50 protein-coding genes, 1 tRNA gene, 3 rRNA genes and 1 pseudogene (1 of these 55 running past the window's edge) are annotated in these 57,671 nt (G+C 54.0%); 31 read left to right on the top strand and 24 right to left on the bottom strand.

Annotated elements, in window-relative coordinates; genetic code table 11:
- Window positions 1-2,918: the 3' portion of a glutamate synthase large subunit gene (gene gltB / locus PYW49_RS09560; RefSeq protein WP_320386325.1), read on the top strand. 1,543 nt of this gene lie to the left of the window's left edge; 2,918 of the gene's 4,461 nt are visible here — the last part of the coding sequence; its start codon lies off the left edge, out of view; it ends in the stop codon at window positions 2,916-2,918.
- A gap of 9 nt (window positions 2,919-2,927) precedes the next feature.
- On the top strand, window positions 2,928-4,346 hold the full coding sequence (gltD, locus tag PYW49_RS09555) for a glutamate synthase subunit GltD (RefSeq protein WP_134347388.1): 1,419 nt from the start codon (window positions 2,928-2,930) through the stop codon (window positions 4,344-4,346).
- 28 nt (window positions 4,347-4,374) lie between these two features.
- Here gltD and sspB read toward each other — a convergent pair whose 3' ends face one another.
- From sspB to zapE, 5 genes are all read right to left on the bottom strand, one after another.
- Complete coding sequence (gene sspB / locus PYW49_RS09550; protein ID WP_134347387.1) at window positions 4,375-4,872, bottom strand: ClpXP protease specificity-enhancing factor; 498 nt, start codon at window positions 4,870-4,872, stop codon at window positions 4,375-4,377.
- Between the two features lie 5 nt (window positions 4,873-4,877).
- The gene (gene sspA, locus PYW49_RS09545; RefSeq protein ID WP_014071978.1) at window positions 4,878-5,516 is read right to left on the bottom strand and encodes a stringent starvation protein SspA; all 639 of its coding nucleotides are present in this window, start codon (window positions 5,514-5,516) and stop codon (window positions 4,878-4,880) included.
- A gap of 308 nt (window positions 5,517-5,824) precedes the next feature.
- Window positions 5,825-6,217 (bottom strand): 30S ribosomal protein S9, encoded by a 393-nt coding sequence (gene rpsI, locus PYW49_RS09540; RefSeq protein WP_003860436.1) that lies wholly within the window; start codon window positions 6,215-6,217, stop codon window positions 5,825-5,827.
- Between the two features lie 15 nt (window positions 6,218-6,232).
- The gene (rplM, locus tag PYW49_RS09535; protein WP_134347385.1) at window positions 6,233-6,661 is read right to left on the bottom strand and encodes a 50S ribosomal protein L13; all 429 of its coding nucleotides are present in this window, start codon (window positions 6,659-6,661) and stop codon (window positions 6,233-6,235) included.
- A 303-nt stretch (window positions 6,662-6,964) separates the two neighbouring features.
- A complete protein-coding gene (gene zapE / locus PYW49_RS09530; protein WP_320386323.1) occupies window positions 6,965-8,089 on the bottom strand; it encodes a cell division protein ZapE in 1,125 nt (374 codons plus the stop codon).
- A gap of 189 nt (window positions 8,090-8,278) precedes the next feature.
- Here zapE and zapG point away from each other — a divergent pair, with 189 nt between their 5' ends.
- The 3 genes from zapG (at window position 8,279) to degS (ending at window position 11,376) form a co-directional block, all read left to right on the top strand.
- A complete protein-coding gene (zapG, locus tag PYW49_RS09525; protein ID WP_008502832.1) occupies window positions 8,279-8,677 on the top strand; it encodes a Z-ring associated protein ZapG in 399 nt (132 codons plus the stop codon).
- Between the two features lie 171 nt (window positions 8,678-8,848).
- The gene (gene degQ / locus PYW49_RS09520) at window positions 8,849-10,216 is read left to right on the top strand and encodes a serine endoprotease DegQ (protein WP_320386322.1); all 1,368 of its coding nucleotides are present in this window, start codon (window positions 8,849-8,851) and stop codon (window positions 10,214-10,216) included.
- Between the two features lie 92 nt (window positions 10,217-10,308).
- Window positions 10,309-11,376, top strand: a complete 1,068-nt coding sequence (gene degS, locus PYW49_RS09515; RefSeq protein WP_134347382.1) for an outer membrane-stress sensor serine endopeptidase DegS — start codon at window positions 10,309-10,311, stop codon at window positions 11,374-11,376.
- A gap of 60 nt (window positions 11,377-11,436) precedes the next feature.
- Here the strand turns inward: degS and mdh are convergent, their stop codons facing one another.
- Window positions 11,437-12,375 (bottom strand): malate dehydrogenase, encoded by a 939-nt coding sequence (gene mdh, locus PYW49_RS09510; protein ID WP_023309387.1) that lies wholly within the window; start codon window positions 12,373-12,375, stop codon window positions 11,437-11,439.
- Between the two features lie 397 nt (window positions 12,376-12,772).
- Here mdh and argR point away from each other — a divergent pair, with 397 nt between their 5' ends.
- From argR to yhcN (PYW49_RS09495), 3 genes are all read left to right on the top strand, one after another.
- A complete protein-coding gene (gene argR, locus PYW49_RS09505; protein ID WP_134347381.1) occupies window positions 12,773-13,243 on the top strand; it encodes a transcriptional regulator ArgR in 471 nt (156 codons plus the stop codon).
- A 375-nt stretch (window positions 13,244-13,618) separates the two neighbouring features.
- Window positions 13,619-13,882, top strand: coding sequence for a peroxide/acid stress response protein YhcN (gene yhcN, locus PYW49_RS09500; RefSeq protein WP_134347380.1), 264 nt, complete (start codon window positions 13,619-13,621; stop codon window positions 13,880-13,882).
- A 110-nt stretch (window positions 13,883-13,992) separates the two neighbouring features.
- Window positions 13,993-14,259 (top strand): peroxide/acid stress response protein YhcN, encoded by a 267-nt coding sequence (yhcN, locus tag PYW49_RS09495; protein WP_320386321.1) that lies wholly within the window; start codon window positions 13,993-13,995, stop codon window positions 14,257-14,259.
- 69 nt (window positions 14,260-14,328) lie between these two features.
- On the opposite strand, the gene PYW49_RS09490 is transcribed toward yhcN (PYW49_RS09495), so the two are convergent.
- The 5 genes from PYW49_RS09490 to aaeX all read right to left on the bottom strand — a co-directional run bounded on the left by PYW49_RS09490 (window position 14,329) and on the right by aaeX (window position 19,308).
- Window positions 14,329-14,601, bottom strand: coding sequence for a barstar family protein (locus tag PYW49_RS09490; protein WP_134347379.1), 273 nt, complete (start codon window positions 14,599-14,601; stop codon window positions 14,329-14,331).
- A gap of 45 nt (window positions 14,602-14,646) precedes the next feature.
- Entirely contained in the window at window positions 14,647-16,101 is a 1,455-nt protein-coding gene (locus PYW49_RS09485; protein ID WP_320386320.1) for an NAD-dependent succinate-semialdehyde dehydrogenase, read from the bottom strand.
- 90 nt (window positions 16,102-16,191) lie between these two features.
- Complete coding sequence (aaeB, locus tag PYW49_RS09480) at window positions 16,192-18,159, bottom strand: p-hydroxybenzoic acid efflux pump subunit AaeB (protein WP_320386319.1); 1,968 nt, start codon at window positions 18,157-18,159, stop codon at window positions 16,192-16,194.
- Window positions 18,160-18,164: 5 nt separating this feature from the next.
- Window positions 18,165-19,097: a p-hydroxybenzoic acid efflux pump subunit AaeA gene (gene aaeA, locus PYW49_RS09475; protein WP_032659667.1), complete on the bottom strand. Its 933-nt coding sequence runs from the start codon at window positions 19,095-19,097 to the stop codon at window positions 18,165-18,167.
- 7 nt (window positions 19,098-19,104) lie between these two features.
- On the bottom strand, window positions 19,105-19,308 hold the full coding sequence (aaeX, locus tag PYW49_RS09470; protein WP_003860416.1) for a p-hydroxybenzoic acid efflux pump operon protein AaeX: 204 nt from the start codon (window positions 19,306-19,308) through the stop codon (window positions 19,105-19,107).
- A gap of 179 nt (window positions 19,309-19,487) precedes the next feature.
- Here aaeX and aaeR point away from each other — a divergent pair, with 179 nt between their 5' ends.
- Both aaeR and PYW49_RS09460 read left to right on the top strand, forming a co-directional pair.
- Complete coding sequence (gene aaeR / locus PYW49_RS09465; protein WP_320386318.1) at window positions 19,488-20,414, top strand: HTH-type transcriptional activator AaeR; 927 nt, start codon at window positions 19,488-19,490, stop codon at window positions 20,412-20,414.
- Window positions 20,415-20,550: 136 nt separating this feature from the next.
- Complete coding sequence (locus PYW49_RS09460; RefSeq protein WP_320386317.1) at window positions 20,551-21,165, top strand: YagU family protein; 615 nt, start codon at window positions 20,551-20,553, stop codon at window positions 21,163-21,165.
- Window positions 21,166-21,209: 44 nt separating this feature from the next.
- On the opposite strand, the gene tldD is transcribed toward PYW49_RS09460, so the two are convergent.
- From tldD to csrD, 8 genes are all read right to left on the bottom strand, one after another.
- A complete protein-coding gene (gene tldD, locus PYW49_RS09455) occupies window positions 21,210-22,655 on the bottom strand; it encodes a metalloprotease TldD (protein WP_320386316.1) in 1,446 nt (481 codons plus the stop codon).
- 84 nt (window positions 22,656-22,739) lie between these two features.
- Window positions 22,740-26,540 (bottom strand): AsmA2 domain-containing protein YhdP, encoded by a 3,801-nt coding sequence (yhdP, locus tag PYW49_RS09450; RefSeq protein WP_320386315.1) that lies wholly within the window; start codon window positions 26,538-26,540, stop codon window positions 22,740-22,742.
- Between the two features lie 42 nt (window positions 26,541-26,582).
- Window positions 26,583-28,052 (bottom strand): ribonuclease G, encoded by a 1,470-nt coding sequence (gene rng / locus PYW49_RS09445; RefSeq protein WP_010436156.1) that lies wholly within the window; start codon window positions 28,050-28,052, stop codon window positions 26,583-26,585.
- On the bottom strand, window positions 28,042-28,635 hold the full coding sequence (locus PYW49_RS09440; RefSeq protein WP_134347374.1) for a Maf family protein: 594 nt from the start codon (window positions 28,633-28,635) through the stop codon (window positions 28,042-28,044). The genes rng and PYW49_RS09440 overlap by 11 nt, the downstream gene beginning before the upstream one ends.
- Window positions 28,636-28,644: 9 nt before the next feature.
- Window positions 28,645-29,133, bottom strand: a complete 489-nt coding sequence (gene mreD / locus PYW49_RS09435) for a rod shape-determining protein MreD (RefSeq protein WP_023309399.1) — start codon at window positions 29,131-29,133, stop codon at window positions 28,645-28,647.
- A complete protein-coding gene (gene mreC, locus PYW49_RS09430; RefSeq protein ID WP_023309400.1) occupies window positions 29,133-30,149 on the bottom strand; it encodes a rod shape-determining protein MreC in 1,017 nt (338 codons plus the stop codon). Before mreC ends, mreD begins: the two co-directional genes overlap by 1 nt.
- Window positions 30,150-30,210: 61 nt before the next feature.
- Entirely contained in the window at window positions 30,211-31,254 is a 1,044-nt protein-coding gene (gene mreB, locus PYW49_RS09425) for a rod shape-determining protein MreB (protein WP_000913396.1), read from the bottom strand.
- A 282-nt stretch (window positions 31,255-31,536) separates the two neighbouring features.
- Window positions 31,537-33,477: an RNase E specificity factor CsrD gene (gene csrD / locus PYW49_RS09420; protein WP_320386314.1), complete on the bottom strand. Its 1,941-nt coding sequence runs from the start codon at window positions 33,475-33,477 to the stop codon at window positions 31,537-31,539.
- Window positions 33,478-33,659: 182 nt separating this feature from the next.
- Between csrD and acuI the strand changes: the two genes are divergently transcribed.
- The 14 genes from acuI (at window position 33,660) to PYW49_RS09350 (ending at window position 46,580) form a co-directional block, all read left to right on the top strand.
- A complete protein-coding gene (acuI, locus tag PYW49_RS09415) occupies window positions 33,660-34,634 on the top strand; it encodes an acrylyl-CoA reductase (NADPH) (protein ID WP_320386313.1) in 975 nt (324 codons plus the stop codon).
- Window positions 34,635-34,711: 77 nt separating this feature from the next.
- A complete protein-coding gene (gene msrP, locus PYW49_RS09410; protein WP_047347660.1) occupies window positions 34,712-35,713 on the top strand; it encodes a protein-methionine-sulfoxide reductase catalytic subunit MsrP in 1,002 nt (333 codons plus the stop codon).
- Window positions 35,714-36,313 (top strand): protein-methionine-sulfoxide reductase heme-binding subunit MsrQ, encoded by a 600-nt coding sequence (msrQ, locus tag PYW49_RS09405; RefSeq protein ID WP_320386312.1) that lies wholly within the window; start codon window positions 35,714-35,716, stop codon window positions 36,311-36,313.
- 234 nt (window positions 36,314-36,547) lie between these two features.
- On the top strand, window positions 36,548-37,000 hold the full coding sequence (gene aroQ / locus PYW49_RS09400) for a type II 3-dehydroquinate dehydratase (RefSeq protein ID WP_023309405.1): 453 nt from the start codon (window positions 36,548-36,550) through the stop codon (window positions 36,998-37,000).
- Between the two features lie 21 nt (window positions 37,001-37,021).
- Complete coding sequence (accB, locus tag PYW49_RS09395) at window positions 37,022-37,483, top strand: acetyl-CoA carboxylase biotin carboxyl carrier protein (protein ID WP_010436174.1); 462 nt, start codon at window positions 37,022-37,024, stop codon at window positions 37,481-37,483.
- Between the two features lie 10 nt (window positions 37,484-37,493).
- On the top strand, window positions 37,494-38,843 hold the full coding sequence (gene accC / locus PYW49_RS09390) for an acetyl-CoA carboxylase biotin carboxylase subunit (RefSeq protein WP_010436177.1): 1,350 nt from the start codon (window positions 37,494-37,496) through the stop codon (window positions 38,841-38,843).
- Window positions 38,844-38,951: 108 nt separating this feature from the next.
- Window positions 38,952-39,194: a YhdT family protein gene (locus PYW49_RS09385; RefSeq protein ID WP_032659654.1), complete on the top strand. Its 243-nt coding sequence runs from the start codon at window positions 38,952-38,954 to the stop codon at window positions 39,192-39,194.
- Window positions 39,184-40,635 (top strand): sodium/pantothenate symporter, encoded by a 1,452-nt coding sequence (gene panF, locus PYW49_RS09380; RefSeq protein ID WP_134347369.1) that lies wholly within the window; start codon window positions 39,184-39,186, stop codon window positions 40,633-40,635. Before PYW49_RS09385 ends, panF begins: the two co-directional genes overlap by 11 nt.
- 11 nt (window positions 40,636-40,646) lie before the next feature.
- The gene (prmA, locus tag PYW49_RS09375; RefSeq protein WP_094945088.1) at window positions 40,647-41,528 is read left to right on the top strand and encodes a 50S ribosomal protein L11 methyltransferase; all 882 of its coding nucleotides are present in this window, start codon (window positions 40,647-40,649) and stop codon (window positions 41,526-41,528) included.
- Between the two features lie 129 nt (window positions 41,529-41,657).
- Window positions 41,658-42,398, top strand: coding sequence for a carbonic anhydrase (locus PYW49_RS09370; RefSeq protein ID WP_134347462.1), 741 nt, complete (start codon window positions 41,658-41,660; stop codon window positions 42,396-42,398).
- Window positions 42,399-42,728: 330 nt separating this feature from the next.
- Complete coding sequence (gene dusB / locus PYW49_RS09365) at window positions 42,729-43,694, top strand: tRNA dihydrouridine synthase DusB (RefSeq protein ID WP_047347654.1); 966 nt, start codon at window positions 42,729-42,731, stop codon at window positions 43,692-43,694.
- Window positions 43,695-43,717: 23 nt separating this feature from the next.
- On the top strand, window positions 43,718-44,014 hold the full coding sequence (gene fis, locus PYW49_RS09360; RefSeq protein ID WP_000462905.1) for a DNA-binding transcriptional regulator Fis: 297 nt from the start codon (window positions 43,718-43,720) through the stop codon (window positions 44,012-44,014).
- 180 nt (window positions 44,015-44,194) lie between these two features.
- The gene (locus tag PYW49_RS09355; protein WP_008502862.1) at window positions 44,195-44,359 is read left to right on the top strand and encodes a DUF2556 family protein; all 165 of its coding nucleotides are present in this window, start codon (window positions 44,195-44,197) and stop codon (window positions 44,357-44,359) included.
- Between the two features lie 139 nt (window positions 44,360-44,498).
- Window positions 44,499-46,580 carry a putative bifunctional diguanylate cyclase/phosphodiesterase gene (locus PYW49_RS09350; RefSeq protein ID WP_134347368.1) on the top strand — a complete coding sequence of 694 codons (2,082 nt, stop codon included), beginning with the start codon at window positions 44,499-44,501 and terminating at the stop codon, window positions 46,578-46,580.
- On the opposite strand, the gene envR is transcribed toward PYW49_RS09350, so the two are convergent.
- The gene (gene envR, locus PYW49_RS09345) at window positions 46,496-47,218 is read right to left on the bottom strand and encodes an acrEF/envCD operon transcriptional regulator (protein WP_134347367.1); all 723 of its coding nucleotides are present in this window, start codon (window positions 47,216-47,218) and stop codon (window positions 46,496-46,498) included. The two genes, PYW49_RS09350 and envR, sit on opposite strands and share 85 nt — an antisense overlap.
- Window positions 47,219-47,605: 387 nt before the next feature.
- Here envR and PYW49_RS09340 point away from each other — a divergent pair, with 387 nt between their 5' ends.
- The 7 genes and pseudogenes from PYW49_RS09340 (at window position 47,606) to PYW49_RS09310 (ending at window position 57,019) form a co-directional block, all read left to right on the top strand.
- On the top strand, window positions 47,606-48,742 hold the full coding sequence (locus PYW49_RS09340; protein ID WP_320386311.1) for an efflux RND transporter periplasmic adaptor subunit: 1,137 nt from the start codon (window positions 47,606-47,608) through the stop codon (window positions 48,740-48,742).
- Between the two features lie 11 nt (window positions 48,743-48,753).
- Window positions 48,754-51,866 (top strand): annotated as a pseudogene (locus PYW49_RS09335) (efflux RND transporter permease subunit).
- A gap of 303 nt (window positions 51,867-52,169) precedes the next feature.
- Window positions 52,170-52,391 (top strand): lipoprotein, encoded by a 222-nt coding sequence (locus PYW49_RS09330; RefSeq protein ID WP_008502867.1) that lies wholly within the window; start codon window positions 52,170-52,172, stop codon window positions 52,389-52,391.
- Between the two features lie 474 nt (window positions 52,392-52,865).
- Window positions 52,866-53,891 (top strand): amino acid ABC transporter substrate-binding protein, encoded by a 1,026-nt coding sequence (locus PYW49_RS09325; RefSeq protein WP_023333654.1) that lies wholly within the window; start codon window positions 52,866-52,868, stop codon window positions 53,889-53,891.
- Window positions 53,892-53,958: 67 nt separating this feature from the next.
- A complete protein-coding gene (locus tag PYW49_RS09320; protein ID WP_134347364.1) occupies window positions 53,959-55,140 on the top strand; it encodes an amino acid ABC transporter permease in 1,182 nt (393 codons plus the stop codon).
- 9 nt (window positions 55,141-55,149) lie between these two features.
- A complete protein-coding gene (locus PYW49_RS09315; protein ID WP_134347363.1) occupies window positions 55,150-56,253 on the top strand; it encodes an amino acid ABC transporter permease in 1,104 nt (367 codons plus the stop codon).
- Between the two features lie 7 nt (window positions 56,254-56,260).
- Window positions 56,261-57,019, top strand: a complete 759-nt coding sequence (locus tag PYW49_RS09310; RefSeq protein ID WP_014171880.1) for an amino acid ABC transporter ATP-binding protein — start codon at window positions 56,261-56,263, stop codon at window positions 57,017-57,019.
- A 143-nt stretch (window positions 57,020-57,162) separates the two neighbouring features.
- On the opposite strand, the gene rrf (PYW49_RS09305) is transcribed toward PYW49_RS09310, so the two are convergent.
- From rrf (PYW49_RS09305) to PYW49_RS09290, 4 genes are all read right to left on the bottom strand, one after another.
- Window positions 57,163-57,278: ribosomal RNA gene (gene rrf / locus PYW49_RS09305) — 5S ribosomal RNA — on the bottom strand.
- Window positions 57,279-57,321: 43 nt separating this feature from the next.
- Window positions 57,322-57,397: transfer RNA gene (locus PYW49_RS09300), tRNA-Thr, on the bottom strand.
- Between the two features lie 14 nt (window positions 57,398-57,411).
- A 5S ribosomal RNA gene (gene rrf / locus PYW49_RS09295) occupies window positions 57,412-57,527 on the bottom strand.
- Between the two features lie 67 nt (window positions 57,528-57,594).
- Window positions 57,595-57,671, bottom strand: a 23S ribosomal RNA gene (locus PYW49_RS09290); the annotation flags it as partial.

Genomic DNA, 57,671 nt, shown 5'->3' with positions numbered 1-57,671 from the left:
ACCCGCCAATCGACCCGCTGCGTGAAGCGCACGTCATGTCGCTGGCCACCAGCATTGGTCGCGAGATGAACGTCTTCTGCGAAGCCGAAGGCCAGGCGCACCGTCTGACCTTTAAATCGCCGATCCTGCTGTACTCTGATTTTAAACAGCTCACCACCATGAAAGAGGAGCACTACCGCGCCGACACGCTCGACATTACGTTTGACGTGAACGAATCGAGCCTCGAAGAGACGGTGAATGCGCTGTGTGACAAAGCCGAACAGATGGTACGTAACGGTACCGTTCTGCTGGTGCTTTCTGACCGTAATATCGCGAAAAACCGTCTGCCTGTCCCTGCGCCAATGGCGGTAGGTGCTATCCAGACGCGTCTGGTCGACAAAAGCCTGCGCTGCGATGCCAACATCATTGTTGAAACCGCCAGCGCCCGCGACCCGCACCACTTTGCCGTGCTGTTAGGCTTTGGTGCGACGGCGATTTATCCATACCTGGCCTACGAAACGCTGGCCCGTCTGGTGGATACCCGCGCGATCGACAAAGACTACCGTGCAGTGATGCTGAACTACCGTAACGGCATCAACAAAGGTCTGTACAAGATCATGTCCAAAATGGGCATCTCGACCATTGCTTCCTACCGCTGCTCGAAGCTGTTTGAAGCGGTCGGTCTGCATGACGAGGTAGCCAACCTCTGCTTCCAGGGCGTGGTCAGCCGCATTGGCGGCGCCGGTTTTGCTGACTTCCAGCAGGATCTGGTGAACCTGTCAAAACGCGCCTGGCTGGCACGCAAGCCGCTGGATCAGGGCGGTCTGCTGAAATACGTTCACGGCGGTGAGTATCATGCTTACAACCCGGACGTGGTGCGCACGCTGCAGCAGGCGGTTCAGAGCGGCGAATACAGTGATTATCAGCAGTACGCTGAGCTGGTCAACAACCGCCCGGCAGCGACGCTGCGCGACCTCATTGCCCTCAATCCGGGTGATGAAGCGGTCAGCATTGACGAGGTTGAACCTGCATCCGAACTGTTCAAACGCTTCGACACCGCGGCGATGTCCATCGGCGCGCTGAGTCCTGAAGCCCACGAGGCGCTGGCGGAAGCCATGAACAGCATCGGCGGTAACTCCAACTCCGGCGAAGGCGGTGAAGATCCGGCGCGTTACGGCACCAACAAAGTGTCACGTATCAAGCAGGTGGCATCCGGTCGTTTTGGCGTGACGCCGGCGTACCTGGTTAACGCCGACGTGATTCAGATTAAAGTTGCTCAGGGTGCTAAACCGGGCGAAGGCGGTCAGTTGCCGGGTGATAAAGTTACCCCGTACATCGCCAAACTGCGCTATTCGGTACCGGGCGTGACGCTGATCTCCCCGCCGCCGCACCATGATATCTACTCTATCGAGGACTTAGCGCAGCTGATTTTCGACCTGAAACAGGTCAACCCGAAAGCGATGATCTCCGTGAAGCTGGTTTCCGAACCGGGCGTTGGTACCATCGCCACCGGTGTGGCGAAAGCCTATGCGGATCTCATCACCATCGCCGGCTACGACGGCGGCACCGGTGCAAGCCCGCTCTCCTCCGTGAAATACGCGGGTTGTCCGTGGGAGCTTGGCCTGGTAGAAACCCAGCAGGCGCTGGTGGCTAACGGTCTGCGTCACAAGATCCGCCTGCAGGTGGATGGCGGCCTGAAAACCGGCCTCGACATCATCAAAGCAGCGATTCTGGGTGCTGAAAGCTTCGGCTTCGGTACCGGCCCAATGGTTGCGCTTGGCTGTAAATACCTGCGTATTTGCCACCTGAACAACTGCGCAACCGGTGTTGCGACCCAGGACGAGAAGCTGCGTAAGAACCACTATCACGGCCTGCCGTTCAAAGTGACCAACTACTTTGACTTCATCGCCCGTGAAACCCGCGAGCTGATGGCGCAGCTGGGCGTGAAGCGCCTGGTGGACCTGATTGGTCGTACCGATCTGCTCAAAGAGCTGGAAGGTTTCACCGCCAAGCAGCAGAAGCTGGAGCTGGGCAACCTGCTGGAAACCGCGCAGCCGCATCCTGGCAAAGCGGTTTACTGCACCGAGAACAACCCGCCGTTCGATAACGGCGTGCTGAACGCGCAGCTGTTGCAGCAGGCGAAACCGTACGTGGACGACAAGCAGAGCAAAACGTTCTGGTTTGATATCCGCAACACCGACCGTTCCGTGGGTGCGTCCCTCTCCGGCTACATCGCGCAAACGCACGGTGACCAGGGGCTGGCAGCGGATCCGATCACCGCACACTTCAGCGGTACTGCGGGTCAGAGCTTTGGCGTGTGGAACGCAGGTGGCGTTGAGCTGTACCTGACTGGCGATGCCAACGACTACGTCGGTAAAGGCATGGCGGGCGGTCTGCTGGCGGTGCGTCCTCCGGTCGGCTCAGCCTTCCGCAGCCATGAAGCGAGCATCATCGGTAACACCTGCCTGTACGGCGCGACCGGCGGTCGTCTGTTTGCAGCGGGACGTGCAGGTGAACGTTTTGCGGTGCGTAACTCCGGTGCTATCACCGTAGTGGAAGGCATTGGCGATAACGGTTGTGAATACATGACGGGCGGGATTGTTTGCGTCCTGGGTAAAACCGGCGTGAACTTTGGCGCAGGCATGACGGGCGGTTTTGCGTACGTCCTGGATGAAGACGGTGAGTTCCGCAAACGCGTGAACCCGGAACTGGTGGAAGTGCTGGACGTTGATACGCTGGCCATCCACGAAGAACACCTGCGCGGTTTGATTACCGAACACGTGCAGCATACCGGTTCTTCGCGCGGCGAAGAGATCCTGGCGAACTGGCCGGCGTTCTCAGCGAAATTCGCGCTGGTTAAACCGAAGTCCAGCGATGTTAAAGCCCTGTTGGGTCACCGTAGTCGTAGCGCAGCAGAGCTGCGTGTGCAGGCGCAGTAAGGAATTCAGATGAGCCAGAACGTATACCAGTTTATCGACCTGCAGCGTGTTGATCCGCCAAAGAAACCGCTGAAGATCCGTAAAATTGAATTTGTAGAAATCTACGAGCCGTTTTCAGAAGGCCAGGCCAAAGCACAGGCAGACCGTTGCCTGTCCTGCGGTAACCCTTACTGCGAATGGAAATGCCCGGTCCACAACTACATCCCGAACTGGCTAAAGCTGGCCAACGAAGGGCGTATTTTTGAAGCCGCCGAGTTGTCTCACCAGACCAACACCCTGCCGGAAGTGTGCGGCCGCGTGTGTCCTCAGGACCGTCTGTGTGAGGGTTCCTGTACGCTGAACGACGAGTTTGGCGCAGTGACCATCGGTAACATTGAGCGCTATATCAACGATAAAGCGTTCGAGATGGGCTGGCGTCCGGATATGACCGGCGTGAAGCAAACCGACAAGCGTGTGGCGATCATCGGTGCAGGCCCGGCGGGCCTGGCCTGTGCGGACGTCCTGACCCGCAACGGCGTGAAGGCAGTGGTCTTTGACCGTCATCCGGAAATCGGCGGTCTGCTGACCTTCGGTATCCCGGCCTTCAAGCTGGAAAAAGAGGTCATGACCCGCCGCCGTGAAATTTTTACCGGTATGGGCATTGAGTTCAAACTGAACGTGGAAGTGGGCCGCGACGTGCAGCTCGACGACCTGCTGAAGGATTACGACGCCGTGTTCCTCGGCGTGGGCACCTATCAGTCCATGCGCGGGGGTCTGGAGAACGAAGATGCTCCAGGCGTATTTGACGCTCTGCCGTTCCTGATTGCCAATACCAAGCAGATCATGGGTTATGGCGAAACCGCCGAAGAGCCGTTTGTGAGCATGGAAGGCAAACGCGTGGTGGTGCTGGGCGGCGGTGATACCGCAATGGACTGCGTGCGTACCTCCATTCGTCAGAATGCGGCACACGTGATCTGCGCCTATCGTCGCGACGAAGAGAATATGCCGGGCTCTAAACGCGAAGTGAAAAACGCGCGTGAAGAGGGCGTGGAATTCCAGTTCAACATCCAGCCTCTGGGTATTGAAGTGAATGCCAACGGTAAAGTGAGCGGCGTGAAAATGGCGCGCACTGAGATGGGTGCGCCGGATGCGAAAGGCCGTCGTCGCGCAGAAATCGTGGCTGGCTCTGAACACGTGATCCCGGCCGATGCCGTGGTGATGGCGTTCGGTTTCCGTCCTCACAGCATGGAATGGCTGGCGAAGCACAGCGTTGAGCTGGATTCGCAGGGCCGCATCATTGCGCCAGAAGGAAGCGATAACGCGTTCCAGACCAGCAACCCGAAAATCTTCGCCGGTGGCGATATCGTTCGCGGTTCCGACCTGGTGGTGACGGCGATTGCCGAAGGCCGTAAAGCGGCTGACGGGATACTGAACTACCTGGAAGTGTAAAAAAACAGGCCCAATTGGGCCTGTTTTATTATTTCACGACGCGAAGAGCTGGACGACCACCGCGCGGCGGTGGATCGTCATCAGGATCATTGTCGTCGTGATGATCGGGCTTATCACCATCGATAAGCGACATCACCGTGTCGCTTTCGCGCTCATCAGCTGCATTGTCATCATTCAGGCTGGCAACATCTTCATCATACGCCGCTTCCGGCTCGAACATGGTACCCGCACCGTTTTCACGGGCGTAAATCGCCAGCACGGCAGCCAGCGGCACAGAAACCTGACGCGGGATACCGCCGAAACGCGCGTTAAAACGCACTTCGTCGTTTGCCAGTTCCAGGTTACCTACTGCACGCGGCGCAATGTTCAGCACGATCTGTCCGTCACGTGCGTATTCCATTGGAACCAGCACGCCCGGCAACGTCACATCCACAACCAGGTGCGGCGTGAGCTGGTTATCCAGCAGCCATTCATAGAAGGCGCGCAGCAGATACGGACGGCGTGGGGTTAATTGTGACATTTCCACAGTCATTAGCCTCGGCCGAGACGCATTTCACGTTCCGGTTCAGTTAAAGATGCCAGGAAAGAGTCGCGCTCAAATACGCGAGTCATATAGCCCTTCAGCTCTTTCGCTCCAGGGCCACTGAACTCAACCCCCAGGGTTGGCAGACGCCATAGCAACGGAGCCAGGTAGCAATCCACCAGGCTGAACTCATCGCTCAGGAAGAACGGTTTCTGGCCAAACACAGGTGCGATTGCCAGCAGTTCTTCACGCAGTTGTTTACGGGCAGCATCCGCTTCAGAAGAGGAACCGTTAACGATAACGTTCATCAGCGTGTACCAGTCTTTCTCGATACGCTGCATGTACAGGCGGCTTTCACCACGCGCGACAGGGTAAACAGGCATCAGTGGTGGATGCGGGAAACGCTCATCCAGATATTCCATAATGATACGGGATTCCCACAGGGTCAGCTCGCGATCCACCAGCGTCGGCACGCTTTGGCTCGGGTTGAGATCGATCAGATCCTGAGGCGGGTTATCCTTTTCCACATGCTCGATCTCAAAACTGACACCCTTCTCGGCCAGCACGATACGAACCTGATGGCTATAAATGTCAGTAGGACCAGAAAACAGCGTCATTACCGAACGTTTGTTGGCAGCGACAGCCATGAAAACCTCCAGGTATATTCAGAATTTTTACTGCTACCAGCCCAACAGGGGCCAGCCAGATGTTGTATCGCCCATCCCAGAGAAAACACATTGTTCAAGAATCGAACAAAAATCGAGTATTCACTGATATTTGGGCAGAAAATTGGATGATAGTTTACCAGATTTTGATGGCTTTGTGGTGAGGGGATTCTGGAAATGTGGAAAAAGAGAAGATATATGCATGGATATTGTGGATAACCTGCGCATTATCCATAAAAAAACCCGCCGAAGCGGGTTTTTCGCCAATCGTTCTGCGTGAGCAGAATGGATTAACGTTTGGAGAACTGTGGACGACGACGTGCTTTACGCAGACCCACTTTCTTACGTTCAACCTGACGCGCGTCACGAGTAACGAAGCCAGCTTTACGCAGTTCAGAACGCAGGGATTCGTCGTACTCCATCAGAGCGCGGGTGATACCGTGACGGATCGCACCTGCCTGACCGGAGATACCACCACCTTTAACGGTGATGTACAGATCCAGTTTTTCTACCATGTCAACCAGTTCCAGCGGCTGGCGAACTACCATGCGGGCAGTTTCGCGACCGAAGTATTGTTCCAGAGAACGCTGGTTGATTACGATTTTACCACTGCCCGGTTTGATGAAAACGCGAGCTGCGGAACTTTTGCGGCGACCAGTGCCGTAGTATTGATTTTCAGCCATTGCCTATAATCCCGATTAGATGTCAAGAACTTGCGGTTGCTGTGCCGCGTGGTTGTGCTCGTTGCCTGCGTAAACTTTCAGTTTACGGAACATAGCACGACCCAGCGGGCCTTTTGGCAGCATGCCTTTAACCGCGATTTCAATCACACGCTCAGGACGGCGAGCAATCATCTCTTCAAAGGTCGCTTCTTTGATACCACCGATGTGGCCGGTGTGATGGTAGTACACTTTGTCAGTACGCTTGTTGCCGGTAACAGCAACTTTTTCTGCGTTCAGAACGATGATGTAGTCACCAGTATCAACGTGCGGAGTGTATTCCGCTTTATGCTTACCGCGCAGGCGACGAGCCAGTTCAGTAGCCAGACGGCCCAGAGTTTTACCGGTCGCGTCAACAACATACCAGTCGCGCTGTACGGTTTCTGGTTTAGCTGTAAAAGTTTTCATTAAAAGCTTACCCAAATAAATAAGTTACACGTTGGTGAACACCCAAACGTTTAGTCAGTTGAGGCTCACACGACAAAGTCCGGCAAACCTACCCCTTCGAATAGCACATGCCGACACATAGAAAGTTTTGGGAAAAAAACCTTCTCGTAACGTGGGGTCGCAAGATTATAGAGAAGTTGAGGTCAAAGATCGACCCTTAAATGCGTTTGAAATTGGGTTTTTCGAGGGTGTGGAAAATGCCGGGTGGCGGTTGCGCCTTACCCGGCCTACAAGGTTCCCTTCTCAGGGAGAGGGTGGCATTTGTTACGGCATATGCTCCAGCTTCAGGTATTCCTCGCTCTGCATCTCCTGCAGGCGCGAGAGACAGCGCTGGAACTCAAACTTCAGCCGCTCCCCCTGGTAGATCTCATATAAAGGTACCTCGGCGCTAACCACCAGCTTGACGTGGCGCTCATAAAACTCATCCACCAGCGCGATGAAGCGCCGTGCTTCGCTCTCCATCAGCCTCGTCATCACCGGAACATTCAGCACCATCACGGTGTGGAACAGACGCGAAAGTACGATGTAGTCATGCTGGCTGCGGGCATCAACACACAGCGTCGTAAAGGAGACCGCCAGCGTTTGGTTTTCAACGCCGAGCGTTGGCAACGGGCGATGGTTAATCTCGAGTTCCGGGGCGTGCTCGCGTTTTGCCCCCGCCAACGCCAGCCAAAGTTTGTCCATCTGGCGGGTGGTCTCTGCATTCAACGGTGAGAGCCACAGATGCGCCTGGGTCAGCGTGCGTAGGCGGTAATCCACCCCCGCATCAACATTCATTATGTCACAATGTTGTTTGATGGCGTCGATGGCTGGCAGGAAACGTGCCCGCTGCAGGCCATTGCGATACAGCTCATCAGGCGGGATGTTCGACGTGGCAACCAGCGTAATCCCACGGGCAAATAACGCTTTCATCAGGCCGCCTAACAGCATGGCATCGGTGATGTCAGACACAAAAAACTCATCGAAGCAGAGCACGTCAGTTTCCGCCTTGAATCTATCGGCCACAATATCCAGCGGATCGCTTTTGCCCTGCAGTGCAGTCAGCTCTTCATGCACTCGCAGCATAAAACGATGGAAGTGCAAACGCTGCTTACGTGCGCCCGGCAGGCTCTGGTAGAACATGTCCATCAGCCAGGTTTTTCCGCGCCCGACACCGCCCCACATATATAAACCGCGCACCGGAGCGTGATCCTGCGGCGCTTTTTTGCCAAGCAGCCGCCCAAATGCCGCCTTGAGCCCACAGCTCTGTTCGACTTCAGCGGGTTTTGCCGTGAGTTCCTGATAGATCGTCTCCAGACGGCTTACCGCCTCACGTTGAACGTCATCCGGCTGATGAGTGCCCTCGTTAAGGGCCAGTTGATAGCGCGATGCAGGGGACAGGTTTTGCATAATCTTATTGTTATTCCTTCAATTAATGCTCACCAGCAGGCGTGACTGATGAAAAAAAGGCCGTTCTACACTACGCGATGATACGTCAGGATTCCACTTCTGCGGAAATAGCGGTTATAGTGGCATTATCAGGCACAGGCAGGAGCCGAGCCAACACCCTACGGAACAACAAGACAACGGGAGAAGTTCATGACCTGGGAATATGCGCTAATCGGTTTAGTCGTCGGCATCGTCATTGGTGCTGTGGCCATGCGTTTCGGTAATCGCAAATTGCGTCAGCAGCAGTCACTGCAGTACGAACTGGAAAAGAACAAAGCCGAACTGGAAGAGTATCGTGAAGAGCTGGTCAGCCACTTTGCCCGTAGCGCCGAGCTGCTGGACAACATGGCAACCGACTATCGCCAGCTGTATCAACACATGGCGAAAAGCTCCAGCAGCCTGCTGCCGGAAATGACGGCGGAAACCAACCCGTTCCGCAACCGTCTGGCAGACTCTGAAGCCGGTAACGATCAGGCTCCGGTTCAGATGCCTCGTGACTATTCAGATGGCGCGTCCGGCCTGCTGCGCGGCGGTGTAAAACGCGATTAATCGCACAACCTGAATTTATTTTACGGGCGCAGCGATTGCGCCCGTCCTTTCTTGATGACCCCAGCTATCATTTAGTTAAACACCTCATTGTTCAGCGGTTTAAAATTCAATAACATCAACGTGTTTTTGGGGCCGTTTTTCCTTTATTCCAGGTTACGAGAGTCAACATCGATGAAGAAAAAAAACCAGCTGTTGAGCGCTATCGCGTTAAGTGTCGGGTTATCTCTCTCGGCGTCCGTCCCGGTCTTCGCCGCTATTCCCTCCCAGGTACCTGGCCAGGCGGCCATTCCAAGCCTCGCGCCAATGCTGGAAAAAGTGTTGCCTGCGGTGGTCAGCGTACAGGTTGAAGGCACGGCAGTACAAAGCCAACGCGTCCCTGAAGAACTGAAAAAATATTTTGGCGATGAGTCTCCCGACCAACAGGCTCAGCCTTTTGAAGGCCTGGGTTCTGGCGTCATTATTGATGCGGCCAAAGGCTATATTCTCACCAACAACCACGTCATCAGCCAGGCCGATAAAATCAGCGTTCAGCTTAATGATGGACGTGAATTTGATGCCAAACTGATTGGCGGCGATGACCAGAGCGACATCGCGCTGTTGCAGGTGCAAAACCCGAGCAACCTGACCCAGATTGCCATTGCGGATTCCGACAAACTGCGTGTCGGTGATTTTGCCGTCGCCGTGGGCAACCCCTTTGGTTTAGGGCAGACTGCGACTTCCGGGATCGTCTCGGCGCTAGGACGCAGCGGCCTGAATCTGGAAGGGCTGGAAAACTTTATCCAGACCGATGCCTCCATCAACCGTGGGAACTCCGGCGGGGCATTGCTCAACCTTAACGGCGAGCTGATTGGGATCAACACGGCTATTCTGGCCCCGGGCGGCGGCAGCATTGGGATCGGTTTTGCTATCCCCAGTAATATGGCCAAAACGCTGGCGCAGCAGCTCATTCAATTTGGTGAAATCAAGCGCGGGCTGCTGGGTATCAAAGGTATGGAGATGAGCGCAGATATCGCAAAAGCGTTCAACATCAACGTACAGCGCGGGGCGTTTGTCAGTGAGGTGCTGCCAAACTCCGGCTCGGCAAAAGCAGGCTTAAAATCGGGCGATGTGATCGTCAGCCTGAATGATAAACCACTGAGCAGCTTTGCGGAGCTGCGTTCGCGGATTGCCACAACCGAACCCGGTGCGAAAGTGAAGCTGGGCCTGATACGTGACGGTAAGCCGCTGGACGTTGAAGTGACGCTGGATAAGAGCACCTCTTCCTCTGCCAGCGCGGAGCTTATCGCTCCGGCGCTGCAAGGGGCTACGTTGAGTGATGGGCAGATGAAAGACGGTACGAAAGGCATCAGCATCGACACCGTCGAGAAGAGCAGCCCTGCCGCGCAGGCCGGATTACATCAGGATGACGTTATCATTGGTGTAAACCGCAATCGCGTGCAGTCCATTGCCGAACTGCGCAAGGTGCTGGAAAGTAAACCGGCGGTTATTGCCCTGCAGGTTATGCGTGGCAATGAGTCCATCTATATTCTGTTGCGCTAAGCATTTGCGACCCCGGACATCACCGCTGCGTGTGATGTCCGGATAACTCATGTTATGCTGCAAATCGTTCCTTTTTTAACGACACGCGCATCATGCTTGTAAAGCTCTTACGTTCTATTGTCATCGGTTTGATTGTCGCAGGCCTGCTGCTGCTGGCGCTGCCGTCTTTACGTCAGTTCAACAAACTGTCGGCTCCCCAGTTCGATAGCACGGATGAAACGCCGGCCACCTATAATCAGGCCGTGCGCCGTGCCGCCCCTGCCGTGGTTAACGTCTATAACCGTGGCCTGAACACCTCAGCCCATAACCAGTTGGAGATCCGCACCCTCGGCTCCGGGGTAATTATGGACGAGCGGGGCTACATTATTACCAATAAGCACGTGATCAACGATGCCGACCAGATTATCGTCGCCCTGCAGGATGGCCGCGTGTTTGAGGCATTACTCGTCGGGTCAGATAGCCTGACCGACCTGGCCGTTCTGAAAATCAACGCCACGGGCGGTTTGCCGGTCATCCCGATCAACCGTAAACGTACTCCGCATATTGGCGATGTCGTACTGGCTATCGGTAACCCTTACAACCTGGGTCAGACCATCACCCAGGGGATTATCAGCGCGACCGGTCGTATTGGTTTGAACCCCTCCGGGCGGCAGAACTTCCTGCAAACCGATGCCTCCATCAACCACGGTAACTCCGGTGGTGCGCTGGTCAACTCGCTGGGCGAACTGATGGGCATCAACACCCTCTCGTTCGATAAGAGTAACGACGGCGAAACACCGGAAGGGATCGGTTTTGCCATTCCGTTCCAGCTGGCAACCAAGATTATGGATAAACTGATCCGCGACGGACGCGTGATCCGCGGCTATATCGGTATTGGCGGTCGTGAAATTGCACCTATGCATACCCAGGGCGGTGGTATCGATCAGATTCAGGGCATCGTGGTGAACGAGGTAGCGCCAGGTGGTCCGGCGGCCAGCGCGGGGATTCAGGTAAATGATGTCATTGTGTCGGTCAACGGCACGCCGGCGGTCTCTGCGCTGGAGACAATGGATCAGGTGGCAGAAATTCGCCCGGGTTCTATTATCCCTGTTGAGGTCATGCGCAACGATAAGAAACTGACGCTCCACGTGACGATTCAGGAATACCCGGCAACAAACTGACAGCCATAAAAAAACCGAAGCCATTAGTGCTTCGGTTTTTTTGCCGGGAGACGGTTCGTTTTACTTGTTAACGAACTCTTCGCCCAGGGTGATATCTTTCTTCAGCGTATCCAGCATGCCTTCCATCGCGTGTTGTTCAAACGCGCTCAGCGTACCAATGGATTTACGCTCTTCGATACCGTTTTTACCCAGCAGCAGCGGCTGAGAGAAGAAGCGAGCGTGTTCGCCATCGCCTTCAACGTAAGCGCATTCAACAACGCCTTTCTCGCCCTGCAGAGCGCGAACCAGTGACAGACCAAAACGCGCAGCTGCCTGGCCCATAGAGAGGGTCGCAGAACCGCCACCCGCCTTCGCTTCCACCACTTCGGTGCCCGCGTTCTGGATGCGTTTAGTCAGATCAGCCACTTCCTGCTCGGTGAAGCTCACGCCTGGGATCTGCGACAGCAGAGGCAGAATGGTGACACCAGAGTGACCGCCAATGACCGGAACTTCCACTTCTGTTGGCTGTTTACCTTTCAGCTCAGCAACAAAGGTGTTGGAACGGATGATATCCAGCGTGGTTACGCCGAACAGTTTGTTTTTGTCGTAAACACCCGCTTTCTTCAGCACTTCAGCCGCGATAGCCACGGTGGTGTTCACCGGGTTAGTGATGATACCGATGCACGCTTTCGGGCAGATTTCAGCAATCTGCTGCACCAGGTTTTTCACGATGCCCGCGTTGACGTTGAACAGGTCTGAACGATCCATGCCTGGCTTACGCGCCACGCCTGCAGAAATCAGCACCACGTCGGCACCCTGCAGTGCAGGACGCGCATCTTCACCGGAGAAGCCTTTGATTTTTACAGCGGTCGGGATGTGGCTCAGATCAACCGCCACACCAGGGGTTACCGGAGCAATATCGTACAGGGAGAGTTCTGAGCCTGAAGGCAGTTGGGTTTTCAGTAGTAGGGCAAGCGCCTGGCCGATACCACCAGCAGCGCCGAGGACTGCGACTTTCATCCTAAACTCCTTATTATGGTTAACTTAAGTATCTGTAAATCCGTTGCGGCGACCTTAATTCAGCAAGTAAATAATTACAATTTTCGTAGCTAAAGAATTTGAGGTCACGCGACTTTATCTCTCTTCAGAAGACTATCTGAGGACAGACGGCAACGAATTAAGAGGTGGTTACAATACACCCTGCCCCGTCACCAAAACAACATCATTTTGATAACATTTAATTTACTTTTAAGCTTATTTGCGCGGCGTGACCCAGGCATGTTTTCTGATAACGAAATCTGATAAAATCACTCCCTTTCATAACATTATTTCAGCCTGGCGCTGAGTAGATAATTTGCATAAAAATTCATCCACATGCATAATAATGTTGTTTCTATCGTCATATTCCGGGTGACTTATGCGAAGCTCGTCTAAGCAAGAAGAATTAGTTAAGGCGTTTAAGGCGCTACTCAAAGAAGAGAAATTCAGTTCTCAGGGAGAAATTGTTCAGGCGCTGCAGGAACAAGGCTTCGATAACATCAATCAGTCGAAAGTCTCCCGCATGTTAACCAAATTTGGCGCGGTACGTACCCGTAACGCCAAAATGGAGATGGTTTATTGCCTGCCTGCAGAACTTGGCGTGCCGACCACCACCAGCCCGCTCAAGAATCTGGTTCTGGATATCGATTACAACGACGCCGTTGTGGTGATCCGCACAAGTCCTGGTGCCGCGCAGCTGATTGCCCGCATGCTGGACTCGGTAGGTAAAACGGAGGGTATCCTCGGGACTATCGCCGGCGATGACACCATCTTTACCATCCCGGCTAGCGGCTTCTCCGTTAAAGATCTCCACGAAGCGATTCTGGGTCTGTTCGAACAGGAACTGTAATCCTCTCTCCCCGCAGCGCCGCTGCGGGGATCATTCTGCTCCCGCCTCATTTCCCCTTGTCTTCTACTGCCGATAGCTTTGACAAATAGTGCTTTTTACCACCCATTAACATTCACTTAGTGAATGATAAATCAAAAAATCGCACAAAAAATCAAAAGACAATATCCATATGATTTAATTAGAGATAACGCCATAAAGCGGACAAAAAACAAGCAATATTATGCAATTTGGTTATAAAAAAAAGACTGGTTAATACGTAATAACAACGGAAACCATTAGTCTGGTATTAATTTTTACCGTTATTAGTGTATACTTGATTTTGTGATGAGGGTCACGAAACAAGACCCCACTAAAAAATTCGACGAGGTAAAAATCATGAAAATCAAAACAACTGTAGCGGCGCTGAGCGTCCTGTCTGTTCTGTCATTCGGTGTTTTTGCGGCTGACTCCATCAATGCCGATCAGGCGCAATCCCGTCAGGCAATCGGTACGGTTTCTGTCGGTGCGATCGGCACGTCTCCGATGGACATGCGTGAAATGCTGAACAAAAAAGCGGAAGAACAGGGTGCGTCTTCGTATCGCATCATCGAAGCGCGTTCAGGTGACCACTGGCACGCTACCGCTGAGCTGTACAAATAAGTTTTAGTAATAACTGACAACGTAAATCTCCACTCAACGGCACCAGGTATAAAAATAGCGGTTCAACCCTTCTCGCCGTTGAGCAAAAACCCTATTCAGGAGTAAAGACTATGAAAACTAAATTGATCATCGCAACCCTCGGTCTGGCTTCCGCTCTCTCTTTCGGCGCGAGCGCAGCCGTACAGCAAGTGAATGCCGACCAGGCACAAAATCTGCAGCGTATGGGCAGTGTCTCCGTAACGTCTGTCACCGGCTCACCGATGGATATTCGTCACGAACTTGCCGCAAAAGCTGAAAAAGCAGGCGCCAGCAGCTATCGCGTCACCGAACTGAATCAAGGTGACCACTGGCATGCTACGGCTGAACTGTATAAATAAACCCTCGTCGTATCTCATCATACGACTTGCCCCTGGCCTCATGGTCAGGGGCTTTTTTTTCATTTTCATTCAATGACGAGCGTTAAAACGCAGTTGCCCTTCCAGTTCTTCTTCCGCTTCATCGAACAGTAATATCAGTGCGCCAAAACGTCTGCGCAGCTTATCGGGCAAATGGATGAACTCAATCTCCAGCGGTAGCGGCAACAGACTACCGGTTACCACGTCCCAGAGCGTGTCCAGATTCGTCACGCTTCCCCGTTCAAGATCAAACACCTGGATAAATTCACGGTAGAAGTCTTCCTGACTGTCGATCTCGTCAAAATCAAAGGTATAGGTTTTCATTGCCAGCCACCCAGTCCAGGCGAGCGGCAGATGCCGCCCTGTCTATTATAATCCCCCGATATGCAGGGTTTTAACTTCCAGATACTCTTCCAGCCCCAGCACGGAGCCCTCTCGTCCAAGGCCTGACTCTTTTACGCCGCCAAACGGTCCAAGCTCCGTGGACACGGCGCACTCGTTAATACCAATCATCCCGCTCTCGATTGCCTGTGAAACGCGGAAAATCCGTGAGAGATTCTGGGTGTAGAAGTAAGCCGCCAGCCCATAGGGCGTGTTGTTGGCGCGCTGGATAACTTCATCTTCCGAGGTGAAACGGAAGCACGCGGCAACCGGGCCAAACGTCTCTTCTTCTGCCAGCTTCATACCTTCATGGCAGTCACCCAGCACGGTTGGCATCCAGAAATTCCCTCCAAGCGGATGAGGCTTACCGCCCGCCAGTACGGTCGCGCCCCGGGCGACGGCATCGTCAACATGCTCACGCACCTTGTTGACCGCAGCAGGTTCAATCAGCGGTCCGACGACGACCCCGTCTTCAAGACCATTACCGACCTTCAGCGCCTTCACCGCATCGGCAAGTTTATTCACAAACTTGTCGTAGACGGTTTCCTGAATATAGAAACGGTTCACGCTGACGCAGACCTGCCCGGCATTACGGAACTTGTTGGCGATCGCCCCCTGAACCGCAGCGTCGATATCCGCATCCTCAAAAACGATATACGGGGCATTTCCCCCCAGCTCCATGGAGACTTTCTTCATGGTTTCTGCAGCATTACGCACCAGCGTTTTGCCGACGGAGGTCGAGCCGGTAAAGGAAATTTTACGCACCTCCCGGCTTGCCATAATCGCATCGCTGATCTCATGCGTATTCCCGGCTACGGCGTTAAGTACGCCGTCGGGCACACCGGCCTGTTTTGCCAGCGTAAGCAGCGCAAAGGCGCTGAGCGGCGTGTTATTTGCCGGTTTGATTACCCCGGTACATCCTGCTGCCAGCGCCGGGCCTAACTTGCGGGTGAGCATGGCCATCGGGAAGTTCCACGGCGTAATTGCCGCGACCACGCCAATCGGTTCACGGGTCGCCAGAATGCGCGATCCGGGTTTGACAGGTGGAATTATTTCACCGTTAGCGCGCTTGGCCTCTTCGGCAAACCACTGGATAAAGCTGGCAGCGTATTCCACCTCACCTTCCGCTTCTTTCAGGGGCTTGCCCTGCTCGGTGGTCATTAACCGCCCGAGCCAGCTTTTATTCTCAATAATCAGTTCGTACCAGCGGTACAGAATGGCCGAACGTTCTTTCGCGGTTTTAGCACGCCATGCCGGGAAGGCTTTGGTAGCCGCTGCGATAGCATCTTCTGTTTCCGCTTTACCCGCTTTCGCCACTCTGGCGATGACCTCACCGGTAGCGGGGTTCAGCACATCAAACGTCGTGTCCAGCGTTTTCCAGATTCCATTGACCAGATAACCGGTCTGAAAAAGGATGTGGTCCTGTAGCGCCTGAGTCGTCATATGCCCTCCCTTTCTGTAATGTAAAAGACTGCCGAAATAAGTATAGCCACAAAAAAACCGACGCTTTTGGCGTCGGCTTTTTTACTTCAGTCAGTTATCCGTGAGAGCACTCTGGTAGCGATGCAGCATTGATACCAGCCGTCCTACCGGCTCGGTCACCTGCGGCGGTGCTTCCCAGACCTTAAGCTTCTCCTGGTAGATATCCAGCTCTTCAAGCAGTTGCGTAAAGTAACGACGCCGTTTGTCGTCACTTGTCGCAGAAAGCACGTGATCGGCGGTGCGACGGAGCTGACGGTGCCAGGCCGACAGATCGTCGTTGATCGGCACAGGCGCGTTACGCAGACGCTGGTGTGCAATGATCATGGTTAACGCCAGCCGGAACTTAGCGATATCCCCCGGGAACTTGTTCAGCAGTAAAAACAGCTGCTGATAGAGCGCGGGTAAGTGGTTCTCTTTACGACGCGCGGTATTGGTTGTCATAGACGACACCGCAGCCGACACAAACTGATTCAATAACACGCGGCCCGTTCTTGCCTGCGAGTTATCCCGTACCAGCAGAATAACCATCATCGCCAGGAAACAGCCCACCAGCTGACCTAACGCGCTGTCGAGAAACTGGCTGAAATGGAAGGTCATCGGGTTATCCAGCACAAGAATGTTAATCGTACTCGCCAGCGCCCCCAGCGATCCCAGCCGCCGTTTTTGGACTTCAATGCCGATAAAGAACGCCATCACCGCCAGGCTAATACAGAGCAGCAACATGCTCTGTTGTGTAGACGGAATGATGACCAGGAAATAGAGTGCGCCTATCGGCAATGCGGCAATCGTACCGTACAGAAAATCAATGGCGACCATACGCGGGTTAGGCAGACGCATCGCCAGTGCGGTAACGACGGCAATCATCACCATTGCACCGCTGCCGGACGTCCAGCCGGTCCACAGCCAGAACAGCGTGCCGAGCATGCAGGCAAGCGTTGTACGCCAGAAGTTAACCATCGCATGATGACGCTCGGCAGATTCCGCCTTGATCACCACTTCCCCCTGAAGCACCTCTTCTTCCGCCGCGCTGATTTTGGTGTTACCGATCGCGCCACGTTTCAGCAACAGGTAGCGCGTCGCAGCGCCGACCCAGGTGTAGATCGTCACGGGCGTGTCGCGTTCCCCCGTCCAGGCGATGACCCTGCGCATGCGCTTAAGCTGCTTGTGCACGTCCTGCACCGTTTCCACCGGCTCGGCAAACAGTTCGCGGAACGTATCGGTCACCACTTCCGGGCGCGTGTTCTGGATAAGATAGGTTTCGCACGCCTGGGTGATGAGCGTCAGAGAGACGGTATTGAGCGCTTTAAGGCGACGGTTAGCGCGGGCCCAGCGCGAAGATTCCATATTAAGATTGCTGCGCATCCCTTCCAGGGCCTGCGTCCGACGAACCAGCCCGCTCCAGGCTTTATCCACTTCTTCGCTGTCGCCATGCTTAATGCACAGCTGCATCAGTTGGTACTGGGCAACGATCAGCGCGTCGAGTTCACGGTCAACTTCCTGCTTGATGGAGCGCGGGGAGAAAAGTAGGTCAGCGACAATGGCGCAGACGATACCAATCACAATCTCACTGCAGCGTTCAACCGCAAACTGCGGGGCGAGCAGCGGCTCGGATTGAATGGTGATGACAATAATCAGTGCGGTATAGCCCGCCAGGCCCCAGGCGTAGGAGTTCTCCACTTTCACCAGAGAGGAGATCCAGGTGCAAAAACCCGCCCAGATACAGCAGACCATCAGCATCAACAGCGGCGTGCGGATCATCAGGATAATAATGGTGAGCGCCGCGAAACAGCCGATGAACGTCCCGATGATACGCAGCATTCCGCGGTAGCGGATTGCGCCAGAATAGGGCTCCCCACCCGCGGCGAAGGCAGGACCCGCCGCGACAATCGCAGCCGTCAGCACCGCCCAGCGAGGGGTTTCAAGCTGGAAGTGAAAGCCAACAAACAGCGCCAGCACAATGGCACACGCCAGCTTCACGGCGAAGCGAATGTGCTGGCTGGCGATGGAAAAGATCCCCATAGCGATTAACCAAACTCGCGCAGGCGATGGGCTATTTTACGGAAGAAAGAGTCCTGGCTGGCATCTCGATCTTTTTCACCGGTTATCACCACCGTTGCAGTCGTACCCGCAGGCCACAGATTTCCCTGCTGCTCGTCAAGGTGGATACGCACCGGCACACGCTGGGCCAGACGCACCCATTCCAGGTTGGAATCCACCGTCGCCATCCCTTTGGCATCGTTAGAACTGCTGGAGTTGGTCACCCCCGCGGCGACGCTGTCGACGGTGCCTTTAAAGACGCGGTTGCTGCCGAGCGGCGTAATTTCCGCCCGGAAACCTGGGCGCACGCCTTCCAGCTTGGTCTCTTCCATATAGGCGAGCACGTAGAAGGAGTTCTGTTTAACCAGCGCCACGGCGGTTGAGCCGCGGGTGATAAATTCCCCGGCATAGACATTAAGATTAGTGACCCAGCCATCGGACGGCGCGCGGATCACGGTGCGCTCGAGATCGAGCTTCGCCAGGTCGCGCGTCGCTTGCGCTTTCGCCAACTGGTGTAGCACGGTTTGCAGCACGTTGTTGGACTGGTCAATCTCTTCACGGGACATTGCCTGAACGCCCAGCTGGTTACGGCGGCCTGCCTCACGGCGTTTCTCCGCAGCCAGCGCCTGGTAATAGGCCACGTCCGCTTCCGCTTCTTCCAGCGCTTTCTGGTAACGAGGCTGGTCAATGGTGAACAGGACCTGATCTTTTTTCACCAGCTGGTTATCGTGAACGTTAACCGCCGTGATAAGACCGGCCACGTCGGGGGCGATTGCCACTACATCGGCGCTGAAGCGCGCATCACGCGTCCACGGCGATTCGGTGTAATAGACCCAGGCGCGGAAAATAGCGATGAAGGCGAGGATAACCAGCGCCATCGTGATGGCAGTGCGGGAGATTTTTCTTGTTAGCGTTTTCACATCAACCTCAGACAAACATGCGCGATATCAGGTAAAACAGGCAGCAATACAGCGCGGTATTGAACAATGCAGGGTGCCAGACGAAATCGTAGATCCCGGTAGGGACCAGCACCTTGCGCACCAGCCAGAAGATCGCCAGTGATAAAAGAAGCTCGAAAAATATCGGTGGGAACGACAGACCGAACACCACGATAACGGGAAACAGACTCATGTTGACCTTGATAAGAGACAGTGCAGGCTTCAGAATTTTTTAGCGCACGCCACCGCAGGAGAGCAAGAAACGTCGGGCGAGAATGGCGCAGCCGTTATGTAATTAATAATATATTAACGTAACTGTTATGCTGTTATCTATAATATGTGATCTAAATCACTTTTAAGCCAGAGTGAACAATGGAACGTTTAAAACGCATGTCGGTCTTCGCCAAAGTGGTGGAACTGGGCTCTTTCACCGCGGCTGCACGCCAGCTTCAGATGAGTGTCTCATCCATTAGCCAGACGGTGTCCAAACTGGAAGATGAGCTTCAGGTTAAGCTGCTCAACCGCAGTACCCGCAGCATTGGGTTAACCGAAGCGGGTAAAATTTACTATCAGGGCTGTCGCCGCATGCTGCTTGAAGTGCAGGATGTTCACGAACAGCTCTATGCCTTCAACAACACCCCCATCGGCACGCTGCGCATCGGGTGTTCCTCAACTATGGCACAAAATGTTCTCGCTGCCATGACCGCGGATATGCTGAAAGAGTACCCCGGGCTTACCGTCAATCTGGTGACGGGCATCCCGGCGCCGGATCTGATTGCCGACGGGCTGGACGTGGTGATCCGCGTCGGCGCGCTGCAGGATTCCAGTCTGTTCTCGCGTCGGCTGGGGAGCATGCCGATGGTCGTCTGCGCCTCGAAGAGCTATCTGGCGCAGTACGGTGCTCCGGAGAAACCCGCCGACCTCACCAACCATTCGTGGCTGGAGTACAGCGTGCGGCCCGACAATGAATTTGAGCTGATCGCCCCGGAAGGGATCTCCACTCGACTGCTGCCGGAAGGACGGTTTGTCACCAACGACCCCATGACCATTTCACGCTGGCTGGTGGCCGGCGCCGGGATCGCCTACGTGCCGTTGATGTGGGTGATCAACGAGATCAACAGCGGCGTGCTGGAGATCCTGTTCCCTCGCTATCAATCCGATCCGCGTCCGGTGTACGCCCTGTATACCGAGAAAGACAAGCTGCCGCTTAAAGTACAGGTGTGTATTAATTATCTGACCGAGTATTTTGTGGACGTAGCGGAGTTATTTCAGGGGATGCGGGGAAGAAGGAAAGAATAGCTAATTGGCGCTAATTGACACTACAGCCACTAGCCCTTTATTTTATAAACAGTCTGATATTCAGACTGTTATTAATTTGTTGCTGATTTGAATAACAAAATGTATTCCGCAGGATGACGTTAAACAAGGAAAAGAAATGAATATATTTGAACAAACACCGCCTTCGCGCAGGCGCTATGGACTCGCCGCGTTCATCGGTTTAATTGCAGGGATTGTCTCCGCTTTTGTCAAATGGGGCGCCGAGGTGCCGCTCCCGCCCCGAAGCCCCACCGATTTATTCACCGCCGCGTGCGGGCCCGAACAATTAATAAGAGCCGCAAGTCAGATTGATTGCTCCCGTAATTTTCTAAACCCTCCCTATGTATTTTTACGCGACTGGCTGGGCGTCGGCGATCCTAACGCGGCGGTTTATACCTTTGCCGGACATATATTTAACTGGGTTGGCGTAACACATATTATTTTCTCAATCGTGTTCGCTGTAGGGTATTGTGTAGTTGCTGAAGTCTTTCCGAAAATTAAACTCTGGCAGGGTTTGCTGGCGGGTGCGTTAGCTCAGCTTTTTGTTCATATGATCTCCTTCCCGCTGATGGGGCTGACGCCACCGCTGTTCGAACTTCCCTGGTATGAACACGTGTCAGAGATCGTGGGTCATCTGATCTGGTTCTGGTCGATCGAAATCATTCGCCGCGATTTACGCAACCGCATCACGCACGAGCCGGATCCGGAGATACCGCTGGGTCACTTACGTTAAAAAAAAGGCGCTACTCCGTAGCGCCTTTTTTATGTGAACGCAGGTCAGGCCGTGCCGCCCACCGTCAGGTTGTCCACTTTCAGCGTTGGCTGACCCACGCCAACCGGCAGGCTCTGGCCTTCTTTACCGCAGACGCCCACGCCGTTATCCAGCTTGAGATCGTTACCAACCATGGAGATCTGCTGCATGGCTTCAATACCGGAGCCAATCAGCGTCGCGCCTTTCACCGCTTTGGTCACTTTACCTTTCTCGATGAGATACGCTTCTGACGTGGAGAAGACGAATTTACCGGAGGTGATATCCACCTGACCGCCGCCAAAGTTTGGCGCAAAGATACCGTAATCAACGGATTCGATAATCTCCTGCGGCGTGGATTTGCCCGGCAGCATATAGGTGTTGGTCATGCGCGGCATTGGCAGGTGCGCATAGGATTCACGACGACCGTTACCCGTTGGCGCTACGCCCATCAGGCGCGCGTTGAGTTTGTCCTGCATATAGCCTTTCAGCACGCCGTTTTCAATCAACACATTGTACTGACCTGGCGTACCTTCGTCGTCGATAGCCACCGAGCCACGGCGATCGCGCATGGTGCCGTCATCCACAACTGTGCACAGTTCAGAGGAGACGAGTTGCCCGATCTGACCACTGAATACGGACGTACCGCGACGGTTAAAATCGCCTTCCAGACCGTGTCCTACCGCTTCGTGCAACAGCACGCCCGGCCAGCCGGCACCCAGCACCACCGGGAATGACCCCGCCGGTGCCGCGACAGCATTAAGATTCACCAGCGCCATGCGCACGGCTTCTTTTGCCCACGCGTCAGCGCGCGCTTCACCGTCAACATCCCCCAGGAACCAGTCATAACCGAAACGACCGCCGCCGCCGCTTGAGCCGCGCTCGCGTTTACCGTCGTCATCGACCTGCACGCTAATGGAAAGACGTACCAGCGGACGAACATCTGCCGCCAGAGTGCCGTCAGTGGCCGCAACCAGAATCAATTCATAGACACCGCTCAGGCTTGCTGAGACTTCCTGTACACGTTTATCGGCAGCACGCGCCACTTTGTCTACGCGGCGCAGGATATCCAGCTTCTCTTCACGGCTCATGCTCTGCAGCGGATCGATGCTGGTATAAAGTGCAGAATACGACACTTCACCCAGGGTTTTCACACGACCATCGCCGGTATCACGCACAATGGTACGCGCGGCCTGCGCGCTCTGCTCAAGTGCAGCCAGGCTAATCTGATCGGCATAGGCAAAACCGGTTTTCTCGCCGCTGACGGCGCGAACGCCGACGCCCTGGTCGATGTTATAAGAGCCATCTTTGATGATGCTGTCTTCTAAAACCCAGGATTCGTGATAGCTCGACTGGAAATAGAGATCGCCGTAGTCGAGACGGCGTTCGGTCAGTTGACCAAGAATGGAGAACAGGTCCTGATGGCTCAGGCCGTTCGCTGCGAGCAAATGTTCACTTACCAGGTTCAGACTCATCGTATTGCTACTCGTTCGTTGCCGCCCGTGGCGGTATAAAGATCGTATTTATTGAGAGTGAGGCAATTACCTGCCCACGTCAAATCATTGCTGTGCATCTTTGCGCGGCTGGCGCAGCACCTCGTTAATCTGCGGTTTATCCACCGGACCGGTGATGCGGTAGCGCAGAATGGAGACCTTGCTCCAGAGCGGCCCCAGCACTTTACTGGCGGCAAACACCGCCGCACCGACAATCGGGTTCACCACAAAGGCCGCCGCCACGCCTACGCTTGCGGAAATTTCCGGTGCCACGACGGCTTCCATATCCAGTTCACGGCGCACGAGGTTGACTGAGCCTTTCATGGCGATATCCGCTTCCAGGCCGTCCACCAGCGTATCGTCCGTATGCATAACGCCGTCCTTGATCCACGCCGTACTGCGGATGGAATCGTAGTAGAAACCTTCGCTAAAAGTATCGCTGAAATCGAAGCGCAGCTTACGCAGCAGCGCATCAAAACTCAGCAGGCGCAGGATCTGCCCGGCGCGCCCCGTGCTCACGTCTGCGATTTCACCTTTGCCGAAGCGGGTTTTCAGAATGCCGTTCAGCGAGGCCTCATCCGGCTTCCACGGCGCATCACGCCAGTGAAGATCGTAATCGACGTCAAATGACGAACCACGCAGCGGCGTGGTGATACCAAAGAAATTGGCTGCCGCATCCAGCTTGTTGCCTTTAATGTCACCTTTCAGGGACGTACGCTGCTCGCCCGGGTTATTCACCCATTCCCCTGCGGCCGTCATGCGGCCAAAACCGGTATCGACCAGCCCGCCGGTGAGCGTAAGCGAGTTTCCATGAATGGCGAAATCACCGTCGATACGGCCATATTTTTGCCCCCACAGCCAGCACTCTGCACAGCGCAGCTGGAGATCGGGCCAGCCGCTAAAATCGACGCGGGATGTCTTACTCAACGGCGACGTCTCTGCCGGCTGGTCTTTCCCGCTCGCGCTTGCCGGGTTGTAATAGAGATAGCGGATCGCCGCCTGCCACGGCGCATTATTGCGCATAGTCAGCGTACCGTTAATCTCTCGACCCTGGGCCTCCACCTTCGAGCCGTTAGCGGTGGGCTGTGAGACAATACTTAGGTTGTTCCACTGCTGCCCGCCCAGCATCAGCGACGGCGTGCGTACGGTAATGGCTTGTGGGAACTGAGCGGTTTGATCGACGTTTTGCCCTACGCCTTTCTGGAACAGCGCCAGCCACTCTGCACCGTCCATCGGCGGGAGATTGAGCTCAATGCCTGCCTGCTCCGGCAGCGGCGGCGTGGAACGGCTATCCGTTGTCCAGATAGCTTTATCGAGGGTGAGCTTGCTGTTGAGCAGCCAGCGGCTGTTGAAATGGTTTGTCCCACCCGCGCTTCCGGTCAGCTCGAAGCTGTTCAGGTTACCATCGACGTTTAGCTTCACCGGCAGCGGCTGTCCGGACTGTTTATCCAGCGGCGCAGGCAGCTGGCTATGAAGGTTTTTCAGATCGCCCGTGATGTCGACCTGATAATGTGCCCCCGCGTGATAAGGCAGCTCAATGGCGACTTTGCCCTGCCAGGCTACCGCGCCGTTCACGGATGCCTCAATGGGCTTCGGCAGAACATCCATACGCGATGGCTGCCAGTTACCGTCCAGATTGACGGCCACCTGATATGCCTTTTCGCCCTCGGTGGTCGTGAAGTCGATATTCACGGGCTGATTAAACCAGCTGGCGGTCAGCGGCTCGCTCTTCAGGTTACCGTTCTCAAAGCTGAACTGCCCGCTAAGATTTTTGAGGGTGCTTTCAAGGGGTTTGATGTACAAACTGTTGTTCTTCAGGCGGACGTCACCTTTGGCGGTGGTCATTTCACCGTCCAGCGGGATATCAAGATGTAAGCGAGCATTCACATCGCCATCAAGCTGCAGCTGCTGGAGCGTCGCCGCCAGCGACTCTTTCAGCGGCGTCTCCTCAAAGTAAGGTCCCACCGCTTTGCCCGGTCCGTTGATGTCGGCATCAATGAGCAGTTTCTCTTTTGAATAATCCGGGATGTTTGCCGTCAGGTTGCTGGCCGTCACGCCGCCCAGCGCAACGCTGTCTGACTTCATCCATAATCCGTCATTGAGAAAGTTAAGCTCGATGTCCAGGTTTTTCAGCGCGGGCCAGCCTGGCTGGAACGCGAAGGTGGCGTTGTGTAACGGCACCAGCACCTGGAACTGACCTTCATTATGCTTGTACGGGAACAGATGCGGATTACCGCCGTAGACCAGCGTGGCACTATCGGCCTGACCGCCCTGAATCGCACCGCTCAGATAGTCTACCAGCGCTTTACCCATCAGGTTTTCCGGGAAATAGCGCCAGGCCTGAGAACCGTCACTGGTACTGATGCCGGCCAGAATACCCAGCCACGGCTCTTCACCTTCTGGCTGCAGATAGCGGAAATCGCCACGCGCATGTATCGCTTTGGCTTTTACGTCGATATGGCGGCCATCAAGCTGGAAACCTTTATCGTTACGGAGCCAGTTAAGCACCGCGCTGCCCTGTTCAATTTCCAGCGGCGCGCGGAAGACCGTCTCGTAAGGCATTCTGGCGTCGTGCATATCAACCGTCAGCCTGCCGTTCTCCACGCTGCCTTCCAGCTTGCCGCTAAAGTGCTCCGCACCCGGCAGCAACTTCCACTGCTTCCAGGCAAGATTTTTCCATTTTGCCTGGAAACGGGTTTTTTCTGTCGCCTGTAGTGGGATATCCAGCGCCAGGGCGTCTATATTCCCGCTCGGCTGCGTGGCCAGCCAGATCTCCCCCAGGTCCGGAGAGAGCTTTGCTGCCATTGAGCGCAGCCCTTCAATGGCGGCCAAATCCAGGTTACTGGCACGGATGCGCAGCTCGTCGCTGCGTTTGCTGGCCGCACCGCCAACGTCCTGCTCCGGCATCCAGGCAAGCGTCAGCGCACCGCGCGGCCATGGCTTACCGTCCATGGTGATGCGCGTATCCGGAATGGCAAACTGCCAGCCCTCTTTCTCCTGCGTCACGTGCGCAGTGAGGTTATCAACGGAAAGTTGGTGCTGCTGTTTTTCGCCTTTCCAGCTTGCGCCCCCCTGCTTGAGCCAGATATCACCGCTGGCAAATTCACCTTTCGTCAGGGTCAGCCAGCCTTCAAGGCTGAAACGGGCCGTTTCCAGCTGCATATTTTGCTGGAGCCAGTCGCCCAGCCACGGCTTCACATCCACATCGTCGGCCTGTAGCCAGACTTTGCCGTTGTTTAACAGGCCGTCATCGTCCCGCAGATCCATGCGCACCTGCATCACGCCGTGCTGGCCGTTCAGGCTTGAGAGACTGACCAGCCCCTCGGCGCGGTGTCGATCTTTGCCATTGAGCCAGGTCAGCTGAGGGATCGCGAGTTCGGCGCGCTGGCCAGAAAGAGTAATAAAGCTCACTTCGCTGTCGCGCAGATCGAAATGATCGAACTGGCGGAGGAAGAGATCGCTGAAGCGGTTGGCTTCAAGACCCTGACTGCTATCGCCACCAGACAGCGGCGTATTGGTCAGAAACTGGAGTTGATAAAAGGTGAGATCGCGAAACTGCCAGCGCAGATGCAGCAGGCTTTGCCAGACGTCCAGCGCCAGGGTCACGCGTTTAATTTTGAGGTAGCCGCCATCTTTCAGGCTGGCGTTGATATCCCGGACATCAAGCGTCGGGCCAAAATTCTGCCAGTTAGCGCTTAGCTGGCTTACGTTCACCGGCACGCCGGTGGTGGATTCGATTTTTGCCAGAAGCTGCGGACGCCAGCTGTCCAGATGCGGTAAAACGAGGCGTAGCCCGCTCACGAGCAACGCGACAATCACGACCAGCGTTGCCCCTGTAAGCAATAAAATCCCCGGCAATCGCCTCACGCATCTCTCCTTGTCAGCTTTCGTCACGCAGCGTACTGCGTCTTACATCATCACAACGTCGAACTGCTCCTGGTTATAGAGCGGTTCAATTTGTACTTTTACCTGTTTGCCGACAAAGATTTCCACTTCCGCCAGCGCGTGTGACTCTTCGCCTTTCAGCGCTTCAGCCACCGCAGGGGAAGCATAGACCAGAAAACGATCGGAGTCGTAGGCATGATGAACCCGGACGATTTCACGCATAATTTCGTAGCAGACGGTCTCAACCGTCTTTACCGTTCCGCGTCCATGGCAGGTTGGGCATTCATTACACAGCACATGCTCAACGCTTTCACGGGTACGCTTGCGCGTCATCTCGACCAGCCCCAGCTGTGAGAAACCGTTGATGCTGGTTTTCACGCGATCTTTACTCAGCGCCTGCTCAAGCGAGTGCAGCACGCGGCGACGATGGTCTTCATTACTCATATCGATAAAGTCGATGATGATAATGCCGCCCAGGTTGCGCAGACGAAGCTGCCGCGCAATCGCCTGTGTCGCTTCAATGTTGGTATTGAAGATGGTGTCATCCAGGTTGCGATGGCCGACAAACGCGCCGGTGTTGATATCGACGGTGGTCATCGCTTCGGTCTGATCGATGATCAGATAGCCGCCGGATTTGAGCTCTACCTTACGCTCCAGCGCACGCTGGATCTCGTTTTCGACATCGTAGAGATCGAAGATCGGCTGACGCCCTGAGTAATGCTCCAGCAGGCCGGGCATCTCGGGGATATATTCGGCGGTAAACTCCAGCAGGGCTTCATAGGTCAGGCGAGAGTCCACGCGAATGCGGTCGAGCTGCGCATCGGCAAAGTCACGCAGAACACGTTGAGCAAGGGCCAGCTCACCATAGAGCTGGTAGCGAGTCTGGTTGCGTTTTTTACGCTCCATCACTTTGGTCCAGACGCGCTTCAGGTAAGCCGCATCAGACGCCAGGTCTTCTTCGCTGATCCCTTCCGCGGCGGTACGGATGATAAACCCGCCCTGTTCATCGCAGTAGGCACTGACCACTTTCTTCAGACGTTCGCGCTCAGTTTCGCTCTCAATACGCTGCGAAACGCCCACGTGCGACGCCCCGGGCATAAAGACCAGGTAGCGGGAAGGTAAGGTAATGTCGGTGGTTAGACGGGCGCCTTTGGTGCCGAGGGGATCTTTCACCACCTGCACCATCAGATCCTGTCCCTGACGCACCAGTTCAGAAATATCGCGCACGGCAAACTGCTTTTGCTCTTCGCCCGCAACGCACTCGGTGTGCGGCATGATATCGGAGGCATGTAAAAATGCCGCCTTATCCAGTCCAATATCTACAAAAGCCGCCTGCATACCCGGTAGTACACGACTGACACGACCTTTGTAGATATTGCCTACTATTCCGCGCCGCGCTTCACGCTCAATATGAATTTCCTGAAGAATGCCACCATCAATATAGGCCACACGGGTTTCCGATGGCGTTACGTTTACCAACAATTCAGCCGTCATAATTATCCCTTCCCTCACGCAGTGAGTTAAAATTGCTCAGCAACTCATACGTTTCCACCAGCGGTAAGCCGACTACGGCGTGATAGCTGCCATGAATCTTCCTGACAAAACAGCCACCCAGCCCCTGAATACCGTATGCACCTGCTTTATCCATCGGTTCACCGCTGGCAATATAAGCGGCGATTTCGTCGTCGGTAAGAACTCTGAATGTCACGTCCGTCACCACCAGGCAATCCAGCACGTGCTGGCTGTCAGCCAACGCGACGGCCGTCATCACCTGATGCGTTTGTCCGGACATTTTGCGCAGCATACGCGCCGCATGATCGGCGTCGCGCGGTTTCTCAAGCACTTCACCGTTAAGAATAACGATGGTATCTGCCCCCAGCACAGGGAGATCGCGTGGCACACTGGCTACGCCAGCCTGCGCTTTCTCGCGCGCCAGGCGAGACACGTACTGTTGAGCACTTTCGCCCTCAGCACGTTTTTCTTCAATGCCGGTCACGATGCGTTCAAAAGAGACTCCTAGCTGCGTCAGGAGTTCCTGACGGCGCGGGGAGCCGGAAGCGAGATACAAAGACGTCATAGAAACCTTTTATTGCACAGCAAACTGCTGGCGAACCTTACGCATCAGCAGGAACAGCCATGGCCAGAGCACACCGTTTACTACACTACTCCAGAACACTTCCGGTCGGAAAGAGACGTTGATCACTAAAAACTCTGCCCAGAAAACAACGATATCCGCCGCGAGCGACAATAGCATCACGACCAGGGCCTGTTGCCAGAGCGCAAGGTTACGAAAGAGCTGGAATTTGAGTGCGACGAGGTACGCAATAATGCTCATGGACAAGGCACGCACGCCAAGCGTAGAGCCGCTAATGAGATCCAGTATGGCACCCATCACAAAACCTGTGCCGACATTTACGCGATGCGGCAGGGCGAGGATCCAGTAGAGCAAAATGAGCAATACCCAGTTTGGCCGGAAAACGAGAATGTCATCCGGCCAGGGCATCACTTGCAGTAACAGTGCAATGAGAAACGAGAGCCAGATGACCCAGCGTCCCTGGCTACGATAGCTTGCCACTACTGCCCTCCCGAAGAGAGTTTAGGCGGTGGCGGCGCATCCGGCAGCGGCTGCGTTAACCCGGTTGCCGGCGCCGGGACTGGCGCAGGCGGTCCCATGGAATCCGCAGGCGGGAGAACCTGTGGCATCATCTGCATCAGGCGTTCATTCGCCACACGATGCACCTCTTCAGGCGTCATCGGGTTAGCACCATTGCGATCGGCGCCCCACAGCAGCAGCAAATAGCGCAGACGCTGTAAACCTGCGGTTGGACGCGCCTGAATCACGGTATAGGCACGCTGAGTATCGAGCTTAACCGATGAGACTACCGCAACCGGATAGCCTTCAGGGAAGCGTCCGCCCAGACCGGACGTCACCAGGACGTCACCCACGCGGATATCCGTGTTAGCAGGCAGGTGTTCCAGCTGCAGATCGTCCGTACAGCCATTACCGGCCGCAATCACGCGAATGTCGTTACGCAGAACCTGGATCGGCAGCGCATGTGTGGCATCGCAAATCAGCAGCACGCGGCTGGTCAGTTTGGCCACGGCAACAACCTGGCCCACAACGCCTTTATCACTGATTACAGGCTGACCTTCATACACACCGTTCACGCTCCCTTTGTCGATCACAACCTGATCGCTGTAAGGGTCGTTCACGGTGGAGATCACCTGCGTCACCATTTTCTGCTCATCCTGACGCAGCGGCGAGCCGAGCAGCTCACGCAGACGCGCGTTTTCCTGCTTATATTGCCCCAGCATCAACAGTTCGCTGTTTTTCAGCAGCAGTTCCTGACGTAATGCCCGGTTTTCGAGTTCGAGTTGGTCACGCGAAGACAGCGTTTGAGAAACGGAGTCGAGCAGTTCACGGGGACCATTTGATACAAAGTAGAAAGGACTGACGGCGGTATCCATGTACGTTCTGATCTGGCTGAACGTACCGAGGCGGCTATCGGCAATAATGACCCCAAGCGCAACCAGAACCGCCAGAATGAGGCGAAACTGTAGCGATGGGCCACGGCTAAAAATTGGCTTCATAGGCTATGCGTATTCTCGCGTCAGAGAGAAAGGGTAGCGATGCGCTACCCTTTCACAATGACTACTCTTCGCTGAACAAGTCGCCGCCGTGCATGTCGATCATTTCCAGCGCCTTGCCACCACCACGGGCGACGCAAGTCAGTGGATCTTCTGCAACTACGACAGGAATACCTGTCTCTTCCATTAACAGGCGGTCGAGGTTACGCAGCAGCGCACCACCACCGGTCAGAACCATACCGCGCTCGGAGATATCAGACGCCAGCTCTGGTGGGCACTGTTCCAGCGCAACCATTACCGCGCTCACGATGCCAGTCAGTGGTTCCTGCAGTGCTTCCAGAATTTCGTTGGAGTTCAGGGTAAAACCGCGTGGAACACCTTCAGCCAGGTTACGGCCACGTACTTCGATTTCACGCACTTCATCGCCCGGATAAGCAGAGCCGATTTCGTGTTTGATACGCTCTGCGGTGGCTTCACCGATCAGAGAGCCGTAGTTACGGCGCACATAATTAATGATGGCTTCATCGAAGCGGTCACCACCGATACGCACGGAAGAGGAGTACACCACGCCGTTCAGAGAGATAACGGCCACTTCAGTGGTACCACCACCGATATCCACCACCATAGAACCGGTAGCTTCAGAAACAGGCAGACCTGCACCGATTGCCGCAGCCATTGGCTCTTCAATCAGGAACACTTCACGTGCACCTGCACCCTGGGCAGATTCACGGATAGCGCGACGCTCAACCTGGGTTGCGCCAACCGGCACACACACCAGAACACGCGGGCTTGGACGCATGAAGCTGTTGCTGTGAACCTGCTTGATGAAGTGCTGAAGCATTTTTTCAGTCACGAAGAAGTCAGCGATAACGCCGTCTTTCATTGGGCGAATGGCGGCGATGTTGCCAGGGGTACGACCCAGCATCTGCTTCGCGTCATGACCCACTGCGGCCACGCTTTTCGGCGAGCCCGCACGATCCTGACGAATGGCCACAACTGAAGGCTCATTCAATACGATGCCTTGTCCTTTTACATAAATAAGGGTATTCGCGGTACCCAGGTCAATGGACAGGTCATTGGAAAACATGCCACGAAATTTTTTCAACATACTAAGGGATAATCCTGAAAGCTGGGGCGGAAAACAAAATCCGCTTACTTTACCAACCACACGCAGCAGCGACAAGGCGCAAAAATCATCTGCAACGGTGAAAATTTGTGCAGTACGTTTCCTGATGTTACAAATTCATTCCCCGACTCCCTCAGGGCTGAGTAAACAGTAGCGCTCCCCACTGACATTTGTAACCCGTTAAAGGTCGTTCACTGGCTTTTTGCTCGACATACTCAAAGCTACAGGCGCGATATTCTACGTGAAAACAGCGTAAACGGCAGGTCAAACAGAGTATCTTTGCAAATATTTTTTCACGTTGGTGTCAAGCGGTTGAGAGGCAGCAAAAAAATCTCCCTGACCACCCATTACACCGCGCTCTTTTAACATCTGCCATTCGCTTCTGGAGCGCACGCCCGTAGCAAATACTTGTGTCCGCGTTCCTTTGCATGCTTCTACCAGACTCTGTACCAGCAGCTGGTTTTCCGTACGCTTCTCAATATTCCTTACCAGCCCTGGATGTAGCTTTAATAACTCCACATCCAGTTCCTTAATCCAGTTGGTACTGACCAGCGTTAAACCTGCCTGCGTCACCGCTACACGCGCGCCAAGTGCATTGATCAAACGTACCACCGGGCGTAACCGGCTGATGTGTTGACCTACATCCGCCTCAGCAAGTTCAAAAATAATGTGTTTGCGTTGCGATTTTTCGCATTGCATTAATATATCACGCAGCCAGCGCTGAAAACGTGGGCGTATTAACGACTCCACGGTAACCTGTAACGCCAGGTTTTCTTCAGGCCAGAAGGATAAAAACGGAATCAACCGGGTAATTTGCTGGCGGTCATACTCTTCGGACAGCCCAAATTGCAGCACCATCGGCAGATATTCCGCAGAGATAACCTCTTCCGTACCGTCAAAAATACGACACATCAATTCACGATGGTGGACGTTGCCATTTTTCATGACCGCAGGTTTTTGATAAATGCGAGGCCCGCCGCGGCTAAGCATTTGCTCAATCAGCGTTCGCCAGCGCACGTTGCCGCGCCCTTTTTCCGGTAGCGAGTCATCATAAACCGCCCATCCGTTCGCCCCCTGCAGTACGGCGTTGCGGGTGGCGGCTTCGGCATGTTCCATCACCTGTTCTGCCGACTGCCCGCCACGCCAGGCGCAGATCCCCATGTGCACCATATCGTCCCTGTCGAGCATTTTACTTTGCGGCAGAGCATCCACCGCCTTCAGCAGCTGACTGGCGATGCTTTCCGACTCCTTCAGCGTGCGATGAGGCAACAATACGGCAAAGTCGCTGCGGTGATAGCGGGCCAGCAACGCGCCCGGGTAGCGCATAATAAAGGTGGAGAGCAGGTTAATCAGCGTAAAGAGATTTTCTTCTGCGACCCGCAGTCCCCAGGTGTCGCGCAGAAGATCGAAATCGGGCAGGCGAATCATCATCACCACCCCGTGTGTTCCCACCTTTTCCGAATCGTCGAGCAGCGTGGCGAGCTGATTATCAAAGAAAAGGCGGTTGTTCAGGCCGGTTTTATTATCCTGCGCGGCATAAGAGCGGATCAGCGTATCCATACGGCTTCGCTGGTCGCTGGCAAACTGGATTTCGGAGAGCAGGGTATCCAGCGCGCTGCTGGCGCGCGACGGCCACTCGTGGACTGAGCCTCGTACCTGCGGGCCGCGTTCGCCGTTAAGGATCCGCACAGAGCGCATCTCCAGCAGCTCCTGGCCCGAGAGCTGACGCCGCAGCCAGCGTACCGCGAGAAAGATCAGCATGACAATAAACGCCACAGCGACGGTAAGTGGCGCGGTGGTCATCATGGAACGGAAGTAGCTGGCCATCGGATCGAGGTAGACCATGTGTATGGTCATGCCCGGATTTTTGAGTGAATGAACCGTCACTTCCCGGTACTGACTCACCACGCCCGCAGGACGATAACTTCCCTGACGTTCATGGCTTAAAACACGATGCTTTCCCTGCTGAATGTCGATCTGAACAATATCAACAGGTACCATCAACTCATCGAGCTCACGGGACAGCGCCGGTAGCGGCGTCGTCAGCAGACGCGTATCAATCACCGATGCAACAGACTGTACCCGGTTGACCAGCTTGTCCTGAATGGCGTTGTAAAAACTCAGAGAGCAGCCCAGAAGCGTGACAAAAATTGTCAGCCCCGTCAGCAAGGTGATAAAAGCTGAGAACTTCGTCGTTAATCGCATCCTTGAGATAACTCCGTGGGTTGATGGGGTAGCGAGTAAGCGCTAACTTGCATTTCAAATGCGGCATACTACCAAATCGGGTGTATCTGGCAATTTATTGCGTTAAATCGGCACTGCGTTTCCCTGAGCGAGTATAGTCTTCAGAAATTATTTTCCAATCATCTGAGTCAAGAGGACCCCGTATGCAGGCTTTGATCTTAGAACAGCAGGACGGCAAAACGCTTGCTTCAGTGCAGGCAGTTGAAGAGAGTCGCCTGCCGGAAGGCGAAGTAACCGTCGACATCGACTGGTCCAGTTTAAATTATAAAGACGCGCTGGCTATCACCGGTAAGGGTAAAATCATCCGAAATTTCCCTATGGTGCCAGGTATTGATTTCGCTGGCCGGGTTCATACCAGCGAGGATCCGCGCTTCCATCCAGGCCAGCAGGTGCTGCTCACCGGGTGGGGCGTAGGAGAAAATCACTGGGGCGGCCTGGCAACGCAGGCGCGCGTTAAGGGCGACTGGCTGGTGCCGATGCCGAAAGGCATGGATGGCCGCAAAGCGATGATTATCGGCACGGCAGGCTTTACCGCCATGCTGTGCGTGATGGCGCTGGAAGATGCGGGCGTACGCCCTGAGTCGGGTGAAGTTGTCGTCACCGGCGCCAGCGGTGGCGTGGGCAGCACGGCCGTAACGCTGCTGCACAAGCTGGGTTATCAGGTCGCTGCGGTTTCGGGTCGCGAAAGCACCCACGACTATCTGCGCCAGCTCGGCGCCGACCGCATTCTTAGCCGCGACGAATTTGCCGAAACCCGTCCTCTGGAAAAACAGATCTGGGCGGGTGCGGTGGATACCGTCGGTGATAAGGTGCTGGCAAAAGTGCTGGCACAGATGAACTACGGCGGGTGCGTCGCAGCTTGCGGGCTGGCGGGGGGATTTGCCCTGCCAACCACCGTGATGCCATTTATTCTGCGTAACGTGCGCCTGCAGGGTGTGGATTCCGTTATGACCCCACCAGCCCGTCGTCATGAAGCCTGGGAACGTCTGGTGCGCGATCTGCCGGAATCCTTCTATACCCAGAGCGCAACGGAGATCAGCCTCAGCCAGGCACCGGAATATGCCCGTAAAATCATGGACAATCAGTTCCACGGTCGCGCGCTGGTGAAGATCGCCTAATCTTCAAATTTTCGTGACATATTCGCGTGAATCCCTCTCCTCCGTCATGCTTAGAAAAACGCATGACGGAGGATGCCATGAAAAACCGAAAACTGACGGAAGCCGACGTAACGTCTGAGTCTGTCTTTATGTTACAGCGCCGCCAGATCCTGAAAATGCTTGGCATCAGCGCCACTGCGCTGACGCTCTCGCCGGCAGCACACGCCGACCTCCTCGACTGGTTTAAAGGTAACGATCGGCCGAAGGCGCCTTCCGGCGCACCGCTCACCTTTACGAAACCCGCCCAATGGCAAAACAAACTGACGCTCACGCCGGAAGATAAAGTTACCGGCTATAACAACTTCTACGAATTTGGTCTCGACAAGGCCGATCCTGCTGCCAACGCAGGCAGCCTCAAAACCGATCCATGGACATTGAAAATTGAGGGTGAAGTGGCAAAACCCCTGACGCTGGACCATCACGATCTCACCACCCGTTTCCCGCTCGAAGAGCGTATCTACCGCATGCGCTGTGTGGAAGCCTGGTCGATGGTGGTGCCCTGGGTTGGCTTCCCGCTGCATAAATTGCTGGCGATGGCTGAACCCACCAGCAACGCAAAATATGTCGCTTTCCAGACACGTTATGCGCCGGACGAGATGCCTGGGCAGAAAGACCGGTTTATCGGTGGCGGGCTGGAATATCCCTATGTCGAAGGGTTACGTCTCGACGAAGCGATGCACCCTCTTACCCTGCTGACCGTCGGCGTTTATGGCAAAGCGCTTCCTCCGCAGAACGGCGCCCCTATCCGTTTAACCGTACCGTGGAAATATGGTTTCAAAGGGATTAAATCTATCGTCAGCATTAAGCTCACCCGCGAACGTCCGCCAACCACCTGGAATCTGGCAGCCCCGGACGAATACGGCTTCTTCGCGAATGTGAACCCGCATGTGGATCACCCGCGCTGGTCGCAGGCAACCGAGCGTTTTATCGGGTCTGGCGGTGCGCTGGACGTGAAGCGCCAGCCGACGCTGCTGTTTAACGGCTATGCAGATGAAGTGGCCTCTCTCTACCGTGGTCTGAATTTACGGGAGAATTTCTAAGTGCGTTTAACGGCAAAGCAGATTACCTGGCTGAAAGTGCTGCTACACCTGGCCGGGTTACTTCCTTTTATATGGCTGTTCTGGGCCGCCAGCCAGGGGCTCTTTAGCGCAGATCCGGCCAAGGATATTCAGCATTTTACGGGTCGGATGGCTCTGAAATTTTTGCTGGCGACCTTGCTCGTCTCGCCGCTGGCGCGCTACGCTAAACAGCCATTATTGATACGAACCCGTCGGCTTTTGGGGCTATGGTGTTTTGCCTGGGCGACGCTGCACCTTACCAGCTATGCCCTGCTGGAACTGGGCATTAACAATCTGGCGCTGCTTGGCCGCGAACTGGTGACACGTCCTTATCTGACACTGGGTATCGTGAGCTGGCTGGTTTTACTGGCGTTAACGCTGACATCGACGCAGTATGCGCAGCGTAAACTGGGCAGGCGCTGGCAACTGTTGCACAACTTCGTCTATCTTGTCGCGATCCTCGCCCCCATTCATTATCTGTGGTCGGTGAAGATCCTCTCTCCGCAGCCAGTCCTTTACGCACTGGCGGCCGTGGCGCTTTTAGCATGGCGTTACAAGAAGTTCCGCCAGTGGTTGCGATAGTTCGCGAAACTGTGCGTTTTCCCGCAGATTCCCCGTCAACCGCAAATCTTTTTCGGATAGCGGTTGATAATCTTCCCTGATAAGACCAGTATTTAGCTGCTAAATGCTACGAAATCGTTATAATGTGCGACCTTGGTTCGCCTGACAGCGGTTTTAAGCCTCTGAAAAGGTGACAATTGCGCTTCGAAGGTATATTTTGTTTTTTACCGGAAAATCGCAGGAGATGGCAGCACAATGACTGATAAGTTCCATATCTTAGTTTTGAACGGACCGAACCTGAACATGCTCGGCACCCGTGAGCCAGAGAAGTACGGCACGCTGACATTAAGTGAAATTGTTAACCGTCTGGGAACGGAAGCAGCGTCACTGAATGTGGATTTGGATCATTTTCAGTCGAATGCGGAGTACGCACTCATCGACCGTATTCATCAGGCTAAAGACAATGTGGACTATATCCTGATTAATCCGGCCGCGTTTACGCACACCAGTGTTGCTATCCGCGACGCACTGCTCGCGGTGAGTATCCCGTTTATCGAGATCCACCTGAGTAATGTGCACGCCCGAGAGCCGTTCCGCCACCATTCGTATCTGTCGGATATCGCTGCTGGCGTTATCTGCGGACTGGGCGCTGACGGCTATTCATACGCTTTACAGACAGCGGTAAAACGCTTGTCACAATCACACTAAACAAGAGTACGGAACCCACTCATGGATATTCGTAAGATTAAAAAACTGATCGAGCTGGTTGAAGAATCAGGCATCTCCGAACTGGAAATTTCTGAAGGCGAAGAGTCTGTACGCATCAGCCGTGCAGCCCCAGCCGCTAGCTTCCCGGTAATGCAGCAGGCTTATGCTGCGCCAGTGCAGCAGCCTGCGCTCTCCGCAGCCGTTGCACCAGCAGCTGAAGCCGCACCTGCCGCTGCAGCAGAAATCAGTGGTCACATCGTACGTTCCCCAATGGTTGGTACTTTCTACCGCACCCCGAGCCCGGACGCGAAGGCGTTCATCGAAGTGGGTCAGAAAGTCAACGTAGGCGATACCCTGTGCATCGTTGAAGCGATGAAAATGATGAACCAGATCGAAGCAGACAAATCAGGTACTGTGAAAGCGATTCTGGTCGAAAGTGGTCAGCCGGTTGAATTTGACGAGCCGCTGGTCGTCATCGAGTAACGAGGCGTACATGCTGGATAAAATTGTTATCGCCAACCGCGGCGAGATCGCACTGCGTATTCTTCGTGCCTGTAAAGAACTGGGCATCAAGACCGTCGCCGTGCACTCAAGCGCGGATCGCGATTTAAAACACGTATTGCTGGCGGATGAGACGGTCTGTATTGGCCCGGCTCCATCCGTAAAAAGCTATCTGAACATCCCGGCTATCATCAGCGCCGCTGAAATCACCGGCGCGGTGGCAATTCATCCGGGTTACGGCTTCCTCTCTGAGAACGCCAACTTTGCTGAGCAGGTTGAACGCTCTGGCTTTATCTTCATTGGCCCGAAAGCTGACACCATCCGCCTGATGGGCGACAAAGTGTCTGCGATCACCGCGATGAAAAAAGCCGGAGTTCCAACCGTACCAGGCTCTGACGGCCCTCTGACCGACGACATGGATGCTAACCGTGCTCATGCTAAACGCATTGGCTACCCGGTTATCATCAAGGCGTCCGGCGGCGGCGGCGGTCGCGGTATGCGCGTTGTGCGCAGCGATGCTGAACTGGCTCAGTCCATCTCCATGACCAAAGCTGAAGCGAAAGCCGCTTTCAGCAATGACATGGTGTACATGGAAAAATACCTGGAAAACCCACGCCACATCGAAATTCAGGTGCTGGCAGACGGTCAGGGTAACGCAATCTATCTGGCAGAACGTGACTGCTCCATGCAGCGTCGTCACCAGAAAGTGGTCGAAGAAGCACCAGCACCGGGCATTACTCCGGAACTGCGTCGCTACATCGGCGAGCGTTGTTCCAAAGCGTGTGTCGATATCGGCTATCGCGGTGCGGGTACCTTCGAGTTCCTGTTCGAAAACGGCGAGTTCTACTTCATTGAGATGAACACCCGTATTCAGGTTGAACACCCGGTTACCGAAATGATCACCGGCGTTGACCTGATCAAAGAACAGCTGCGTATCGCTGCAGGACAGCCGCTGTCCATCAAGCAGGAAGAAGTTGTGGTGAAAGGCCATGCGGTAGAGTGTCGTATCAACGCCGAAGACCCGAACACCTTCCTGCCAAGCCCGGGTAAAATCACGCGTTTCCACGCGCCGGGTGGCTTTGGCGTGCGCTGGGAGTCTCATATCTACGCCGGTTACACCGTACCGCCGTACTATGACTCAATGATTGGCAAGCTTATCTGCTATGGCGAAAACCGTGATGTGGCGATTGCCCGCATGAAGAACGCCCTGCAGGAACTGATCATCGACGGAATCAAAACCAACGTTGATCTGCAGATGCGTATCATGAGCGACGAGCACTTCCAGAATGGTGGGACCAACATCCACTATCTGGAGAAAAAACTCGGTCTGCACGAGAAGTAATACAGCATCTTTGCTAAAAGGCCGGATTATCCGGCCTTTTTTATTTCTGGGGCCTGGAAAGCCCCATCATGTACAATCCCCGCTTTCTTCATCCACAAGGGATAAACAATGGACAAGCGTTTTGTTCAGGCCCATAAAGAAGCGCGCTGGGCGCTGTGGCTGACCCTTCTCTATCTCGCAGCGTGGTTAGTAACTGCTTACTTACCTGATTCCGCTATCGGTATAACCGGCCTGCCGCACTGGTTTGAAATGGCCTGTCTGCTGGTACCGCTGATTTTCATTCTGCTCAGCTGGCTGATGGTGCGCTTTATCTTCCGCGATTTCCCGCTGGAGGATAGTGATGCAAACTGAAATCATCACCGTGCTGGTTGTCTATTTGATCGTGGTGTTTGGCCTCTCTTTCTATGCCATGCGCAAACGCAGCACCGGTTCGTTTCTGAGCGAATATTTCCTCGGCAGCCGTTCGATGGGCGGGTTTGTGCTGGCGATGACGCTGACTGCCACTTACGTGAGCGCCAGTTCGTTCATCGGCGGGCCGGGAGCCGCATACAAATATGGGCTCGGCTGGGTATTGCTGGCCATGATCCAGGTGCCCACCATCTGGCTGTCGCTGGGCATTCTGGGCAAAAAATTTGCCATTCTCGCCCGTCGCTATAACGCTATTACGCTTAACGACATGCTGCAGGCGCGCTATCAGAGTCGCGCAGTGGTCTGGATTGCCAGTATCAGCCTGATTGTCGCCTTCGTCGGCGCTATTGCCGTTCAGTTTATTGGCGGCGCGCGCTTGCTGGAAACGGCGGCGGGTATCAAGTACGAGACCGGGCTGCTCATCTTCGGGATCACGATTGCGCTGTACACCGCGTTTGGCGGTTTCCGCGCCAGCGTGCTGAACGACACCATGCAGGGCATGGTGATGTTGATAGGCACCCTTGTGCTGCTGGTTGGTGTCATCTATGCGGCGGGGGGATTGCACAATGCGGTGCAAACGCTTGAGCAGATCGATCCTAAACTGGTCAGCCCCCACGGTGCTGATGATATTCTGACGCCGGCGTTTATGACCTCCTTCTGGGTGCTGGTTTGCTTTGGCGTGATCGGTCTGCCGCATACCGCCGTGCGCTGTATCTCCTATAAAGACAGTAAAGCCGTTCACCGGGGGATTGTGATTGGTACTGTCGTTGTCGCGCTGCTGATGCTGGGCATGCATCTGGCGGGTGCGCTAGGGCGGGCCGTATTACCCCATCTGACCGTGCCGGATCAGGTCATTCCAACGCTGATGGTGCAGGTTCTCCCACCGTGGGCAGCAGGATTGTTCCTTGCTGCACCGATGGCGGCAATCATGTCCAACGTTAACGCGCATCTGCTGCAGGCTTCTGCCACCATCATCAAAGATCTGTGGCTCAGCGCGCGTCCGGCTAAAATGCATAATGAGCAAAAGCTGAAACGCATCTCGACCTGGACCACGCTGGTGCTCGGCATTCTGATGATGTTAGCCGCCTGGCGTCCGCCGGAGATGATCATCTGGCTGAATCTGCTTGCGTTTGGCGGCCTTGAAGCCGTTTTCCTGTGGCCGCTGGTGTTAGGGCTCTACTGGGAACGTGCGAACGCTGCAGGCGCGCTAAGCGGCATGATTGTCGGCGGTGTGCTGTATGCCGTTCTCGCAACCTTTAAAATTCAGTACCTGGGCTTCCATCCGATTGTGCCTTCGTTACTGCTAAGTTTACTGGCGTTTGTGGTGGGGAACCGTTTCGGTCATCCCGTCCCACAACCCGCTATGATTTCTACTGATAAATAAAGAGTTTTGCCATGCCGTGGATCCAACTAAAACTGAACACAACCGGCGCTAACGCCGAAGAGCTGAGCGATGCGCTGATGGAGGCCGGCTCGGTCTCGATCACCTTCCAGGACACGCATGACACGCCGGTCTTTGAGCCACTGCCGGGGGAAACCCGCCTGTGGGGTGATACCGACGTTATTGGCCTGTTTGATGCCGAAACCGACATGAAAGAAGTCGTCGCGATTCTGGAAAACCATCCTCTGCTGGGCGCGGGTTTTGCGCACAAAATCGAACAGCTGGAAGACAAAGATTGGGAACGCGAGTGGATGGATAACTTCCACCCAATGCAGTTCGGCAAACGTCTGTGGATCTGCCCAAGCTGGCGCGATGTTCCCGATGAAAACGCGGTCAACGTGATGCTCGATCCGGGTCTGGCGTTTGGTACCGGCACCCATCCAACGACGTCCCTGTGCCTGCAGTGGCTGGATGGTCTGGATCTTGACGGTAAGACGGTGATCGACTTCGGCTGTGGATCCGGGATCCTCGCAATTGCCGCCCTGAAGCTGGGTGCGGCAAAAGCCATCGGGATCGATATCGATCCGCAGGCGATTCAGGCCAGCCGCGATAATGCAGAACGCAACGGCGTCTCCGATCGTCTGGAGCTGTATCTGCCGGATGCGCAGCCAGAAGCCATGAAAGCCGATGTGGTGGTCGCAAACATTCTGGCGGGCCCGCTACGTGAGCTTGCCCCGCTAATCAGCGTGCTGCCCGTTGAGGGCGGTTTGCTGGGGCTTTCCGGCATTCTGGCAAGCCAGGCTGACAGCGTGTGTGAGGCCTACGCCGATCTCTTTGCTCTCGACCCGGTGGTGGAAAAAGAAGAGTGGTGCCGTATCACCGGCCGTAAAAAATAAGCAATTGGCGTGGTCATCTGACCACGCCCTTCTCACCACTGATAATCCTCTCTCCCCCAGTCATTCTTCGGTAAAATAACCCTACAAATCACGTTGATTTGTATTACAAAAATTCACCGGAAGAATATGATGAAATACATTACAGGCAAGGCAGCGCTAATGGCGCTGAGCATGATCTCGGCTTCAGCATTCGCATCACACTGGGGCTACGAAGGAAAGGGTTCACCGGAACACTGGGGTGAACTGGACGAAGCATACAAGACCTGTCAAAACGGAATGAACCAGTCTCCCATTAACATTGATTCGACCGTTGACGCACACCTCTCACCGCTACAAACGCACTACATTGATGGCCCCGTGACGCTGACAAATAACGGCCATACCATTCAGGCAAGTGAACCGACTGACACCCGCGACACCCTTACTCTGGATAAGCAAACCTGGGCGTTACAACAGTTCCATTTCCACGCGCCAAGCGAAAACACCGTTCACGGTAAGAAATATGCGATGGAAATGCACCTGGTGCATAAAAATGACGGTGGAGAACTGACGGTGGTTGCGGTCATGTTCGATAAAGGGACCGCCAACCCGGAGCTTGAAAAACTGTGGAGCGTTATGCCTCAACTGGCCGAGCAGAACGTTTCCATCAAACCGGATCTCAACCTGAACAAACTGCTGCCGAAAGATAAAACGTACTGGCGCTTTAGCGGTTCACTGACCACCCCACCGTGCTCAGAAGGCGTCACCTGGATTGTGCTCAAGCACCCCATGACGGTTTCTGCGGAACAGCTCGATAAATTCACCCATACCATGCACCACGATAATAACCGTCCGGTACAGTCGCTGCATGGGCGTGTTGTGGTCGAATAAGGCGCATTTTTCGCATGACGATCATCTTCTAAAATGCGACGCAGATCGCAAAGAAGCGGGATAATCTGCTGCTAAAAACAGCAGATTATCCCGCTTCAGTGATGCATTTATTCAGAAATGATGAGAAGTTACGGGAAATTGTAAGCGTCCATAAAATAACCATTTGCGCATAACATAATGATTTAAATAATGAATAATTTTGAACGGAAAGATTGCGCGGCGATTCCTTGATCTACAACAGTGGATTGTTCAAAGTTTGGCCTTTCATCTCGTGCAAAAAATGCGTAATATACGCCGCCTTGCAGTCACAGTATGGTCATTTCTTAACTCATGCGCATCGGACACCACCAGCTTAGAAATCGCCTGATCGCAGCCCCAATGGCAGGTATTACAGACCGGCCGTTCAGGACGCTGTGTTATGAGATGGGAGCCGGTTTAACCGTATCCGAGATGATGTCGTCTAACCCGCAGGTATGGGAAAGCGATAAATCCCGCCTTCGGATGGTGCACGTTGATGAACCAGGTATTCGCACCGTGCAAATTGCCGGAAGCGTGCCTGAAGAGATGGCAGATGCCGCGCGAATTAACGTGGAAAGTGGTGCCCAGATTATTGATATCAATATGGGGTGCCCGGCCAAAAAGGTGAATCGCAAGCTTGCAGGTTCAGCCCTTCTGCAATACCCCGACCAGGTGAAGTCTATCCTGACGGCGGTTGTCAGCGCAGTGGACGTTCCTGTTACGTTGAAGATTCGCACGGGTTGGTCGCCGGAACACCGTAACTGTGTAGAAATTGCCCAACTGGCCGAAGATTGTGGCATTCAGGCCCTGACCATTCATGGACGCACTCGCGCCTGTTTGTTCAACGGTGAAGCTGAATACGACAGCATTCGGGCAGTTAAGCAGAAAGTTTCCATTCCGATTATCGCGAATGGCGACATAACTGACCCGCTTAAAGCCAGAGCTGTACTCGACTATACGGGAGCTGATGCTCTGATGATAGGACGTGCCGCTCAGGGAAGACCCTGGATCTTCCGGGAAATCCAGCATTATCTGGACACTGGGGAGCTGCTTGCCCCGCTGCCACTGGCAGAGGTTAAGCGTTTGCTTTGCTCGCATGTTCGGGAATTGCATGACTTTTATGGTCAGGCAAAAGGGTACCGAATTGCGCGTAAACACGTCTCCTGGTATCTCCAGGAGCATGCTCCAGATGACCAGTTTCGGCGCACATTCAACGCCATAGAGGATGCCAGCGTACAGCTGGAGGCGTTGGAGGCATACTTCGAAAATCTTGCGTAATGAAATAAAGAGCTGACAGAACTATGTTCGAACAACGCGTAAATTCTGACGTACTGACCGTATCTACCGTAAACTCTCAGGATCAGGTAACTCAAAAGCCCCTGCGTGACTCGGTTAAACAGGCACTGAAGAACTATTTTGCTCAACTGAATGGTCAGGATGTTAATGACCTGTATGAGCTGGTACTGGCTGAAGTTGAACAGCCACTGTTGGACATGGTGATGCAATACACCCGCGGTAACCAAACCCGCGCTGCGCTGATGATGGGTATCAACCGTGGTACTCTGCGTAAGAAACTGAAGAAATACGGCATGAACTAATTTCGGTTAGCGAAATGCTTGTTTAAAAAGGCGCTACTCGGCATGGGGAAGCGCCTTTTTTATTTCCTTTCCCCCTCTCCGTCAACGCTGTGTAAACCTTCGCTTATCCCACTTTTAAAGCGCGTCTTTTCGTGTATATTTTCCCCCACTCTACTGGCGCTCTTCTCGCGGAATGACACAATGATTCGTAAATACTGGTGGCTGGTTGTCTTTGCAATCTCCGTTCTTATCTTCGATGCACTCCTGATGCAGTGGATTGAACTGATGAGCACCGAAACCGATAAGTGTCGCAATATGAACTCCGTGAATCCGCTGAAATTAGTGAACTGCTCAGAGCTCGACTAACCGCCCGATCGCGCAAACCGTCCTCTTATTACCCACTAAAAACGGGGATTTAAATCCCTTTGAGCCGTTACCTTACGGTGATAATGTCTCGCCCTTCTCAACCGCTCTAGCGTAACCTCACACTCGAGTAGAACCGACCATGCTGGTTAGCCAATACAACCATATCCTTGTAGTCCTCTCCTTTGTTGTTGCCATCCTTGCGGCGTATACCGCGCTGAATATGGCTGCGCGTGTCGCCGGGAGTCAGGGCGTCGCTGCCCGCGTCTGGCTAGCTGGCGGCGGTATTGCAATGGGCATTGGCGTATGGGCCATGCATTTTATCGGCATGCTGGCGATGGACCTCTCCATGAGCATGAGCTACAACGCCACCCTGACGGTGTTATCCATGGTCATCGCCGTGGGGGCGTCATTGTTTGCGCTATGGCTCGTGAGCTGCGAGCAATTGCGCTTACGCCGGCTGCTGCCCGGCGCGCTGGTGATGGGCAGCGGTATTGTTGCCATGCATTACACCGGCATGGCGGCGCTGGAAGTGATGCCCGGGATCATCTGGGACAAGGTCTGGGTAGCCATTTCGGTCGCGATTGCGCTTGCCGCTTCACTCGCAGCATTATGGCTGACCTTCCGCCTGCGTCACGAAGCCGCGCAGGTCGTGCTGATGCGCATGGGTGCCGCCATCACGATGGGAGTTGCCATTGCCGGTATGCACTACGCCGGGATGAAAGCCGCACAGTTTCCGATGTCCACAATGGTTCATCATGACGGTATTAACGGCAGCTGGCTGGCAGTGCTGGTCAGCGTCGTCGCGCTCTCTATTCTTGGGATCACCCTGCTGGTATCGATGCTGGACGCCCGTCTTCAGGCTCGTACCGCCCTTCTGGCCTCGTCGCTTGCAGAAGCAAACCGGGAACTCGCTCAACTGGCGCTGCAGGATACGCTGACGCGTCTGCCGAACCGTATCTTGCTGGAAGACAGACTCGATCAGGCCATCAGCAAAGCCGATCGTGAAGGTACCCATTTTGCCCTGATGTTCATGGATCTCGACGGTTTTAAAGCCATCAATGACGCCTACGGACATGATGTCGGTGACAGACTGCTGGTCGCTGTTACGCAGCGTTTGCTGCTTCTGCTGAAAGGCCAGTTCACCCTTGCTCGTATCGGCGGTGATGAGTTTGTTCTGCTGGCAGAGGGAGAAGGTCCGGACGATGCGGCCTCGCTGGCAAATTCGCTGGTGCATGCAATCGATAGCCCGTTCAATCTCGATCCCTATGAACTGGTGGTGACCCTCAGTATTGGTATCGCACTTTATCCTCACGACGGCAAAACCGAGCGCGAGCTGATGTTTAACGCCGATGCAGCGATGTACCACACGAAGCATATGGGCCGGAACGGTTACCACTTTTTCCAGCCTTCCATGAACACCCTGGCGCAGACCCATCTCCAGTTAATGAACGATCTGTGGATGGCGATCGATCGCAATGAGCTGCGCCTGCTATACCAGCCAAAGTTTCATGCACCCGCTGGGCCTATTCTTGGATTTGAGGCGCTATTGCGCTGGCAGCATCCTAAACAGGGGTTACTGACCCCGGATCTTTTCCTGCCGCTGGCGGAAAAAACGGGGCTTATCATCCCCATTGGCAACTGGGTGATGAACGAAGCCTGTCGCCAGCTGCGGGAATGGCATCTTCAGGGGCATCAAAGCTGGTCAATGGCGGTAAACCTGTCAACATTGCAGTTCGAACAACCTTCGCTGGTTAAAACGGTTCTCGACTGCCTGGCACTTCACCATGTGCCACCGGAAATGTTGATCCTGGAAGTGACAGAGACCACGGCAATGAGCAACCCGGATGAAAGTGTACGGGTGCTGACAGAGCTGACGAATGCTGGCGTCAAGGCCTCCATTGATGATTTTGGCACCGGATATTCGAGTTTGCTGTATCTCAAGCGCCTGCCGGCATGTGAATTAAAAATTGACAGGGCGTTTGTGAAAGAGTTAAGCGGGGAGAGCGAGGATGCCACCATTGTTTCGGCGATCGTGGCCCTCGCAAAAACACTTAATCTGAAAGTCGTGGCAGAGGGTGTGGAAACTGAAGCTCAACAAACCTTTTTGACCGAGCTTGGCTGTAACACCCTTCAGGGCTATCTGTTAGGTAAACCGGTTAGCGCGCAGACCATAGAGGCACTTTGTGCCCGAGGGGAAATGTTACCTGGCGCGGAGTTGTAACCATCATCATCACGAGGCGATACGCGAATGACAGGGAGTGTCGCCAGAATGCTATCGACCAGGGCTGGAGCCTGCTGATAAAGATTAAAACTGTCGCTATTCATTAACCAGTTTTTAATTATTCCGCTAAAAAAACCGTGGAATACGATCAAGGTGAGATCAACATTCACCTTTGAAGAAATGATTTTCCGCGAAATACAGGACTCCAGCGCGCCACGTAGCGTTTCATAATTGAACCCGATACGCTTTCTGATTTCACATTCTGAAATCATATCACTGCTAAATTCACATTTATGATACAGAATTTGCAAAAGCGCACATTGCCGGGGCTCATGCGCAATATACTGCAGCGCAGTAATAAATTGCTCACGAAGCATTAACAACGGATCGTCACTTTCGGAAAGAGAAAGCCTGTCGCGAATAATGTCGCGAAGCGGTAATTGCTGTTCCCAGATGGCATTAAATATTTCAGATTTACTGGTGAAATGCCAGTATATCGCACCGCGCGTAACCCTGGCGGCATCTGCGATATCCGTCAGCGTCGTGCTGGCTACGCCACGCGTCGCAAACTGTTCGATTGCCGCCTCAATCAGCTGCTGCCGGGTTTGTTGAGCCTCTTCTTTCTTTTTACGCGCCATAGACAACTACTCGTTATGCACAAGGTTTAAAGGTATTACTGCGTTCATGGAAATGAAAGTATTCACCAAAATCCGTTTTAATTTTGCACAAAAAAAGTCAACGTGCATAATTTATAATTATTACAAATATATCAAAGCAAATAAATTCATGAGGTGAATAGCCAGAGAACATTAAACCCTGCTTACCTGATTAATATGCCAGAAGTATACCGCTGAAAGTGCCGGGACCGATTCTGATTTTTCTTTCCGGCCTGGTCATTCGCACTTATAAATTAAAGAACATTAAATACCCTCATTATTATACGCAGCTACATTTTATTTTTATCCCTCTGTCCCAGCTACCGGTTCACGGAATATATCGGTTAATGGGTATTTAAAGGAACAGCAATGACGAATTATTTCAGACGCTTACCCTTATCCGGTTTCATTGTCACCGCGATACTGCTCACTGGATGCGATGGTCAGGAAAAACAGCACCCCCCGCAGGCGCCTCAGGTCAGCGTGCACATCGTGAAAAGCGCGCCTCTGGCAGTCACAACTGAACTCCCGGGCAGAACAGATGCATTTCGGGTTGCGGAGGTTCGTCCTCAGGTTAGCGGCATAATCCTGCGTCGTAACTTCGCGGAAGGTAGCGATGTAAAAGCGGGGGAGTCACTCTACCAGATTGATCCTGCGACCTATCAGGCGACCTATGACAGCGCAAAAGGCGAGCTGGCGAAAGCACAGGCGGCGGCCAATATTGCGCACCTGACGGTGAAACGTTATCTCCCGCTGGTGGGGACACAGTATGTCAGTAAGCAAGAGTATGACCAGGCCGTGGCCACTGCGCAGCAGGCAGATGCCAGCGTCGTTGCCGCAAAAGCCGGCGTTGAAAGTGCGCGTATCAATCTTGCCTATACCAAAGTGACGTCTCCTGTCGATGGCCGCATCGGTAAATCCAGCGTGACAGAAGGGGCGCTCGTCACGAACGGCCAGGCTGCTGCGCTGGCAACGGTCCAGCAGCTTGATCCGATGTATGTCGATGTCACCCAGTCCAGCAATGATTTTTTGCGTCTGAAACAGACGAGTCTGCAAAAAGGCGATACCGCCAGCACCGTTGAGCTGCTGATGGAAAATGGTCAGCCCTATCCGCTGAAAGGCACATTGCAGTTCTCTGACGTCACGGTCGATGAAAGTACCGGCTCAATTACCCTGCGCGCCATTTTCCCGAATCCTCAACATCTGTTGTTACCCGGCATGTTTGTTCGCGCGCGCATTGATGAGGGCACGCAGCCGGATGCGATTCTGGTTCCACAGCAAGGGGTAACACGTACGCCGCGAGGCGATGCAACCGTTCTGGTGGTGAATGATAAAAACCTGGTTGAGTCGCGTACCGTCGTCGCCCCGCAGGCGATTGGCGATCGCTGGCTGGTGACGGAAGGGCTCAAAAACGGCGATCGCGTCATTGTCAGCGGGTTACAGAAAGTTAGACCGGGGACAACCGTCGTCGCCACGCCTGATACCTCCACAGCGCCAGCCAGTTAAGGGACGACGACATGGCTAATTTCTTTATTCAGAGACCGGTTTTCGCCTGGGTACTTGCCATCATTTTAATGATTGCAGGCGGGCTGGCCATTCTCAAACTTCCCGTCGCACAGTATCCGACCATTGCGCCTCCCGCGGTGGCAATATCCGCTACCTACCCGGGTGCGGATGCTCAAACGGTGCAGGATACCGTGACCCAGGTTATCGAACAGAACATGAACGGTATCGATAACCTGATGTATATGTCCTCCACCAGCGATTCAGCAGGTAACGTCACCATCACCCTGACCTTCGAGTCAGGAACCGATCCGGATATCGCCCAGGTGCAGGTTCAGAACAAGCTGCAGCTCGCCATGCCGCTGCTGCCGCAAGAGGTTCAGCAGCAAGGGATTGGCGTGGAGAAATCCAGTAGCAGCTTCCTGCTGGTCGCAGGTTTTGTTTCAGACAACAAGAACCTCTCACAGAATGACATCTCCGACTATGTCGCTTCGAACGTCAAAGATGCCATCAGCCGAACGTCTGGCGTCGGTGACGTTCAGCTGTTTGGCGCTCAGTATGCGATGCGTATCTGGCTCGACAGCAACGCGATGAACAAATACCAGCTTACTCCGCTGGATATTATCAACCAGCTGAAAACGCAGAATGACCAGATAGCGGCAGGCCAGTTGGGTGGAACGCCGTCCATTCCCGGACAGCAGCTCAATGCCTCGATCATCGCACAAACCCGCCTGAAATCACCGGAAGAGTTTGGCCGCGTGACGCTTAAGGTGAATCAGGACGGCTCGATGGTGCATCTGAAGGATGTGGCTCGTATTGAGTTGGGTGGCGAAAACTACAACATGGTCACTAAAATCAACGGGCAGGCGGCAACCGGTCTGGGGATTAAGCTGGCAACCGGGGCAAATGCGCTGGACACCGCGGCAGCCATCAAGAGCAAACTGGCGCAACTGCAGCAGTTCTTCCCACAGGGGCTGAAAGTTGTCTACCCCTATGACACAACGCCATTTGTGAAAATCTCCATCCACGAAGTGGTGAAGACCCTGTTTGAAGCGATCATTCTCGTCTTCCTGGTCATGTACCTGTTCCTGCAAAACCTGCGGGCGACGCTCATCCCGACTATCGCGGTGCCGGTCGTTCTGCTGGGTACCTTCGCGGTTCTGGCGGCGTTCGGTTTCTCTATCAATACCCTGACGATGTTCGGTATGGTGCTGGCGATAGGCCTGCTGGTCGATGATGCTATCGTGGTGGTTGAGAACGTTGAACGCGTCATGGTCGAGGACAACCTGCCGCCGAAAGAGGCCACGCAAAAGTCGATGGAGCAGATCCAGGGCGCACTGGTGGGGATCGCCATGGTGCTCTCGGCGGTCTTTATTCCAATGGCTTTTTTGGCGGTTCGACGGGGGCGATCTATCGCCAGTTCTCGCTAACTATCGTTTCCGCCATGGCGCTGTCCGTACTGGTTGCGCTGATCCTGACGCCAGCACTCTGTGCAACGCTGCTCAAGCCCATATCCCACGATCGTCACGAGAAGAAGGGTGGCTTCTTTGGCTGGTTTAATGCGCTTTTTGATAAGAGCGTGGAGCACTACAGCAATAGCGTAAGCGGTATTTTACGTAAGACCGGCCGCTATCTGGTGGTGTACGTCATTATCGTCGGTGGGATGGCAGTGCTCTTCCTTCGCTTGCCCACCTCCTTCCTGCCCGAAGAGGATCAGGGCGTGTTTATGACGATGGTTCAACTCCCGGCGGGTGCAACCCAGACGAGGACTCAGCAGGTGCTCGACCAGGTTCAGGACTACTATCTGAACAACGAAAAGGCGAACGTTGAATCTGTTTTTACCGTTAACGGCTTTAGCTTTAGCGGCCAGGGTCAGAACGCCGGTATTGCCTTCGTCAGCCTGAAGCCCTGGGAGGAACGCCCGGGCGAGAAAAATGGCGTCGGGGCCATTGTCGGTCGCGCGACGAAAGCCTTCAGTCAGATTAAAGATGGCCTCGTGTTCCCGTTTAACCTGCCAGCAATTATTGAGCTGGGTACCGCTACGGGCTTCGACTTTGAGTTGATTGACCAGGCTAACCTGGGGCATACCCAGTTGACTCAGGCGCGAAACCAACTGCTCGGGATGGTGAAAGAGCACCCTGACCTTCTGGTTCGCATGCGTCCTAACGGGCTTGAAGATACCCCTCAGTTCAAGCTCGATGTCGACCAGGAGAAAGCACAGGCGCTGGGGGTCAGTATTTCTGACGTCAACCAGACGATTTCGACGGCCTTAGGTGGCACCTATGTGAACGACTTTATCGATCATGGGCGAGTGAAAAAGGTCTACGTACAGGCCGACGCAAAATTCCGTATGTTGCCGGGGGATATTAATAACCTTTACGTGCGCAGTGCGAATGGGGAAATGGTCCCGTTCTCAGCCTTTAGCAACGCTCACTGGGTTTATGGTTCACCTCGCCTGGAGCGCTACAACGGAATGCCATCAATGGAAATCCTCGGTGAATCAGCCCCGGGTAAAAGTACCGGTGAGGCAATGGTCATGATGGAAAACCTCGCGGCAAAACTGCCTTCCGGCATCGGCTATGACTGGACAGGAATGTCTTATCAGGAGCGGCTTTCGGGTAACCAGGCGCCTGCACTGTACGCCATCTCACTGATCGTGGTGTTCCTGTGTCTCGCAGCCCTGTATGAAAGCTGGTCCATTCCGTTCTCTGTCATGCTGGTTGTACCGCTGGGCGTCATCGGGGCGCTTCTCGCAGCATCGCTGCGCGGGTTAAATAATGACGTCTATTTCCAGGTCGGCCTGCTGACGACGATTGGTTTATCGGCGAAAAACGCCATCCTGATCGTCGAATTTGCTAAGGACCTGATGGATAAAGAAGGTAAAGGCATTATTGAGGCCACCCTGGAAGCCTCGAGGATGCGCCTTCGCCCGATCCTGATGACGTCCCTGGCCTTTATTCTTGGCGTTATGCCGCTGGTGATCAGCACCGGGGCCGGGAGCGGTGCGCAAAACGCCGTTGGTACGGGCGTTATGGGAGGGATGCTTTCCGCAACGCTTCTGGCGATTTTCTTCGTGCCCGTATTCTTTGTGGTTGTCCGGCGACGGTTTACAAACCATAAGGATTAATGTTTCCCTGAAAGGCACCGCTGGTGCCTTTTTTATTTTTAACATAAACAATGAATTAGACATTACATAAAAGCAGTGTTAAAAACATGACGGTTTGCGTTAAGTGAAAACAGCCTCTCGCCGCTTCATAATTTCTCCATTAATTCATCCTCAAACCGATTTTTCTCCACGATTTTTACAAACTACATAATTTGAGATTATTCCTCGTGTAACGAGGACTTACCCCGGTGGTAAAATAACCTCCAGTTCGTTAATAGCCCTCCTGGCTTTATAGCGGACGAGAAATAATACTGAGGTAACATCATGAAAAGATTCATTTCCGTTGCACTACTCGCTGCGCTGCTTGCTGGTTGCGCGCACGACTCTCCATGTGTACCGGTTTACGACGACCAGGGCCGACTGGTTCATACCAATACCTGTATGAAAGGCACCACCCAGGATAACTGGGAGACAGCGGGTGCTATCGCCGGCGGTGCTGCCGCAGTGGCGGGTTTGACGCTGGGTATCGTTGCCCTGACCAAGTAAAATCTGTTAAGAAAGCGCGGCTCTGGCCGCGCTTTTGCTTTTAATGAGTGCAGGATTTTCAAATAAGTAAAAAAATAGCCCCGTAATTATTCACCTAATTAATTTTAGCCAGAAGCCAGTCACATCTTTTTCGTATACTCCTTTAAATTTCATATTCTATCGTGATGATTTTCACACATTAATACTATTGAATACTCTGCCAATATTCACTCTGGAAACTATCTTCTCTTTTCCTCTGGCTGTCCTTAAAACTTTTGCTCCGATTTGTGGCACAGGTTGTAATTTCGCACCGTTTCGGGGCGCTCGTTTTATTTAAGCCTGTCTACACTCAGCATTAAGCGTTCAATCATCACTTATTTTGTCGAACGCAAAACTGGCATTACGTTTGCTTTATAAACGTTGGCCAAAGCCACAGACAGGTAAAGCGTTTAAAAACGCCTCTATAACGATAAATTTCGCCACACAGGATGCATTATGAAAAAGACGATGATAGCCAGCCTGGCCGCTGCAGGCATGTTGTTTGCCGTAGCCGGTCAAGCCCATGCGGGAACGACACTGGATGCCGTTAAAAAGAAAGGTTTTGTTCAATGTGGTATCAGTGATGGTTTGCCTGGCTTCTCTTACGCCGATGCGAACGGCAAATTTACCGGTATTGATGTGGACGTCTGCCGTGGCGTCGCTGCCGCCGTTTTTGGTGATGACAGCAAAGTAAAATATACCCCGCTGACGGCGAAAGAACGTTTTACGGCGCTGCAGTCCGGCGAGGTTGACATGCTCTCCCGTAATACCACCTGGACCTCCTCGCGTGATGCAGGCATGGGGATGTCTTTTACCGGCGTGACCTATTATGACGGCATCGGTTTCCTGACCCACAATAAAGCCGGCCTGAAAAGCGCCAAAGAACTGGATGGGGCCACCGTTTGTATCCAGGCAGGCACCGATACCGAACTGAACGTCGCGGATTATTTCAAAGCAAATAACATGAAATACACTCCTGTGACATTCGACCGCTCGGATGAATCTGCTAAAGCGCTGGAATCCGGCCGTTGTGACACGCTGGCCTCTGACCAGTCACAGTTGTATGCCTTACGTATTAAGCTGAGCAACCCGGCAGAGTGGATTGTCCTGCCTGAAGTGATCTCCAAAGAACCTCTCGGCCCCGTGGTGCGCCGTGGCGATGAAGACTGGTTCTCCATTGTTCGCTGGACGCTGTTTGCCATGCTGAACGCAGAAGAGATGGGCATTAACTCGAAAAACGTTGATGAGAAAGCCGCTAAACCATCCAATCCGGATATGGCACACCTGCTCGGTAAAGAAGGTGATTTCGGCAAGGATTTGAAGCTGGATAACAAGTGGGCTTACAACATCATCAAACAGGTGGGCAACTACTCTGAGATCTTTGAGCGCAACGTGGGATCGGAAAGCCCGCTGAAGATCAAACGCGGCCAGAACAATCTCTGGAACAACGGCGGTATTCAGTACGCGCCACCAGTACGTTAAGTCATAGCTGTAACGGGCACTGCTCAGGCAGTGCCCACTCCAGAGTCATGGTTACTGAGGTTTCTTTATGTCCCATCGCCGCTCAGCCGTAAAAGGATCGCTATCCTTTTCTCATCCCGCGGTCCGCGCCTGGCTATTCCAGATTATTGCTATCGTTGCGGTTGTTCTCATCGTCGTGTATCTCATCCATAACACGATCACCAACCTGAATAACCGCGGCATTACCTCCGGTTTTGCGTTTTTGGATCGCAGCGCGGGGTTTGGCATTGTTCAGCACCTTATTGATTACCAGGAAGGTGACACCTACGGACGCGTGTTCGTCGTCGGTTTACTGAATACGCTGCTGGTATCGGCGCTTTGTATTGTCTTCGCGTCGATACTGGGGTTCTTTATTGGCCTGGCGCGTCTTTCTGAAAACTGGCTCCTGCGGAAACTTTCTACCATTTATATCGAGACGTTCCGCAATATCCCGCCGCTGCTGCAGATCTTCTTCTGGTATTTCGCCGTATTGCGTAACCTTCCCGGTCCTCGCCAGGCCGTCGATGCGTTTGAGCTTTTTTTCCTGAGTAATCGTGGGTTATCCATTCCTTCTCCTCAGCCAGGTGAAGGTGCGTATGCGTTCATCGGCGCGATTGTGATAGCGCTTGCTCTCTCTGCGGGGGTATTTCGTTTTAATCGCAAACATCAGGTCAAAACCGGTCAACTTCGCAGAACCTGGCCAACGGCAGTCGTCCTGATCGTTAGCCTGCCTCTTCTGGCACACTGGCTGTTTGGGGCCGCGCTACACTGGGACATCCCACACCTGCGTGGCTTTAACTTCCAGGGCGGGATGGTATTAATTCCTGAGCTGGCAGCCCTGACGCTGGCGCTGTCGATTTATACGTCCGCGTTTATCGCTGAGATTATCCGTGCAGGGATCCAGGCCGTACCTTACGGGCAGCACGAGGCGGCACGCTCTCTGGGATTGCCCCATACCGTGACGCTTCGCCAGGTCATCATTCCGCAGGCTTTACGGGTCATCATTCCCCCTCTGACCAGCCAGTATCTCAATATTGTCAAAAACTCGTCGCTGGCCGCTGCCATTGGTTATCCCGATATGGTGTCACTCTTCGCCGGAACCGTGCTTAACCAGACCGGACAAGCCATTGAAACTATCGCCATCACGATGTCTGTCTATCTGATCATCAGCCTGGTGATTTCACTGCTGATGAACCTTTATAACCGTCGTATAGCACTGGTCGAGCGCTAAGGAACTATGATGACAAAAGCGATAATGTCGCACTCCTCGCGCCCTGCCAACTCGACAGGTGGACGTTTCATTCTCTGGGCGCGTAAGAATCTGTTCTCCAGCTGGAGTAATAGCCTCCTGACGATTGTTTGTCTATGGCTGATGTGGGAATTGATCCCCCCCCTCCTGAACTGGGCGTTCCTGCAGGCTAACTGGGTCGGATCAACCCGAGCAGACTGTACAAAAGCGGGTGCTTGCTGGGTGTTTATTCATGAGCGCTTTGGTCAGTTCATGTATGGGTTGTATCCGCACGAACAGCGCTGGCGGATAAACCTGGCGCTGGTTATCGGCCTGCTCTCTGTCGCGGTCATGTTCTGGAAAAAGCTGCCTCATCGTGGACTCTACATTGCCGGCTGGGCAGTGGTTTATCCCATTGTTGTCTGGGTGCTGCTGTATGGCGGCTTTCTGGGGCTGGAACGGGTAGAAACACGCCAGTGGGGCGGTCTGACGCTGACGTTGATTATCGCTTCAGTGGGGATAGCCGGCGCTCTACCATGGGGGATTTTACTTGCCCTGGGACGGCGTTCAAAAATGCCGATCGTACGCGTGCTCTCCGTTATCTTCATTGAGTTCTGGCGCGGCGTACCGCTTATCACCGTTCTATTTATGTCTTCGGTCATGCTGCCGCTGTTTATGGCAGAAGGTACAACGATCGACAAACTGATCCGTGCCCTGGTCGGGGTCATTCTCTTCCAGTCCGCCTATGTCGCAGAAGTTGTGCGGGGTGGATTGCAGGCGCTACCTAAAGGCCAGTACGAAGCGGCGGAATCATTGGCGCTCGGCTACTGGAAAACGCAGGGACTGGTCATTCTTCCCCAGGCACTCAAACTGGTCATTCCGGGCCTGGTCAACACGATCATTGCCCTCTTCAAAGATACCAGCCTGGTGATCATCATCGGATTGTTCGATCTCTTTAGCAGCGTGCAACAGGCAACCGTTGACCCTGTCTGGCTGGGTATGTCCACCGAGGGATATGTCTTTGCAGCTCTGATCTACTGGATCTTTTGTTTTAGCATGTCGCGCTACAGCCAGCACCTGGAAAAGCGCTTTAACACCGGGCGTACACCGCACTGAGGAAATTATGAGCCAAATTACTATGACACCTGCCGACGCGATGATTACGCTGGAAAACGTGAATAAATGGTACGGACAGTTTCATGTTCTCAAAGACATTAATCTTAAGGTAAAGCAGGGAGAACGCATCGTCCTTTGCGGCCCTTCCGGATCAGGGAAATCCACAACCATTCGCTGTATTAACCATCTTGAAGAACATCAGCAAGGACGCATTGTGGTTGATGGTATTGAGCTGAATGAAGATATCCGCAACATCGAACGCGTGCGTCAGGAAGTAGGAATGGTGTTTCAGCACTTTAATCTATTTCCGCACCTGACCGTTCTGCAGAACTGTACGCTTGCACCGATTTGGGTTCGTAAAATGCCAAAAAAGGAAGCAGAAGCGTTGGCAATGCATTACCTGGAACGTGTACGTATCGCAGAGCATGCCAATAAATTTCCTGGCCAGATATCGGGTGGCCAACAGCAGCGTGTGGCTATCGCCCGCTCGCTGTGTATGAAACCTAAAATTATGCTGTTTGATGAACCGACATCTGCCCTCGATCCAGAAATGGTGAAGGAGGTTCTGGACACCATGATTGGACTGGCACAATCCGGCATGACTATGCTGTGTGTGACGCATGAAATGGGATTCGCAAGAACCGTGGCCGACCGGGTGATCTTCATGGATCGTGGGGAGATTGTTGAGCAGGCGCCACCGGATGAGTTCTTTGCGCATCCTAAGTCAGAACGTACGCGAGCCTTCCTGTCGCAGGTGATTCATTAATCTGCTGTTTTGCCCGGTGGCGCGTTGCCTGCCGGGCCTCTGGGCTATGTAGGTCGGGTAAGGCGAAGCCGCCACCCGACTTTTTCAGACCGCACAAAGCAAAAAACCCCGCACCTTACGGTACGGGGTTCTTCTTATTTGATGTCTGGCAGTTCCCTACTCTCACATGGGGAGACCCCACACTACCATCGGCGCTACGGCGTTTCACTTCTGAGTTCGGCATGGGGTCAGGTGGGACCACCGCGCTAAAGCCGCCAGACAAATTCTTTTACTTCTTGCCGAACTTTAACCTAAGTATAAAGTGGTGCTGATACCCAGAGTCGAACTGGGGACCTCACCCTTACCAAGGGTGCGCTCTACCAACTGAGCCATATCAGCACGCTAAATTTGATGCCTGGCAGTTCCCTACTCTCACATGGGGAGACCCCACACTACCATCGGCGCTACGGCGTTTCACTTCTGAGTTCGGCATGGGGTCAGGTGGGACCACCGCGCTAAAGCCGCCAGGCAAATTCTGTTAATCTGTATCAGCTGAAAATATCTGTCTCTCACCGCCGAAACAGCTTCGGCGTTGTAAGGTTAAGCCTCACGGTTCATTAGTATCGGTTAGCTCAACGCATCGCTGCGCTTACACACCCGACCTATCAACGTC

Source organism: Enterobacter chinensis (assembly GCF_034008295.1).
GTDB classification, from domain to species: Bacteria; Pseudomonadota; Gammaproteobacteria; order Enterobacterales; family Enterobacteriaceae; genus Enterobacter; species Enterobacter chinensis.
This window is presented reverse-complemented; position numbering and strand designations above follow the sequence as displayed.

Bases quoted from the DNA above. Each gene is read 5' to 3' on its own strand.
- yhcN (WP_320386321.1), top strand. From the start codon at position 13,993: ATGAAAACTAAATTGATCATCGCAACCCTCGGTCTGGCTTCCGCTCTC.
- prmA (WP_094945088.1), top strand. From the start codon at position 40,647: ATGCCGTGGATCCAACTAAAACTGAACACAACCGGCGCTAACGCCGAA.
- PYW49_RS09490 (WP_134347379.1), bottom strand. From the start codon at position 14,601: ATGAAAACCTATACCTTTGATTTTGACGAGATCGACAGTCAGGAAGAC.
- PYW49_RS09330 (WP_008502867.1), top strand. From the start codon at position 52,170: ATGAAAAGATTCATTTCCGTTGCACTACTCGCTGCGCTGCTTGCTGGT.
- PYW49_RS09340 (WP_320386311.1), top strand. From the start codon at position 47,606: ATGACGAATTATTTCAGACGCTTACCCTTATCCGGTTTCATTGTCACC.
- panF (WP_134347369.1), top strand. From the start codon at position 39,184: ATGCAAACTGAAATCATCACCGTGCTGGTTGTCTATTTGATCGTGGTG.
- rng (WP_010436156.1), bottom strand. From the start codon at position 28,052: ATGACGGCTGAATTGTTGGTAAACGTAACGCCATCGGAAACCCGTGTG.
- envR (WP_134347367.1), bottom strand. From the start codon at position 47,218: ATGGCGCGTAAAAAGAAAGAAGAGGCTCAACAAACCCGGCAGCAGCTG.
- mreC (WP_023309400.1), bottom strand. From the start codon at position 30,149: ATGAAGCCAATTTTTAGCCGTGGCCCATCGCTACAGTTTCGCCTCATT.
- degQ (WP_320386322.1), top strand. From the start codon at position 8,849: ATGAAGAAAAAAAACCAGCTGTTGAGCGCTATCGCGTTAAGTGTCGGG.
- zapE (WP_320386323.1), bottom strand. From the start codon at position 8,089: ATGCAAAACCTGTCCCCTGCATCGCGCTATCAACTGGCCCTTAACGAG.
- dusB (WP_047347654.1), top strand. From the start codon at position 42,729: ATGCGCATCGGACACCACCAGCTTAGAAATCGCCTGATCGCAGCCCCA.
- degS (WP_134347382.1), top strand. From the start codon at position 10,309: ATGCTTGTAAAGCTCTTACGTTCTATTGTCATCGGTTTGATTGTCGCA.
- accB (WP_010436174.1), top strand. From the start codon at position 37,022: ATGGATATTCGTAAGATTAAAAAACTGATCGAGCTGGTTGAAGAATCA.
- sspA (WP_014071978.1), bottom strand. From the start codon at position 5,516: ATGGCTGTCGCTGCCAACAAACGTTCGGTAATGACGCTGTTTTCTGGT.
- aaeR (WP_320386318.1), top strand. From the start codon at position 19,488: ATGGAACGTTTAAAACGCATGTCGGTCTTCGCCAAAGTGGTGGAACTG.
- mdh (WP_023309387.1), bottom strand. From the start codon at position 12,375: ATGAAAGTCGCAGTCCTCGGCGCTGCTGGTGGTATCGGCCAGGCGCTT.
- rpsI (WP_003860436.1), bottom strand. From the start codon at position 6,217: ATGGCTGAAAATCAATACTACGGCACTGGTCGCCGCAAAAGTTCCGCA.
- fis (WP_000462905.1), top strand. From the start codon at position 43,718: ATGTTCGAACAACGCGTAAATTCTGACGTACTGACCGTATCTACCGTA.
- msrP (WP_047347660.1), top strand. From the start codon at position 34,712: ATGAAAAACCGAAAACTGACGGAAGCCGACGTAACGTCTGAGTCTGTC.
- argR (WP_134347381.1), top strand. From the start codon at position 12,773: ATGCGAAGCTCGTCTAAGCAAGAAGAATTAGTTAAGGCGTTTAAGGCG.
- PYW49_RS09310 (WP_014171880.1), top strand. From the start codon at position 56,261: ATGAGCCAAATTACTATGACACCTGCCGACGCGATGATTACGCTGGAA.
- aroQ (WP_023309405.1), top strand. From the start codon at position 36,548: ATGACTGATAAGTTCCATATCTTAGTTTTGAACGGACCGAACCTGAAC.
- PYW49_RS09325 (WP_023333654.1), top strand. From the start codon at position 52,866: ATGAAAAAGACGATGATAGCCAGCCTGGCCGCTGCAGGCATGTTGTTT.
- PYW49_RS09485 (WP_320386320.1), bottom strand. From the start codon at position 16,101: ATGACGACTCAGGCGCTACAGGACCACATCCTTTTTCAGACCGGTTAT.
- zapG (WP_008502832.1), top strand. From the start codon at position 8,279: ATGACCTGGGAATATGCGCTAATCGGTTTAGTCGTCGGCATCGTCATT.
- yhcN (WP_134347380.1), top strand. From the start codon at position 13,619: ATGAAAATCAAAACAACTGTAGCGGCGCTGAGCGTCCTGTCTGTTCTG.
- mreB (WP_000913396.1), bottom strand. From the start codon at position 31,254: ATGTTGAAAAAATTTCGTGGCATGTTTTCCAATGACCTGTCCATTGAC.
- PYW49_RS09355 (WP_008502862.1), top strand. From the start codon at position 44,195: ATGATTCGTAAATACTGGTGGCTGGTTGTCTTTGCAATCTCCGTTCTT.
- acuI (WP_320386313.1), top strand. From the start codon at position 33,660: ATGCAGGCTTTGATCTTAGAACAGCAGGACGGCAAAACGCTTGCTTCA.
- PYW49_RS09315 (WP_134347363.1), top strand. From the start codon at position 55,150: ATGACAAAAGCGATAATGTCGCACTCCTCGCGCCCTGCCAACTCGACA.
- rplM (WP_134347385.1), bottom strand. From the start codon at position 6,661: ATGAAAACTTTTACAGCTAAACCAGAAACCGTACAGCGCGACTGGTAT.
- PYW49_RS09385 (WP_032659654.1), top strand. From the start codon at position 38,952: ATGGACAAGCGTTTTGTTCAGGCCCATAAAGAAGCGCGCTGGGCGCTG.
- csrD (WP_320386314.1), bottom strand. From the start codon at position 33,477: ATGCGATTAACGACGAAGTTCTCAGCTTTTATCACCTTGCTGACGGGG.
- accC (WP_010436177.1), top strand. From the start codon at position 37,494: ATGCTGGATAAAATTGTTATCGCCAACCGCGGCGAGATCGCACTGCGT.
- PYW49_RS09440 (WP_134347374.1), bottom strand. From the start codon at position 28,635: ATGACGTCTTTGTATCTCGCTTCCGGCTCCCCGCGCCGTCAGGAACTC.
- PYW49_RS09320 (WP_134347364.1), top strand. From the start codon at position 53,959: ATGTCCCATCGCCGCTCAGCCGTAAAAGGATCGCTATCCTTTTCTCAT.
- gltD (WP_134347388.1), top strand. From the start codon at position 2,928: ATGAGCCAGAACGTATACCAGTTTATCGACCTGCAGCGTGTTGATCCG.
- PYW49_RS09460 (WP_320386317.1), top strand. From the start codon at position 20,551: ATGAATATATTTGAACAAACACCGCCTTCGCGCAGGCGCTATGGACTC.
- aaeB (WP_320386319.1), bottom strand. From the start codon at position 18,159: ATGGGGATCTTTTCCATCGCCAGCCAGCACATTCGCTTCGCCGTGAAG.
- aaeX (WP_003860416.1), bottom strand. From the start codon at position 19,308: ATGAGTCTGTTTCCCGTTATCGTGGTGTTCGGTCTGTCGTTCCCACCG.
- tldD (WP_320386316.1), bottom strand. From the start codon at position 22,655: ATGAGTCTGAACCTGGTAAGTGAACATTTGCTCGCAGCGAACGGCCTG.
- PYW49_RS09350 (WP_134347368.1), top strand. From the start codon at position 44,499: ATGCTGGTTAGCCAATACAACCATATCCTTGTAGTCCTCTCCTTTGTT.
- PYW49_RS09370 (WP_134347462.1), top strand. From the start codon at position 41,658: ATGAAATACATTACAGGCAAGGCAGCGCTAATGGCGCTGAGCATGATC.